The following is a 57,671-nucleotide window of genomic DNA, read 5'->3' on the forward strand; positions in this document are numbered from 1 at the left end:
CATTCTCTTCTTCCCATGTTGAGTTCTCTACTGCAAGATTTACGTTTGAGCTATAACTTCCACTTGAATTAGAAAATACACGGCAAGCGGCATCCCTAAGGCTTGTGCCTTGTTCCTTTGCTTGTTCAAGGGAGTGTTTGCGTACGAAGTTTTGATCCAGTGGTTCATCGGCCTCAGCTGCCATCTTGACGCCTTGATCGATTAATGCCATTTGGTTGATAAACAGATCTCGAAATACTCCTGAACAGTTCACAACCACATCAATCCTTGGTCGACCAAGCTCTTCAAGGGGAATGAGTTTTAGCTTGTTAACACGGCCTACAGAGTCTGGTACTGGATTTACACCAATAAACCAGAGAATTTGCGCAAGTGATTCGCCGTAGGTTTTGATGTTATCTGTACCCCAAAGAACACAGGCAATTGTTTCTGGCCAATCACCCTGTTCTTGGCGTTGACGTTCAATTAATTTATCGACGACTCCTTTTGCTGCAGCAACGGCAGCTCTGGTAGGAATGGCCTGTGGATCGAGAGCGTGAATGTTTTTGCCACTTGGCAGAACCCCTGGATTTCTAATTGGGTCTCCACCTGGACCAGGAAGCACATATTCTCCATCGAGGGCACGCAGAAGGCTCTGCATTTCCATGTCTGCGCATATCTTTTCAAGGCAACCGCGCAAATAAGCAAACAGTTTGTCAAGCTCAATGGAATCAATGTTGCCGAATCCAGCTTTTCTACAGGCTTGCAGCCATGCATTGGGGCGTGTTACACCAAAACGCTGAAGTAGATTAAAAAACCAATCCAAATACCAGTTGGAATTATCTTTCATATTCACGCGTCCGTCTCGTCCAGTGAGAGATTTCACCATCGCCCTAACGGCGACACGAGATGCCTCAGTGATAGTGCGATTGAGCTCTACATCAGCAAGAATGCCGTCATCATTTCCTTTGTAAATATCTTCTATTTTGCGATCTATTGCTTCTGCTAACAGCCCAGGAAGCGAGCGAAGACCGTCGTCTTCACGTTCAAGGGCGGCGATGCTTACCAGAGTCGCTATCGCTTCTTCTGCCGTGGGTGGTTTGCCGATCGTGTGAAGTCCACATGGCAGAAGGCGACTCTCGATTTCCATCAATTGGCTATACACCGCGCCAACAACGGCATCCCGTTGGTCGAGATCTAGCTCTGCCGCGTCTTGTTCTGGCAGGTCTACGTCGCGATCAAGATTGCATTGACGTGCGGTTTCAATGATGGTATTGACGATTTGCACACCACGACCGCCTTCACGCAGTTGTTGGTAGGACCCCACCAGTTCGCCTAGCTCTTTTAGACCTTTGTAAAGTCCAGCATTTTCTGCTGGAGGAGTGAGGTAGCTGATTGTGGAGGCATAACCACGCCTTTTTGCAATCGTTGCTTCGGAGGGATTGTTTGCTGCGTAGTAATAAAGATTTGGCAGCCCTCCGATCAATGAATCTGGATAGCAGGTTTCACTCATGCCCATCTGCTTGCCTGGCATGAATTCGAGAGATCCGTGGGTGCCAAAATGGAGCACAGCATCAGCTTTCCAGATCTTTTCGAGATAGGTGTAGTAAGCAGCAAAGCCGTGATGAGGACTGGCGCTTCTTGAGTAGAGCAAGCGCATTGGGTCTCCTTCGTAGCCGAAGGTGGGTTGAACGCCTACAAAGATGTTGCCGAAGTGACGTCCATAGATCAGTAGGTTTTGCCCATCACTATTGAGTTCTCCTGGCGGCTTGCCCCAGTTTTCTTCAAGGCGCTCTGAATAAGGTGTCAGGTGCTCGTACTCAGCCACACTCATTCGATGTGCAATGGCCAGTTCTGGTGCTCCTTCTAGTGCTTCAGGATCATTGATTACCGCCTCCATCAGTGCTTTGGAGTCTTTGGGGAGGTTTTGGATGTCGTAGCCCTGAGCCTTCATTTCCTCCAAAACACGATGGATGGAACCAAAAACATCGAGGTAGGCAGCACTGCCAACATTTCCTTTATCTGGAGGGAAACTAAAAATAGTAATTGCTAATTTTTTCTCAGCTCTTGACTTGATTCTTAGAGATGACCAACGGATTGCTCGTTCAGCAATCGCATCAACCCGGTCTTGAAGTGTGTGGGCTTTGCCGGTGGCATCATCCCTACCAGAGAGCACGATTGGCTCGATGGCTCCGTCTAATTCGGGGATGGCGATTTGTAGTGCAACCTGAACTGGATGCAGGCCTAAGTCGCTAACTTCCCATTCCTGAGTTGTTTGGAAGACAAGCGGGAGCGCAACCATATAAGGGCGGCTAAGGCGCTTGAGAGATTCGATAGCCTTGGGGTGATCCTGTCTGGCAGGGCCACCTACAAGGGCAAATCCAGTGAGGGAAACCACCCCATCGACTAGGGGTTGGTCAGGGTTGACTGGGTCGAAAAAGAAGGCATTGACAGGCTTAGAGAAATCAAGCCCACCGCAGAAAATGGGGAGGACACGTGCACCACGGAACTCAAGCTCTTGAATGACAGCGACATAGTGGGCATCGTCACCAGTGACGATGTGGCTTCGCTGCAGCACAAGACCGATCATTGGGCCTTGGCGAGCTTTCTCTGAGAGATCCGTGCGGCTGGTCGTCCAGTTGAGGTACTCCTTGAGGTCTTCAAACATCGACGGGGCCATCGGATGCCAGATGCCCAGGTCTGGGAAGATCTCTGGCTCCACGATGTCTAGTTTTGGACGATCTTCTCCTTCTGTCGCTGGAAAGACATACTTATCCGCCAGCATTAATAGGAAGTTGCGTAGGTTGTCTGGTGTACCTCCTAGCCAGTATTGAAAGCTGAGCACGAAGCTTCTTGCATCTTGTGCTTTATCAACCGGCAGATATTTAAGAACGTTGGGGAGTGTATTTAATAGTTTGAGCATTGCGTCTTGGAATCCAGCACCGTTTGATTCCTTTCGCTTTTTCATGAAGTTGGCGATAACACTATCGCTCTGTCCCAGCTGGGCCATGGTGAAGGTGCCAAGCTTGTTGAGCCGCATCACCTCTGGCATGGAAGGGAAAACAACAATGGCTTTGAGCCGCTCGCGATAGGGGGTGACAGCGTCCACCACTTTCTGAGCTAGGTCTTCAATGAAAATCAGCGAGGCGATAAAAACATCGGCTTCGGCTACATCGGCTTGGAAGTCTGCAAAGTTGCTTGGATCGCGCAGTTCTTCGATGAGGTAACCACTCAGTTCAACGCCAATGGCTCCATTTTGTGCATTGAGGCTGTTTGCGGCCTGGGAAAGCGCACTTTGGTACTGAGGTTCGAGTACCAAATACACCGCTTTCATGACAGCTTGATGGCTGTGGTTCTCCGCAGGAGCAACTCGGCGATCGGCTGAGCGAACCTGCGTGAACATTGGAGTACTGCAAAGTAATTCGATGAAGCCTAGGTTGTCTGGGGCTCAGAGTGAAGTTCGCTGCCTGGGTGTTACATGAGTCGACCCATAGGCTTTATTCAGCGATCGCCCTCCCATGACCTCAGTCCCTCCAGAGTTGATTCCTGTTGTGGTTGCTGGCGCACTGGGCCGCATGGGGGCTGAGGTCATCAAAGCTGTTCATCTCGCTTCGGATTGTGAGTTGGTTGGTGCAGTCGACACAACGCCAGGCAAGGAAGGTGTGGAGATAGGCGAGGAGCTTGGAATTGGTGTTCTTGATGTTGCTTTGACGTCCGACATTGAGGCTTGTCTTTGTTCTGTCAGCCAGTCTTTTCATAGGACTGGCCCTGGACAAGGCGCTGTGCTTGTTGATTTCACACATCCTTCAGTGGTTTATGAGCACACCAGGGCGGCGTTTGCCTATGGGGTTCATCCGGTTATAGGCACCACAGGACTCTCACATCAGCAGTTGGTTGATCTCAGTGAATTTGCAGCAAAAGCGTCGATGGGAGGCGCTGTGATTCCAAATTTCTCTGTTGGCATGGTCTTACTGCAACAGGCAGCAGCAGCGGCTGCACGCTTTTATGACAATGCAGAACTGACTGAGCTGCATCACAACCGTAAGGCTGATGCCCCGAGTGGCACATGTATCAAAACTGCAGAGATGATGGAGGAGCTCGGTAAAAGTTTTAATTCGCCTGAAGTTGATGAGCATGAATCGCTGACTGGTTCCCGTGGTGGCTTACGAGCTAGTGGCTTAAGACTCCATTCGCTTCGTCTGCCTGGATTGGTTGCCCATCAGGAAGTGATGTTCGGAGCTCCTGGAGAGAGCTATACACTCCGGCACGACACCATTGATCGTTCGGCCTACATGCCAGGTGTGTTGCTAACCGTTCGTAAGGTGCGACAGCTTCAAGGTCTGGTTTATGGCCTTGAACGCCTCATCTGAAATTCATTTGCGTGTCGATGTTGGTCCCTTTGCGTCCAGGAGAGCTTCAGAGGCTTATCCCTGCAGTGGCCACCAGTAATCAATTCGCAGCGGCCCTTGGCAACCCTCGCAAGATTCTGCAGAGGGTCATGATCGCCGCCATTGGAGGTGTGATCACATTATTGATTAGTCAGAGTCAGCTGGCGAGTCGATGGGGTGCTGTCTGGCTTGTTGTTGGAGTGGCTCTTCTGCTTTATGTGCTTTGGGGCCCAATCGTTGAAGCGGGTCAGCGCAATGCAGGCCTTCGTCGTTATCCGGCGGCGGCCATCTTCGAAGGTGAGGTGGCCAATGTGTTCACCCGTGAACGAGTGCTGGACCGTCATGAGCAAGCGAACAAGCTTGGAGAGTTGGAGCTTGTTGAGAACAGACGGACTTGGATTGTTCTTGAGTTAGAGGATGAAGATGGATATTTGGGTCAACTGAGCTTTCCGATGTCCAAGAAGCATCAGTTCATCCGAGCTGGATCTCTCATTCGTTGCCTTGTACTAAGCGATCGCAAGGATTTCAGCCGTATCGCTGCACTGACTGATGCATGGTTGCCAGGGCAGCGGTTGTGGGTCGGGGAGTATCCCTTTTTGCTAAGGCCTGCATTTGAGGAGCTGTGTCAGTTGCGTTTTGCTCGCCAGACCAGCTGAATCGCGCTAAGAGATTTTTCTTGCCACTAGCTTGAAAAGTCTTAGGAGTGCAAATGGCATCGTTCTTTTGACTTATACAATTAATCGATTCCTCTGTGAGGTTCTCAACAAGAGAATGGTTGATCAATCAATACTTTTAAGATTGAACACTTTTAGGATTTGCCACTGAAATACCGGGGGGGGGTGCCAGCCAGTTAACATCTCTGTGGAGGCTTCGCCATGCTCAGGGATATTGCATTGCCCTTCACTTTTTGCAGAGATGGTTGGGAAACTGCTTTGAGGAGCTTTAGAACATGATTGATCAATTCACAGCTATTGGCGAACTTGCAGCAAAATCACTAGTGATCTGTTTCTCATTTTCTGGTTGACCACTTGAACAGGTTCCACTCTGCAGCAAAAGGGTCTTTGCCAGTTGACATACGAGTGAAGATCCTTGGCGCTGGTCCCACTGGGACCCTTTTGGCGCTTGCTCTTGCTCGGCTAGGTAACAGCGTCACTCTCTGTGACCCCTTGACAGTGGAAGAGTTGCCTGCACGAAGTAGAGCCTATGCCCTTACGCATTCATCAAGGCGATTGCTTCAATCACTTGATCTATGGGCCTCACTGATTCCTCATCTCGCTCCATTTACAAGATTGCGGCTAGATGATCAGGAGCTGAATCGTCATACCTATTTTGAGGTTGATGATCTTTCAAGCCAAAATCAGCTTCACGGTGCCGTCGGCTGGATTCTTGACCATCGACCATTAATGGAATTGCTGATTGATCGTCTTCAGACATCTCCAAAGGTGCTTTTGAATTTGGGGAGGTTTGATGATCATCATCTTGATGGTCACGATTTGGTTGTTGCGGCTGATGGTCCGAGATCTCTTACCCGGCAGGCATGGGGTATCAACACTTGGAACCATCCTTATCAAAATGGGTGTTTAACCGCCAAGGTGCTGCTTCGGGGTGCTGATCCTTTGATGGCATATGAGCTTTTTCGTGCTGAAGGTCCTCTAGCTGTCTTGCCAATGGGAGGTGAGGTCTTCCAGATGGTTTGGAGTGGTCCTTTGAGACGATGCCAAGAACGTGCTGGTCTATCTCCTTCGTGCTTTCTTGATCATCTTGCTGCGGTGTTACCAGATGGCCTTCAGCCAGATGTGCTCTTGGATCGTCCTGCGGCATTCCCTCTCCAACTCGCCTTTGCCTTTCGTTTGCAGCGAGGTCGTGGCGTCCTTGTGGGTGAATCGGGGCATCGCTGTCACCCTGTCGGAGGACAAGGGTTGAATCTTTGTTGGCGTGACGTAAGCACGTTGATGAACCTTGTGAAGAATGTCGATGAGGGCAAGTTGCCTGTTGAGAAGTTGCCTCAGGTCTATGCCCGCAAGCGCATTTTTGATCTCGTGTTGGTTGGTTTATTTACTGATCTGATCGTGCGCTTTTTCTCCAGTCGAAACATCCTCTTGCTGATGGTTCGACTGCCGCTGATGTTTCTTCTGGCTCGCCTCTCGTTGTTGCGTCAGTTGCTTTTGAAGGCCATGACAGATGGACCGATCACAGTCATCAGATTGTTGCCAGAATGATCGTCTACTGCAGTTGGTTAAATGGTGATCAGTAGCCATCCGCAGCCCTCATTCTCACCCCAGTTACTGCAGTTTTTGCAACAGAAACTCGGCCTTAGCGAGAACGCTCTGAACTTGGGCTTGCGTCAGGCAGAACTTGAGCAAGCACCTCTGCCGGTCGTGCTTTGGAGTTTCGGTTTACTCAGCTTGGCTCAGTATCAGCAGGTTCTCGATTGGGAAAATGATCAGGAGTAGATAATCAGTGACTTCACTGGCATCTCAACCGGAAGTTGCTGCCGCCCGCCGAGAGCGGCTAATTCGATCACAAAACCACATCCCACCAGATCGCCACCAGCTTTCTCGATTAACTCGACTGTGGCTCTTGCAGTTCCTCCAGTCGCCAGAAGGTCGTCCACCAATAAGACACGGGGATGACCTTGCAGAGCATCCGCATGAATCTCGAGCCGATCGCTGCCGTACTCCAGGGAATAGTCGATGCCAAGAACATCACCAGGCAATTTGCCAGGCTTCCTAACCGGAACAAAGCCGATTTTCCGATTCGTTGCTAACGCTGTTCCCACAATGAATCCACGTGATTCGATTCCGACAATTAAATCGGGTTTGAGTTCTGTGCAGAGATCTCCTAGCTGTCGCATCACTTCATCCCAGCCATCGGGATCACGCAGCAGGGGACTGATGTCCCGAAAGAGAATTCCAGGTTTTGGAAAGTCTGGTACGTCTTGAATGAGGTGGCGAAGATCCAAAGAGTGGTGACGCAGGGGCCTTAGGCCTGGCATCATCGCAGCCATGATCAATGCAACAACCACTTCAGATCCTTCATCAACTGTTCAGCCACAGAAACCCTTTGAGCAAAAGCAGAGCGGCGTGCAGAACAACACCGTTCTTGGCAGGAGAGGACTTGAGCGTCTAGACCTTCTCTTGCTTGTGGTCGAATCACTTGATCTCAATGGTGGTGAGGCGATGCTCTGGGCAACCAATCAGTTGGGTTTGCAGAAACAGTTCCCCAACCGGGTTGAGCTTTGGAAGCGACGTTGTCACAATCCACTGAGACGCGCTACCCGTCGAGGTGACCTCACTTCTATTGATACTGAGGCTTTGCTTCGCCTGCTTTGTTTTATGGCAAGCCGTCTTTATCCCCTTCTTCATCAGCTGCTTTCTTCACGTGAACCAGAAGAACTCAATTTGCAGCGCTGGACTTTGCTGGATCAGCGACTGCGCGATCTGATCGAGGAGAGGATGAATCCTCGGCGCGGAGCTGTTCAGCGTCTGTTGAGGCCAGAGCAATCTCAGCCTATTCAGCGTGAGCTGGTGCTTACGCTTGCTCTTGCTGCTGGTAATGGAGGAGTCGATCGCCTGCGCGCCAGCCTGCTTGATCCGACACCCTGATGCTGAACCTCTCTTTCCGTTATGACCAAACGGCAGTCCGCCTTCAGGTGGAGGGCATGCCAGATTTCTCCGCAGGTCACGGGGATGGTTTTCTAGGCATCCTGTCGAGTTGGCGGCTGCAGTTGGTTGGTTCACCAGAGCTAGAAGGCAAGCGTGAACATTTGCAGGCCTTGATGGCTGCTGTGCTCCCCTATTCACGCCACCGCATTTCTGGTGTCAGTCGAGCTTTTGGTGACGAAACCAGTGTGGTTGTTATGTCTCCTGTTGGGGACAGACATCAACTGCTTTTGCGTAGTAGTCAGCCGAATGTCCCTCCTCTCACTCTTACCCTTGATGATGCAGAGCTTGCTGATCTCGTGCGTTGTCTGGATGAACTTCGTCTTGACTCACGAGTGCAGGTGCACTGGGAGTTGCCAATTGATTACCCATTGCCTCGACAGGAATTGGCCGAGCGAGTCCCTCTTGGCCAACGCTTAGGGGCTCCATTGATTGGTGGCGCAGCATTGGTTTTGATTGCAGGTCTTGGTCTGTTGCTGCCTGTTCCACGCAATCCAGATGGAACGCTGTCCCCGGCCACTTCTAATGCGCCAGAGTTGCAATCACGTTCTGATCGTTGACGAACAGATCTTGCAGGCCAGAATTACGGTCTATTGAAAACACTTTTATACCTCCCATTGGCAGGTATGCAGGCTTGAAGATCGAATTAATCGTGTCCTGTTGAAGCGGACCCCCCTACTGACTTATCCCATGAGCAGTCCTCTTCGAAAATTCAATAACTCAGATCGTCAACGACAGGTTTTCCGCAGATCTCGACCCAGAAAGGTGCTTCCTCTTTGGCGTCAATGTGTTGAATCGATGCTGATGTTGGTTGGCGGCATCGGTTTATTAGCTTTTTTGAACTGGATTCCTCAACGACTCGATGGGGTGGTGATTGTCAGCGAAGCAATCGCTGATCTGATTCGCGGTATCACTCATCTGCTTGAGGCCCTTTTGGGTCTTGGTTCGGTGATTTTGTTAGCTGGACTCGTGATGCTTGGACTAATCCTTCTCCTTGGTGGCAGCTGGCGGATGTTGAGGTTTTTTACACAACTATGGAGTAGGCCGAAGAAGGTTTCCAGAAGGCCAATCCGTCGCCAGATGCGTCGTTAGTGCTTGCGAGGATGAGGATGCGGCGCCAGCGATCTTTGCAGCATCCAAAGTTCCTCCATCGTTATATCTCTATCGTTGTTTAAATCCAGTTTGTTGAAGTTGTTGGCCAGCCAGCGGATTGACTGAGCTTCATCGCGATTGAGTTTCCCATTGCCGTCGATATCGGCTTGCTTGAAACGTTGTTGGAGACGTTTACCGTTTGGATGAGTGCCGGGAGGTCGCAAGTCCTCTAAAACTAAATAACCTCGTGAATTCTTTCTATTCAGCCTTCTTATCAGGTAAGTCTTTTCTCCAACCTCGCTTGCATCCAGCCGACCATCGCCGTTGAGGTCCAGTCGTAAGAACATGGCTTCCATGCGTTGGCCGTAATACTTAATGCCATCTGGTAGTGCTTCGGCAGCGGTTTGGTTCAGCAGAGCTCCAGCGCTGATCAGTCCTGCAGTGATCAACCTGAAAACCTTTGACTGCAATGATTTCGGCCAGCAAAGAGGGGGCCTTGGCTGATTTGTCATGCAATCAGCCTATGGATCGTGTCCATCAATGTCGATGACTGAACTATGACCAAAGCTCTTTGAGCTGTGACATGCTCCAACCCCTTTAAAAAAAGCGATAGAGATTGTCTATACCATCGAGGAACAGTGGCTTCTAGAGCACGCAATAGTGATGGAACGCTCCTCGATGATCTGGGTTGTGGACGATGACCCAGAACTGCGTCAGATGGTGGGTACCTATCTGATTGACCAGGGTTATGACGTTCGCTGTCTCAGCGATGTCAAGCAACTGGAAGCACGGTTGGAATTTCAACGACCTGATCTTGTTGTCCTTGACTTGATGCTGCCGGGTGATGATGGCCTTTCCGCTCTGCGTCGTTTGCGTGATGCAGGGGATGATTTGCCTGTTGTGATGCTTACCGCGAGGGGGGAGGCCGTTGATCGGATCATCGGTCTCGAGCAAGGTGCAGACGATTACCTCGGCAAGCCATTCCTTCCACGAGAGCTTTCTGCTCGTATTGAAGCCGTTTTGAGACGGCGCTGTGCGCTTCCTGCTGGCACCCCTTTAGCCGAGGGTGGCGATGTGGTTTTTGGTGGGAATGTGTTGAATCTTTCCGCTCGTACCCTGACCCAAAATGGTTCTCCAGTTGTGATTACGAGTGGAGAATTCAGCTTGTTGTCCGCCTTTGTACAACATCCTCATCGCCCTCTTTCTAGGGAAAGATTGATTGAACTCGCACGTGGGCCAGCTTGTGATACAGATAGTCGAAGCATGGATGTTCAGGTTTCGAGGGTGAGAAGGTTGGTTGAACCCGATTCCAGTCGACCTCGCTATATCCAGACGGTATGGGGCTATGGATATGTTTTTGTCCCTGATGGTGAGCCCAGGTCTCGCTGATGACGCGGATACAACGCAGGTCGGCGATCGTGTTCACTGCTTTGGGCTGGAGTGGCGTTGTTCTTGGCAGTTGGGCGCTTTGTCTATTGGTTTTGCAGGTGCTCTTTGGCCGACAGTTAGAGATGCTTCAGACCGTTCAACTTGGTCGTGATCTATCACTCAACGTTCGTCTTACTGAGTTAGCTCTTGAGCGGTATCCCCCTGCTTTGGTTTCTGAGCTAACAGGGCTGGATCTAGCAGTGATCGATCGACCACTAGATCCGCCCCGATTTGATCATTCTCTTCAGCGGCAAACAGATGCGCTTCAGAGGCAGCTATGCCAACGACTCTCCCATTGTCCAATTTTGGTTCCTTTCTCGGCTGAAGCTGCGCAACGTGGAGCTTGGATTGAACTTATTTCCCCTTTAGAGCCCGTTTGGCTCCGAGTTGGACTGCGTTCCGCGTTTGGTTGGCCACCGGAGCCAATCATGTTTGGGCTCGCTTTGGTTGGTGCCGTGGTGATTTGTGGTGGTCTTTTTCTTCTCTTTCAGGTTGATCGACCGTTGAGGGGGCTGGAAAGGGCTCTCGCTCGTGTTGGCGATGGTATTGATCCTGAGGCTGTAGCAGCAGTTGGAGCTCCTGAAGTTCAACGCCTCACACAACGTTTCAACGCCATGCTTTTACGCTTATCGGCCAACCGCCGTGAAAGGGCAACGATGCTTGCAGGCATCGCCCACGATCTGAGAGCCCCCATAACTCGACTCAGTTTTCGGCTGTCTTTGCCATCCCTCAGTGCTAAGGATAGTGAGCAATGTTCAAGGGATTTAGAGTCTCTTGAGCGAATTACTGGCCAGTTTCTTCTTTTTGCCGGTGGTGGTGATAGCGAAGCCTTGGTGGAGTTGCCTCTAGAGGCGTGGATGGCAGAAGTCTGCGCTGCTCATTCTGCCGACTTGCTGAGGCTTGATCTTCAACCTCTTATGGCCAAGGTGAGGCCTGTTGCCTTGGGACGAGCAGTTGTCAATCTCATCGACAATGCATTTACCTACGGTTTAGCCCCCGTGACTGTGTCGCTGCGTGGCTTTGAACACAGCTATCACATCGAAGTTTGGGACCAGGGGAAAGGCATGCCAATGGATCAGTGGGAGCGAGCCTTACAACCTTTTCAACGCTTGGATGAATCACGCCGGGAACAGGGGCATAGCGGCCTCGGGTTGGCGATCGTTGCTCATGTTGTTAGTCGACATGCAGGCCAACTTAGTTTTGTTGCTTCTGATCGAACCACTAAAGATCAACCTGGTCGATTTGCCGTAAGGCTTCAATTGCCTTTTAATCCTCCTGACTAGTCATTGGCGTAAAACGCCGTTGATATTCTCAATTGTTTTTGTCAGATTGCTCAAGGATTTATAAAATTTGATTGATGTTTTCTTTTTGTCACTTTAGCAGGCAATACAAGTTTGCTTTGCTAGAAAGATGAAATGGGCAAAGACAAGAACAAGAAACAGAAGAAGGCTTCTGTGTCATCAGAGAGAATCAGTGAGCTGGATATGGAAAGACTTGATGCTACTGATCAAGATATCCAACATCCATCAGCATTTTTAGATGGTCTTCATTCAAGTGCTCAACGTCTCAACAAGAAGCTATATGAGTCTGAATTGAAGAAGTTTCAGTCTGATTTGGTGAGGATGCAGTACTGGATAAAAGCCACTGGTTTTCGCATGATTGTGCTGTTTGAAGGCCGTGATGCAGCTGGTAAAGGGGGCACGATCAAACGATTGACAGAACCTTTGAATCCCCGAGGTTGCCGTGTTGTGGCCTTGGGAACTCCATCAGATCAACAAAAGACTCAGTGGTATTTCCAGCGATACGTTGATCATTTCCCTAGCGCTGGAGAAATTGTCGTGTTTGATCGCAGTTGGTATAACCGCGCTGGAGTGGAACGGGTCATGGGTTTTTGTACACAAGATGAGCTAGATCGCTTCTATCAAGCTTGTCCTCAATTTGAAAGGATGCTCGTACAAAGTGGCATTCTTTTACTCAAGTATTGGTTTTCAGTTAGTGACGTACAACAGGAGGCCAGATTCCAGTCAAGGATTAACGATTTTACGCGTCGTTGGAAGCTTAGCGAGATGGATCTTGAGGCTCGTAATCGTTGGGTTGAATTTTCCAAAGCAAAGGATGTGATGTTGACTCACACTAATATTCCTGAAGCTCCATGGTTCACCGTAGAGGCTGATGATAAACGTAGAGCTCGTCTAAATTGTATTCGGCATTTGCTCGGCAAGGTCCCCTGGGAAGACATGACACCGCCGGCCATCAAACTTCCAGCTAGGCCTGAACAGGGTGAATATGAGCGCCCACCAATTAATGAGCAGTTTTTTGTACCCAATGCCTATCCTTATGATTGATCTTATTGGACTCCTCCCCTTAATAATGTTTCTATCATAGTAGTCAGTACTCCTCAGTCTCAATACTATCTTGCAGAATTTGATGGCGTTGCCTATGTGTCGACAGTTTTATTTTTACAAGGCTAGCTTTCAAGTCTAACCAATAATTAAGACAGGTCTTTCGTAGAGATTCATTGATTAGAGCGCCTTCAATTGCATGTCAAGTATTACATGCAGAATTCGATGCTTCATCTTGATACTATCGCAATTTCTGTCGGTATAGGCACTAATAGTCTTTCAAAGGCTCATGCTAATAACAGATCATTATCATCCGCCTTTCTCCCCTATCTGTGTGAGGAACCAAATGAAACTCTTCCAGCAATTGCTGGTGGCACCTGCTGCCTTGGGCCTGATGGCTCCTATGGCTGCTAATGCCGCAGACCTAGACATCAAAGGTGTGTCCGATTATTCGGCCTCCAGCGAGCAGGTCACCAGCATCTCCCAATTCCAAGATGTTTACCCAACCGATTGGGCTTATCAGGCGCTGAGCAACCTGATTGAGCGCTACGGCTGTGTGGCTGGCTATCCAAGTGGTAGCTACCTGGGCAACAGAGCAATGACCCGCTTTGAAGCGGCTGCTCTATTGAATGCCTGCCTCGATCGCATCACTGAAGTCACCGACGAACTGCGTCGTCTGCTCAACGAATTCGAGCAGGAGCTCGCCATCCTCAAGGCCGTGTTGATGGCCAAGCCCGCGTTGGTGAACTGGAAGCCACTCAGTTCTCCACCACCACCAAGCTTGTTGGTCAGGCTTCCTTTGTTATCGGTGCAAATAGCTTTGCTGGCTCACTTGACGACGTAAGAGATATCTATAACAAAGAGTGGGGTGCAACCAGCTTCAACTATGACCTTGAGCTTGTGCTGAACACTAGCTTTACAGGTAAGGACTCACTGTCTACTACTTTGCGTGCAGGTAACTTCGGAAAGACTGTATTCGGAGGAGATGGACCCACAAACCTCTCGACCTTGGAAGTTGCGTCTGAGTCAGAAACTGGTGCCGATCTCGTGTATATCGACAAGATTTTTTACCAATTCCCGATTGGTGAGAACTTCTCCGCAACTCTTGGCGCAATCGTTGGCCAGGAAGACATGCTTGCAATTTGGCCAACGGCCTATGCAAGTGATGGATCTTCAACGGTTTTGGATGTTGTCACATTACCTGGTGCATCAGCTGGTGCTTTCAACAAAAACCTGGGTCAGGGCGCTGGCATTTGGTGGGAGAACAATGGTTGGGCAATCAGTGTCAATTATGTTGCTGCCAATGGACGTAACGGTGATCCCAATTCCAATGATGATCTTTGTGGTGGCATAGCTAATGATTGTTCAGCTGGAACAGGAACTGCTCAAATCGGATATATCGATGAGCAGTGGGGTGTCGCTGCGACCTATAGCTATCTTCAAAATAATGATCTTGTCCTTTACTCGAGTATGGATGTAGCTGATAGCTACGGATTCACTTCTGGAACCGATAGCTATACAAATGCCTTCGCATTGTCTGCATACTGGAATCCTCAAGAGAATGGTTGGATCCCTTCAGTTAGCCTTGGCTGGGGCATCAATTCATCCAGCTTTGAGGATGACCATGATGTTTACAAGGGAGAAGTTTCTCAGTCGCAGTCCTGGATGGTTGGTCTCGAATGGAATGATCTGTTTGTTGAAGGTAACGCTGGTGGTTTCGCGATCGGCCAGGCACCATTCGCAACCAGGCTTAAAGGTGGTGGCACACCTCATGATGGAAACTATGTTTCAGAGCTTTGGTATAAGTTCCAGGCGACTGACAACATTGTTGTTACCCCAGGCCTCTTCTATCTGAGCCGCCCTGTCTCAGGGCTTATGGATACTGAAGAAACACTCAACCAGTTTGGTGGTGTATTGAGAACGACATTCAGCTTCTAGATCGCAAGCTTTGACTTGCATCAACAGCTTGATATTTCAAAGTTGTGTTTGAAGATAATCCAGAGCATTTTTTATACTCTTCCATATGAAATTGTAGATTGCAAAAGGCGTTTGCAATTTTTACTTGATCAACTATTTGTTTAATCCATATAGGCATTACACATTTCACGGTAATAGAACCTAGCGAATTTAATGTTTAATAGAGTATCCTGCTTATCGCTTTCAGGCACTAGCAGGCCTGTTAAGCTCGCGAACAATCTAATAATCTCAGAGCAAAGCATGAATCAGAGATATTTAATTATCTTATCTTTACTGTGGTGATGAAATATGTTATTTCTTCATCGATTAATACCAGGCTATTAATCGATCGATGAGATGTGAAAAAAAGAGTGGATGAGTTGTTTGCAATTGTGATCTCTTGTTTAATAGAGATATCTTGTAAGTATCATTAATTTAACGCAGGTATCTCTTGCTTGAGCTGAATTGCCCATGACATCAGTCGATCATCCGTCATGTCTGATTCGCTGTCTTCATCGAGTGGTAGACCACAGAACTTGTCCCCTATTAAACTCTTTGAATCTTCAAATGTATAACCATCTTTTGATACATATCCCACCATTGTCGCTCCTGCATTTTTGAAGCATTGATGTAGCTCTTCAATAGCATCACAGAAGTTTTCGGTATAAGTCGATGAGTCTCCGAGCCCATAGATTGCGACTTGTTTACCACTAAGGCTTAGCTTGGAGATGCCTTCGAGCATTGAATCCCACGCTGTACCAGATCGTTCACTATCTGCACCTGTGTTCCATGTTGGAATACCGCAGATAATCGCATCTAAATCGTTTAGCGGGCTTAAGTCCTGTAGATCAGCTAAATCCTGAGGTGTATTTGTGCCATTGAGGAGAGGATGAAGCCGATCAGCAATATCCTCAGTTTTACCTGTTGTTGTTGCAAAGTAGATGCCGACAGCCATGGATTCAATAAAAGCAAACCAGTCTTAATGCAGCAAGGCTTATTAAGGTCGTCCATTATTAACTCAATGCCGTGCTTATTTATACAAATTATTGATTATTCTAGACGTCTCTAAGATTTTCCTTTGCAAGCAAGCTCTGTTGCAGGCATTTTATAAATAAAGGGAATGTGGTTTTTTATGAAATTTAGGGTTAGACCAGGCAATGATTTGTTCAATCTTCTCTCTTTAAGAAACTGAATCATTAGTGAGGCTTGTTAATTGAATGAGGCTCTTGCTAGATGAGCCCTTAAAGAGCTGCAGGATTTGAATCAAATGAGTGATTTATGTTCCTTCAAAACAATATTCTATATGCCTTCAGCATGATTTTACTGTCTTCGACAGAATGTGTTAGTAAGACTTTCTATTTATTCTTAAATTAATAATCATCTTGTTTATTATCAACCTATGCTGACAGTGTTTATTCACTATCGCTTGGTTTATTTAATTTCTAATGACTTAGATTCAACAAAGCCAGTATTGACATTATTCGATTCATGTCTCATGGTTAAAGAAATCAGCATTGTCATTGGTTGTGGGGATTATTGTTAAAGGATTCTTTTGAGCTTTGCTCTATAGGCAGCAATCTTTATACCTTTGTGCTTTAACTCAGCTGATGGCTTATCCGTTGAGGCGTTCCATCCAAAATCCGGCTAACTGCCAGCTGGTCCAAAGAAATATACCTAGGAATGCCCAGTTCATCCATACAGGGCGTTCTGGGTTGTCCATCCTCGGATTCATGATTAATTCAAATCATGGCAGCATTCCCTCATTATTCAATCGGGATGAAGGAATTGATGCACTCTCTGGATTTGGCAATGTCTCCTTAGAGTGATTTCAATACAGCCTTTTTGCTTTTCTTGCCATTGCAGGCCTGTTAACCCGTCATGATGGAGGATCCGATGATGCCTTATGGCAGATGCTCCCTATTTAATCGCCTTGGCCTTGCTTGAGCAAAATGGTAAGCGTGCACTACCACTTTCAGGTAAATCACAGTCTCTCCCACCGAGCAATGCGGACGTTGGTGGTCAACAGGCGCGTCATGACATGCCATCAGATGATGGCAAGGCCCTTGCGTTGGAATTATTGCTGCGCATATGGCAACGTACAGATGACGGCCCCTTGAACCGAGCTGTTGGAGCAAACAGCTTCCTACTTGTAGAACTGCCAATGGAGCGTTTACCGGAGGATCTACCCGCAATCAAGGCAGCCTGGATCCAAAACGGAGACTTCTCGAGCTTCCTTCTTGATTTAAAAAAAATAGCCGAAAGAGGCTGGACCCTAGAGTTTGCTAAATATCAGCCAGTTAGCTTCAAGGCTTGGTAATGGGTCGGCTAAGCAATTATATTCTGCGATTATTTATGATTACGGTTTTAGACTTTATCACTATCAACTCTATTGTTCATTGACTAGACATTGATTTCCACCTACTTGGTGAGGTTGATTTTTATACATAAACCAGCATCTCTATTGAAGCTTTTATTCGATTGCGACTTGTCGATCATAGATGCAAGATAAAAAAATGATTTCTGCTGTGAATCTTGTCGATTGATTAATTATAATCTTTCTATTTGATATTGCGTACTTATCTCATTTGGCCTTCATGATCTTCCAATAGATGTTACTTTCAGAGCCCCGATATTGAAGAAAAAACTCCTACTGACTCTATACCTTATTTTCCCTGTGAATTTCACTCGAAGCACTCGCTCATTTGCAATTGGCTGCTTGATTCTCTCACTTTGCAGATCTAAGATTAGTCATGCTCATCATGATGCTGATTAAATCCTCCAGACAGACGCTGAATTTTTACGTAATCAGCAGCTTATATCTTTTTATGGTTGAAATGCTTGCGCAATGCTTTCGTCCAATGACTTTATTGCTTTTCGTGATTCTATAATAAATCAAATCTGCCTGTTGTAAATGTCATTCATAACCACAAGGTATTATTTTATAGCCACTGTTTTTTCTTGCTTTAGTTGCATTTATTAGTTTATTGAGCTCGTTTCAACAGCCAACCCTTGTCAATCAGGCTGTTGGTACTGCTGTAGCAGTTAACCTCAACAATATTAGTGTGACAAATTCATTTTCTATTCAAATGACACGCCTCTTTGTTGTTCAACATTTAGACCGTGAAACTCCTGGTTTGTTTGAAGACCTTGCTCAACAACACGGCATGGCAGTTCATGTCATCCGTGTGGACCTAGGGGAACCTTTGCCTTCTTTGGTTAAAGGAGATGGTTTGCTGGTCCTAGGAGGGCCGATGGGCGTAGGCGATCTGCATAACCCAGCCTTCCCATGGTTAGAGGATGAGGTTCTTTTAATTCAACAAGCCTTGGAGCATCAGATCCCTTTTGCTGGTGTCTGTCTTGGTGCACAGTTACTTGCACATGCTTGTGGTGGTGGCGTTGAACCGCTGTTGGGCGGCGATCCACCGCGACCACTTGCGGAGGTCGGGTGGGCACCAATTAAATCAACGCTCGAGGCAGGAAATCAGTCAGTCATCAGGTCTTTAATCCAGCCACTGGATGTTTTGCATTGGCATGGCGACAGGATAATTCTGCCTAAAAATGCCAACGTTCTTGCCAGTAGTGTTCGCTGCCGTGAGCAATTGTTCAGAATTGGCCCATTGGCTTATGGGCTCCAGTTTCATCTAGAAGTCGAGGATGAAGATGTTTTTCGATGGATTGCTGAAGACAATGATTTCATCTGTGCAGCCCTTGGCGATAACGCAGCAGATATTTTGCGTGATCAGCAGCAATTGTATAGTAGTAGCAGTAGACCTAGGCGGCTAAAGCTACTTTCAGATTTGTTTGGCGAGCTTTGGCCATCACAATTTTAGATCATTGGATATTCTGCAATCTATTGCTGCGATATTTTTCGCTGACACTCTAAGTCGGATTCGTTATATGAATCACAATCGATTTATAGCCTGATCTTTTATAGGTTTAAGACATGATGCTTTGTCGTCAATATATTTATTTGAAGAGTATTTGGCTTGGATCTCTGCTTCTCCTGTATTGTTACTCAATGAAGTTCTCAATACCTTTTAAGTGCTGCTTGCCTAGCCATCATCTCCAGATCAGTTGCACTATATGTGTTTAACCCGCTTAGTGATTTCATCCACCTCTATGCAAAGGCACAGTTTGCTGATAAAAGTGGCATATTATAGGGACACTTCAAACGTTAGCCAGATCCCAACACAATCCTACGATCCACCAATCCCACCAGAGAACAGGCCTCTAAACAGGACTGATTTCGTCATTGAGCCCTACTTGCAACGCAGTGACCCTTGGGCTTGTTGGCAGTTGTTCTCCACTCTTGTTCCGATCGCTGGATTATGGCTGATGGTGTCATTGATTGGGCTTGCATCCTCTCCAGTTGGCATGAAGGCTGTTCAATTATTCATTGTTCTTCTCCTATTGGTTTTGCTTTCGTCTCGCTGCTTTGCTTTAATGCATGATTGCGGACACGGTTCTCTTTTTCACTCCCGATGGCTCAACCGCTTGGCCGGTTTTTTTCTTGGAGTGCTGAATGCGATACCTCAGCACCCTTGGTCACGAGGGCATGCATATCATCATAAGCACAATGGAAATTGGCAGCTTTATCGAGGCCCTTCAGCTTTATTAACTCTTGCTCAGTATCAATCTCTATCTAAAGTTAACAAGATTATTTATTTTATAAGTCGCCATCCATTGATGTTATTTCCTGGTGGCTTCTTTTACCTCATAATCAAGCCTCGATTGGCCTTGATTCTGGGATTAACAGAATATTGTTGGTCTAAGTGCCGTCAATTTGTTGTAGGTCTTCGAGATGAGGGCTGGAAAAGTATCAATAGTTTTAGCTCTCAATTACTGAAGCACCAGTCTAGTTATTGGTATACCTCTGGAGAGTTAGCTGATCTTCTGGCAAATAACCTCTTAGTACTAGTAAGTTGGATATTAATGAGTCGATGGCTCGGAGTCGGTCTGTTTTGGACTTGTTACTCGTTGGTGATGACAGCTTCGGCAGCAATCTTTATTTGCATCTTTTTTGTTCAACATAATTTCGAGGGTTCCTATGCTCATGGTAATGACGACTGGAGTTACTTTACTGCAGCAATTGAAGGCAGTAGCAATTTAGATATTCCACTATGGCTTAATTGGTTTTTTGCAGATATTTCTTTTCATAGCATTCATCATCTTTGCGAGCGGATACCTAATTATAGATTGAAGGCATGCCATACACATAATAAAGCACTTCTGCATGGAGCAAAGAAATTACGAATTACAGAGATACCAGATTGCTTTGCTTATATTCTTTGGGACTCAGACTCCAATAAGTTAGTCACGCTTGCTGAAGCAGATCTACAATCTGTTTGACTAGACCATTTTAATCGTAGATATTCTATTTGCTTTCACCACAATCTATATAGAAACTGTTTTGAAATCTAATCATCTGATATTACGGTAACCAAAACGGAGAGGGTGGGATTCGAACCCACGATGCCCTTGCGGACATGCTGGTTTTCAAGACCAGAGCCATCAACCACTCGACCACCTCTCCCTCAACTGACTCGATCAAGTCAGCTTTGATAGTTTAAACCATGACATTGAATGGATGATGACCATGCTCGTATTTGATCAGACTACAGTGTCTTCTGTCAGCCATGGCCAACGCTTTTCACTCGTCATAGCAAGCAAATCATCGTCTTTCTCTGCATTGCCGCCGTGGAATAAACCCATAAACTGAAGAGAAGAAATAAAAGTTTCCAACTTTTCAAAATTGCCATTTGCGGGAAGCTCATTGACGGATGAAGGAGATAATTCATTGCGCACATTGCTCCAATTTAGTGATGAAGATGAATCGAAATCATCTTTTTCATCCGTGCCCATTTTTAATCCTGTAAGAATCTCACGAATATCTCATTTATATTGTAGAGGTGTATTGACTATATTCCATCGATATGTCAACATATTAAATTGCTTGCAGATCCTTTGACTAATTATGTTTGCCAATGCATGACTTGAGAAGTTACTGATGCCTAGTAAGCCTCGAGATCGGCTCGGAGAAGTTTATGGTCGCCTAACTGTTGTTCGTGCGTCCGATCGCAGAACCGCAGCAGGCAACTGCTATTGGTGGTGCCGTTGTAGCTGCGGCAATGAACGTGAAGTTCCGAGTGACTCTTTATCTCATCGGTTGAGAAAGAAAAAGAATATTACCGAATGCATTGAATGTTCTCGTGAACTCACAACTGAGGCTGTTTGTGATAAGAATGATCGTGAGGAGAACTTAAGAAGAAAGCAGGCACTAATTAATCGAAAGAATCTTGTCGGTAAGGTTCCAGATCAATGGCTAAAACTTCCCTTAACTGATGCTCATGCCAGGGAAATTGGAGTAAAGAAATTTTTTAGAGGCACTTATTGTCTTAATGGTCACCTTTCTCCTTATCGAATCAATGGTGGCTGCTTGGCTTGTAATAGAGCTGAATAGGATGCCTGTTAACCAATATTCCATGTACTCTGATTGGTATTGCTTTCCAAGCAGCCATAACATTCATTCCCGTAGCCCATATCCCCATGCCTACCAGGCATGCGCTAATGGCTCCCATGCCTACGCAGCCAATGCTCACTAAGCCCATGGATACCACTCCAATACTTACAAAGCCCATCGGCACGATGCCGATTGCAATGATTCCACGCGGAGCAATCCCAATAGCAAAAATCTTTGCTAAAGCGGAAAACTCTTCTCCTCGTTTCGATTGATTTGGTCCATCAACAATTTTGGGCTTCATGCTTGTATGGCTGCACGTTAATAGTAATACCCTAAGGCTAGTTGCCCATCTCTAGCCATCGCAAAGATCAATCAATCAATTTGATAGGAGGATGGTTAATGTATTTATCCTGCGATTAAGGCTATATCTGTTTTTTAAACCTTTTTTTGGTTTTGTTCGAGGCATGTGATTGATAGGTTTTCCAACGTAGAGATCAGTGATGAAAAAAAATACAGAATGAATTCCATGCTTCTTGGAGTCTCTGCTTCATTCTTCTTGTCAAACTCCTATTGAAAAGTTGTTAACTATTGATGTGTTGGTCTGTCTATCATTCTTCAGGTTCATGAGCATCGTGTTTACGTGGATCTAAGGCAATATTTTAGGTTTTTACACTCACCATTCGAAGTTTATTTTCGCGGTCTTCCAGTAGTGTCCTTAGCCACTTGGCGGCGATCGCACGAGAGATGGTGCGATTATGTAGAAATTCGCAAATCACCAGATATAAGGGGCCTGTATTGGATTCAATATTGAATTGAGCATCGTATGCAAGTAACTGCTCATCTGTTTGACAAGCCCTGAGTTTGTCGACTATTGCTTCGCGTGTGCTTTTACTCATCGCATTGACCTTGATCTTGGCAGTGCTCATTGGCTTAAGGAGGTGTAGATCGAACTTGCCTCACCCCATAAATAGCCACCTATCGCTTTTGGTTGCAATGGTCTTTACCAACCAATTGATTTGGTTTTGTCAGAATTTTATGCCTCTTGCCTAGAGATCCGTCCTGGTGAACCATCCAGCACGGATCCCATCAGCGTTTTTGTCAGCTCCCAGGTTTGGCAAGTGGAAGTAGGCATTTGTCTGAGTCACAGCCTGCCGGCCCCGCCTCCATCAGTTCACCTTGGTCATAGGAGTGAAGAGCTTCGAAGAAGTTGCTCCTCACCCTCCGATTAACCACCTCTGCTTGCAGGCGCTCGAATGTGTTTGCATCGATCGGTTCAAACGGCAAGCGCGGGAAGGTGGCATTGTGGGCATCGAAGCGAGCAAGCAGCGCAGCAGAGATGTAGCCCTCACTGTTGTCAATGGCCTGATGCAATGCTTCGCCCAGACTCTCTATCTCATCCTCACGCAGTTCGATCGTCGCTGAAGTGTTGTGGGCCGTGTAATGGCTTTGCACTTGCATGTAGAAATCAAATTGAGCTAGTGCTGAGAAGTTATTGATATTGACAGCATCGGCTCCAGGCAGGTTGGCCCAGCTGACTTCCGTGGGGATTTCAACCAACCATTCGCTGCAGCGTGGATCAAATGGATCATCCAGCAAGCGACCCTGCTCATCTTTATCAGACTGAGACGGCACAACGGTGTATCCGTAGTCCATACATGCCATCGCCACTGGATCATTCTTGCGGAAGGTAATCCGACGAATGAAACGCTGGGCCTTAGGAGGATGCCATCCCGGCGCTGCTCCTGTAAGCAGACTTTTCGTTCCGGCTGGTTGAACTGTGGTGCAACGGCTAGGGCGACGCAACTCGTGGCGATCGCAATAGTCCCAGACAGTTTCGTTGACTATTTTTTTCCAACGAATCAAAAAGGATGCTTCCTTTTGCTTGAATTGGCGACCTTCATCTGTGTCTGGTCGACCGTTTTCCCACCATCTGAGCCAGGCAGTACCGAAGGCATGGACGAAGAAGTCAAATAAACCAGTAAAACTCACGCCCACAATTGGATCCCAGGCACGGCTTTGGCGATATCTGGGAACTTCAAAGCGATGGTTTAGTAGGCAGGCAACAGATAGAGCAGCAGCTTTGAAAGCATCGGCTTGACCGTCTTCATCGCAAGGGTCGATTTGGTTGAGATGGATTTCGGCCAAATTGCAGTGAAAGTCGGCTCCAAGAATTTCCCCGCATGGGTTTAGGCCATAGCGGCCTAGTCGATGCTCTAGTTCGCTGGCATCGATCGGACCGTGGTTGGTCTGCAACCAGCGGCCTGCTTCGTCTTTTCCCTGATCGCAGTAGATCCCAATGAATTCCTGGCGTAATTCTTGTGTGGTGAGCAGGTCTGCATTGGAGCGAGCAATGGCCTCTGGTGCGAATTGAATGGCACCCTCTCCAGAATGGAATTGTTTTCTTACGGCTTCAACCACAATCGATCGGCTCGGTCTGTTGTGGTAAACCCTGGTGTGATTGGCCATGCGTAGCGCATCTTTTTCGGGATCGATGCGCCAATTACCTTCGGCATCTTGTTGCCAGAGATTTTCTTTGGCTTCTGCAGCTGCAAGATCTTCCGCCGAGAACTGACGCATGCCAGCACTGCGGCGAATGTTGCCTGCCACGATTGTTACTGCGGCTTCGTCGATTAAGAGGCAACACTCCACTGAAGTGAGGCGACGGCCGACTGCTTTACCAAGCAGTCGAGCGACACGGGTATAAAGATCCTTCAGCTTCACTGGATTGGCCATGCCACCGAAGCCCTTGAGGGTCTCGCCTACTGGCCTTACGTCGGAAAGGTCAATACTCACATTGATGGTTCGTCCAGCGAAGCGCTCATCGCTGCATAGTTCGAGTAATAACTGATAGCTGTCAACCCAGCCACGACGCGTGTCTCCAACCTTGATCAAGACGTTGTCGTTTTCAATGCTGTGCGTTGTCTGCTCTTGTCTTTGATGTGCTGCTGTTAGGCCAATATCTGTGACGCCAACGATTTTGATGGGGTTGCGAACCACCGGAAGCTGATCAATCAAGTGAGGTTCAATGACAGCACCAGTTCCGCAGCCCATCATCGCAAGGTCCATCATTAGACCAAAGGCTTCCCAGTCCACCAGGTTGGTGGATGTGCAGTTATAGGCACCTGAGAAATTCTCTGCTCTTTCGATCCAATCAGTTCCACCGATCCATAGCCAACGACCAGAGGGGAGAGCCTTTTTCTCGGCTTGCATGCGCGACATCAGCGCTACTTCCTCAGCTCTGAGTTTGCCGAGTTGCTGCAGTCCTTGGAGGTTGCGTGTGCTGACTTCGTTCCAGCTTTCTCGTCCCGACGAGGTGCGGCGGCTGTAAGTGCGATAAAAAACCGGGTTAGCCGCTGGAGCCGTGGCAGGGAAATCACCACGCTGTCCGCTGGCTTCTAAGGCTGTCATTGCTATCTCAGGTCTGCTCGAAGTCAGGGTCATAGGTTGGCTTATGCCGATAAGTACGGGAACGCTACCGCCACTCATGGTGTCTGCAAGCTTTAGTAACACCATCGAAAGTGCCTGGTTGAGACTAGTGAGAAATCTGATTGAGATCTTGTGAAGCGTTTGCCTGAGCCGGAGTTAATGGATGATCCGCTTCAGGCCAGGGCCTATGCCGAAGCAGATTTCTCTTGTGGTGATGAGGCATTAATCCAACGCTTGCAGGAGTATCTGATCAGCTTGTGCAAGATTCCTTCTCCAGGCAGCATGATCGTTGATCTTGGTTGTGGACCTGGAAATATTTGCGAGCGTCTCCAGCTGCTCTGGCCTGAAGTGATGGTGCTTGGCATCGATGGTGCGCAAGCGATGCTTGATCACGCTTTGCAACGGCAAAAAGCGATGGCCGCTGAACTTAAGCGACTGACCTATCGCTGTTCCAATCTTTCATCACTCGTGAACCAATGCGTCGATTTGAAATGTTCGGCTGCTCTCGTTGTTAGTAATAGCTTGCTTCACCACCTTCATGACCCCAATCTTTTATGGCAGGTCACTAAGTATTTAGCAGCCCCAGGTGCGTTTGTTTTTCATCGCGATTTGCGTCGACCCTTATCGACGAAACATGCTATTGCGCTTCAACAAAAACACATGCAGGAAGCACCTTCTATTTTGATTCGTGATTATTTGGCGTCTCTGCACGCAGCCTTCACCTTGGAAGAGGTGCAGTCACAGCTTGTTCATGCAGGTCTAGATCATTTGCATGTGATCGAAGTTGAGGACAGGTATCTCGACGTATTCGGCACGATCTAACTGCATAGGGTCAGTTTCATTTATGAGGCCTTCTCGCCTGTTTTCACAAGTGAGAGCGCAAGTCTTTTCCCAACAATTGAGTTGTCGCTGAAGAAAGTATTGAGATCAACGTTGGTGTTGCGGCCATGGCCCTCAGGGAGGGCTCAGTACTAGAAATCGATGATCTTGGTTGCTTCGATGGATCAGAATGATTGAGTACGCTTAAGCACTTTGCCAAAGCAGTATTTCTCACTGAGATGAGTTGAGATTGAAAAACTGATCACAATCAATCATTGACAGAGGCTGAAATATCACCTTTACACCTGCCGCGAAGTGAATTCCTTGTCTTATGAATCTTAGACCCAGTCAAAGGCTTGATCATTTATCGCACCTTTAATATGCACTTGCACCCGCCAGATCTTCGTCACAGCTTGACCTCTCTTCCCGATTCCACGAGCCCGCCGATTGATTCGGCCTCTTCAATCGATATAGATCAAGTCCTTGAGGCCTCGTTGGCTGAGGCCATTAGCCGTCGCCGCAATTTCGCGATCATTTCCCATCCAGATGCGGGGAAGACCACCCTTACAGAAAAATTGTTGCTTTACGGAGGTGCGATCCAGCAAGCAGGGGCTGTTAAAGCCCGTGGTGAGCAGCGCAAGGTGACCTCCGATTGGATGGAGTTGGAGAAGCAGCGGGGTATATCGATCACCTCCACCGTGCTGCAGTTTGATTATGCAGATAACACAATTAACCTTCTTGATACCCCCGGACACCAGGATTTTTCCGAAGACACTTATCGCACCCTGGCGGCTGCAGATAATGCAGTGATGTTGGAGGATGCAGCTAAGGGTTTAGAACCTCAGACCAGAAAATTGTTTGAGGTATGTCGCATGAGAAACATTCCAATCTTTACTTTCATAAACAAGATGGATCGTGCAGGGCGGGATCCTCTGTTGCTGTTGGATGAGATTGAAGCAGAGTTGGAGCTAATACCTTGGGCCGTGAATTGGCCTATTGGTAGTGGGGAGTTGTTTCGTGGTGTTATTGATCGTCGAACTAGAAATGTTGTTCTTTTTACAAGAGCGGAAAGGGGCCGGCAAGCCAGTGAACGCCACCTTCATCTTGACGATCCGGAATTGCCAAGCCTTGTCGAGCAGGAGCTTTTGGACCAAGCTTTGGAAGAGTTAGAGCTCTTGGAAGCAGCAGGTGCAGAGCTTGATCTGGAATTAGTCCATGCAGGCGAGTTGACACCTGTGTTTTTTGGTTCAGCAATGACCAATTTTGGGGTAAGGCCTTTCCTTGATGCCTTTCTTGAGATGGCGCAGCGTCCGGTAGCTCGTTCTACTAGTGAGGGCCCTGTTGATCCTCTGCGACCATCCTTTAGTGGCTTTGTTTTCAAATTACAGGCCAATATGGATCCTCGTCATCGTGATCGTGTCGCCTTTGTAAGGGTCTGCAGCGGACGTTTTGAAAAGGATATGACGGTGCGCCTAGCACGAACCGGTAAATCCATACGTCTATCTCGCCCACAGAAGTTATTTGGCCAAGAACGTTCGGTCGTTGATGATGCCTATCCAGGTGATGTTATTGGTCTAAATAATCCTGGTATGTTTGCGATTGGTGATACTCTGTATACAGGATCTAGAGTTGAATACGAGGGTATACCATGCTTTAGTCCTGAGATATTTAGCTGGTTACGTAACCCGAATCCTTCAGCATTTAAAAATTTTCGTAAAGGAGTTAATGAGTTAAGAGAGGAAGGGGCTGTACAAATTCTCTACGATACTGATCAGAGCAAGCGGGATCCGATTCTTGCTGCAGTAGGTCAGTTGCAGCTTGATGTTGTTCAGCATCGTTTAGAAAACGAATATGGCGTTCAGACCCGTCTTGAACCTATGGGGTTCCAGGTGGCACGGTGGGTCAGTGATGGTTGGCCTGCTCTAGATGAGATGGGACGAATCTTTAATTGCAAGACCGTTCAGGATGCCTGGCAGCGTCCTGTTCTCTTGTTCAAGAACGAGTGGAACCTTAACCAGCTTCTTGATGATCACCCTGCGTTGGAACTTAGTGCTGTTGCGCCTGTGGTTAGTGGTGTAGAGCCGATCAGCCTCTGAGCGTTGGCCTTAAATCTGCTTTCCTGACGAAAGGAACTCGCGATTCACTGCTCTAGTTAGCCAGAATCGTTAAAGAATGTTTTCAGTGGTAGTGGACAACCAATGGCTGATACGTCCCTGTGTTGATGGTGGCACTGAGTACGTTTGCTTTCGTGCTGCAAGCTGCAATGATCAACCTGAAAGGGTTGAAATGCTTGTTGGCTTCCACCTTCCACCACAGATGCCGTTGCTCAAGAGTAGGCAGTGGATGGGACAGCAAGAGGCTTTGGTTTGTTGCAAACAGCTCCAGAACAGCCATGGCTATCGCTACGGTTCACCCCTCTTTTGAGCTGGTCTCGATACGCTCAGAGTAGTTCTCGTAGATCCATGGCCTCGGGCATCGGCTCCAGTTCGAATCCAGGGTCGCAGGATCCCTACTCCATCCTTGGTCTTGAACCAGGAGCCAGCTTCGAATCTGTGCAACAAGCAAAGGAAAAGCGGCTTTTAGAGGTAGGCGATGACCTTCAAGCCAGGGCAAGGGTTGAAGCGTCTTATGACGCTGTGCTCATGTCCAGTCTCAAGGAACGTCAGCTTGGCAAAGTGAGCAACGCTGCAGTTAATGCCTCTCAGCGAGAGGAGCTGCAGGTCGAGACAGCTGCTCGTAGTGGTGGAAGCAATGCTCTGCTTACACGTTTACGCAATATCAATTCATCAACTGCTAACACCAAATCAGGAGAATTCTGGCCGAATCTCTCTCTACCTGAAGGACAGGGCCTCACGGTTCGATTGGTCTTGGGAGGACTTGCCTTATTGCTTGTGATTGTTGCTCCTGTTGGAAGTACGGAGCTTATCCTTGCTGTATCAACAATTGCTCTGTTTCTGAGTCAGATCAGACGAGGTCGTCGCCCACTTGCATCATTGGGCTGGAGTGTTCTCTTGCTTGCTAGCGGCTTGATTCTTGGGGGACTCCTCCTGCAAGCCATGACAGCTTTACCAAGCGTTACCCTGCCGATTACAGGAGACCAGCTTGAAGCGGTGCCAACAGTGTTGTTGCTTTGGGCTGGTGCACTCCTTTTGGATTGAGTAGATAAGACCCATGCGAACAATGGCTTGCTTTCTCGATATAATTAACTGATAAAAAGCTCTTGTCGTTTCACTTTTAGCCATCAATTAAATATTTCTTTTGAATTGTTGTTTAATTCTATATTGCGAGCTTCCTGAAGAATGCTTTTGAGTTCTTCAGTAAAAAGACTTAGTGCTGCAATACTTGTCGGCCCTCAAGCCGTCTTGGAAGTATTTTTTTTAACTTCAACAACTACCTATTGATTAAAAGATCAAGACATATTTATAGATCGCTGACCCAATTCGCTTTTGAAGCGTTACTTATCAATGGTTGGCCATTGTGAATTGCTTTTCTGTGACTTTCGATTGCGAAGGCAGCTAGTTATCTAAGTTGATTGAGAGTTATTGAGGCAGCTTATGAAGCCGACCTGAATCGAGCCGATACGCTGCACTTGACAAGCCCACAAAGAGTTCTGGCTCATGAGTGGCCACGATTAACAACTGTTCTCGTGCAAGCTTGGAAAGCAGTTCCAATACCTCATCACGTACTGACCAATCAAGCCCGGCGGTGGGTTCATCAAGCAGCAAAATGGTTGGCTTGCGCAGCAACTGAACAGCAAGGGCAAGCCGTCTTTGTTGACCTCCACTGAGACGTTCCGGTGCTTGCTTCATGTCGATTTGAGCCAGTCCCACCTTTTGGAGCGCTTGTGTTTGTTCCACACTGGTGAGTCGCCGATGCCCTAAGCGCAGCTCCTGGGCAACAGTTAAACCAAGAAAGTGCCGCTCTGGGAATTGAAAGACGACCCCACACAACCAGCGTCGTTGACGCTGATTTAAGGGTTTGTGTTCCCAGTAAATGGAACCTTGTTGAGCACTTGCAAGTCCACTGATCACCTCGAGCAGACTGGTTTTGCCACTTCCACTAGCGCCAGCTATTACAACGGGTTGGCTCGCATGAGCAAGGAGATCAACTCCCTGCAGCACAGGTTCTTCAGATGTTGAGGGACGGTATTGAATGTCTTTCAGCTCCAGCATGAGCACCTCACTTCTCTGCTCACAGCAGCTAATGATCCTCCAATTTGATTGATGAATGCTTGCTTATGCAGACGGATCTGTCGAATGCCGCGATGATGCAGCCATCGTCGAGCTTTCATGGACGTTCGTTTCCGCGAGGTTGATCCATTCAACTGTTGGCTATGGCTTCACTTTGCCGATGTACCAAGCCAGGGTGAGCAAAATTACGTCGATGGCATCTTTGATAGTTGGTACGTGATTGGCCGTTTGGGTGGATTTAATGCTGAGAACCTACAAGTCCATGAGGAAGGTGCGGATCTCAGCTGGATCACTTACGACAATGAAGACGCCAGATCCGTGATCCCTGCGCTGATGCACAACATGGGCCAGTTGGAATATCAAGGCTGCTGGGCACGTTGTTGGGTTGATCTTGGTACAAGTGATGCTGTTGCACTTGATGTCTTGATCAACGCTCTCCAACAAATTGACTCCGATGTGGTGCAGTTGGATGAAGTGTTGATTGGTGGTGTCAATGATGACTGGCCTGTTGAGCCCCATCCCGACAGCATCTTTCCTGTGGAGGCCTAGGCAGTCTCTTGGCTGAGCTCAGGCGCCTTTTGGTTGAATCGCAGCGGTTTGATGCAATCACTGCTTCTGACCATTTGTTATCTCTCAATCAAGACGAAGTCCATTACCTGCGCAGAGTGCTTCGCCTTCGCAATGGGCAAGCGGTTGCGGTTGTTGATGGTGTTGGCCATTTCTGGGAGGCCCATCTACAAGCAGGTGATTTTTTAAAACTTGACACGTCACCTTCGTCTCCTTCTCTACAACAACCTCGCCATCGTCAACAACTCGGTTTGGCTGTTGTTCTCCCAAAGCGTGGCTTTGAGGAGGTTTTGAGGATGAGTTGTGAACTAGGCGTCAACCTGATTCAGCCTCTACGTTCTGATAGGTGTACTCCTCAGGCGGAGGAGCGACCATTGCGATGGAAGGTGATCCTTAGGGAAGCAGTTGAGCAATCTGAGCAGCTTTGGCAGCCAGAACTTTTGCCCATAGCAGAAGCTTCAGCCTTGTGGAAAAGTCCACCAGTTCATGCAGTTTTTGCTTTGGCCACCACTCGTCGGCAGGGACTGATTGATCTACAACTTTTGATGGAAGGATTGACCCCAGAAATCAACCAAGTCACAGTTGCGATTGGTCCTGAGGGTGGTTGGAGCCCACTTGAAGAGTGTGCCGCTGAGGCCGCCGGTTGGGTGCCTGTGGCGTTGGGAGATTCAATCCTGCGCACTTGCACAGCTGCTGTGGCAGCAGCTCAAACAATGGTTTCAAGTCGACGGATCAGCTTGTCAAGAGATCAGTCAAGATCTGATTGAATTCCTGCAGGCTTGTTTTTGATCTACGCGGCTGCATTTTTACTCACGAATGTCAGCGCTTATCGGCGTCTTTTTCAAGCAAACCTTCATCTCATAGCGGCTTCCTTTGGCTCGAGGGCTTGGACTTCTTCAGTGATTTTCTGCACAGTCTTTTGAGGTGATAATTTTCTCAATGCTGAGATTGAGAAGATCAAAACCGTAGGCTGTTTTTTCTGCTTCATGCTCTGGTCTGCCAGACAGCGTCAAGCAATAGCCCACGCTTGCTGTCTCTTGTCCAATCTGGCCAAAGGCAGTGCTATCAAAGTTGATGCTTTTTTCTAATCCGACTCTGGTTCAATGGCTCTTGGCTTTTGCTCTCAATGCTCTATTGATTGCGCTGGCCCAGAGGCTGCCATTACTCACTTCCTCCGGATGGATTCATGCCGGGGCACTAGGCACCATCCTCTGGGGGTGTCTGGGCTGGCGTGGGTGGCTTGCGGTTGTGATTTATCTCGTACTGGGATCGATGGTCACCCGTCTTGGCATGGCCCAGAAGAAACTCGCTGGCCTTGCTGAGGGACGTGGTGGCAGGCGTGGGCCTGAAAATGTCTGGGGATCTGCAGCCACTGGTGCTGTAGTGGCAATCCTGATCAAACTGGGCCTTGGTTCCCAGTCTTTGCTGATGATCGGTTTCGCAGCAAGTTTTGCAGCGAAACTTGCTGACACCTTCGGCAGTGAGATAGGCAAACGTTGGGGCCGAACCACTGTGCTCATCACCACGCTGCGTTCTGTACCTGCTGGTACGGATGGAGCCATCAGTCTCGAGGGCACTCTCGCAAGTGCCCTTGGCAGTCTTTTGATGACCTTCGTGATGGTCTCCCTCTCTCTGTTGCCTTTTGGTTTCCAGGCGATCTTGGTTGCTTTGATTGGCTTATTGGCCACTCTTATGGAGAGCCTTTTAGGCGCAATTGCTCAGAACAAAATTAGTTGGCTGAGTAATGAACTTGTTAATGGTTTACAGACAAGCTTTGCTGCTGTTTTTGCCATCGCAATCGCCGCTTGGCTTGGTTTGGCTGCTTAACCAGCTAATCAGATTTGTTTGTGGACCAAAGTTGAAGTTGTTTAATTAAACCTTGCAAAACTCTTCGCAGCTTGTTCTCCTTCATCTTTTCGCGCTTTGCCAACTGTCTCAAGCTGATGTCATCGATGTAATGGGCGTAAAGCAAGTGTTGCTGGTGGGATGTTAGACGCTGAATAGCCTTTTTAGCCATTGGTATTGCAGATCCGGTTCTTTCTGCTTTGGTGACTTGAGCCGTTCCAATAATGGGACTCTCTTCTCAACATGATTGCCACCTGTTGAACTCTCTTTGGCATCCAGAGATACAAGGTGTGTCTGCCATATGGCTTCCGCAGCTTGATGCCAGCGGTCTGAACTTACATTTAATTGTGCAGCCAGTTGCTCTTCGGTGAAAGGTTTTAAGCCATCATTCTGCTACTTCTGCTGGAGTCTCATGCCGCGGGTATATAGGTCTCTCAGTCGCCAGGGCACTCTCACAATCTGGCTTCTGTCTCTGCGGAAATGGAGGATCTGGCCGTTGGCACGGGCCATTGCATAGCTACTTACTTTAAATCCAAGATTGGCATCGAATTTCTCCATCGCCATGATTAATCCCAGCCTTGCTTCTTGAATGAGATCATCCAGTTCTTCACCGCCACGGGTGGCTTGGCGAGTTGCTGCAAGGTGCGCCAATCCAAGGTGTTTAACTACAGCCTGATTGCGTTTTTGTATCGATTTGGGCAATGAAAATGAACGCTGATTCCCAGAGCACTCTGCTCTCTTTCTTCTCAAGGTTTTGCAAGAAGTTTGCGCCATGACTTGACTTTCTATTGACATCCTTAAATTTCTTCTTTTCTGCAGCACTGGTAAACCAACTAAAGGATGAACATCGGATTCCTTAGGGGTGATTTCAGCCAACCGTAGGAGTGAAGTTTGTTAGTGGTTCGAGCTCTGCCCACTCCAGCATCGATGTCCATGCCATCACCCGTTGGTGGATCCAGTCATGTCCCTCTGAGTTGAGATGGATACCATCGGGTTCGATCCAGCTGAGCCAGGCAGGTTCATTGAGCATGGCGTTGTGCAACGGCAGAAATGGCACATCAACCTCAAGACAGGCTTCCTCAAGCTGGGCTTCATAAACCGACCCCGATTGGTTTGAATACCAGAGGCATTGCGCAAATGGCATTACAGCTTCATCGACAGGAGTGAGGCCCATCACCATCACCTTGGTGAGGTGTTTCATCTCTGTCAGCATTTGCTGCAGGCCAAAGCGAAAGGCCTCTGCCGTGAGTTGGGGCCGGCCATCGGGGCGTCCAATACGTGCTGTGTCATTGAGGCCCACCGCCACAAGAACTGCATCAGGAACCTGACGACGGAGTTCGCCTCGACTTTGCCATTCCTTTTGCCAGCGTTTGGCAACACTTTCCAGTCCATCACCACGAATTCCAAGCTGGTAGACCACTGGGGCATCAGGGAGGCTCATCCATTGGCATCGCAGACGTTCACACCATCCGCCACCCTCTCGATCTCCCCATCCATAAACACCACTGTCACCTATGACAACGAGTCTCTTGTATGTATTGGCCATCACATCGAGAAGTGGAACCTGATCAGCTTTGTAGGTCTACAACCATAGGTAGCTTTTTAGTTGAGCCAGTCCAGTGATATCGCAAGCGATCAGTGATCGATTCTCCGATCAAGGTCAGAGCTGTGAACACCGCGATTAGGACACTGACCTGTGCCCAGTTGAACGAACCAAGAGATTCGATTAACTGCCAACCCAGTCCAGTGCCTCCAACCATGCCAACTACCACGGTTTCACGCAAAATCACGTCCGTTCTGTAAGCGGCATAGGCTAAATAGCTACGGCTTTGGCCGCTAAAGCATCCATAGAGCCAAGCCGATCGTGCTCCAGCGCCAGTCGCGCTTAAGGCTTTCAAGTTGTTGTCGCTTTGTTGGTCAAGCCCTTCTTTTAAGAGGCGACCCATCACTCCAATGTTGTGGGCTCCAAGTGCAAGAGCAGCAACAGCCACACTCGGTTTGCTGAAGAGCAGCAAAAATAGAGCAGTAAGAGGGGTTGGCATCAGTCTTAGCAGGCCCCAGATGATTCTTTGTATTGCTATTCCCAGTCGGCTTGGCCAAAGCATCATTGCTAGTGGCGGTGTTCCGATAGCGATTCCTGCTGCTAACACTGTTAGCAACATCGTGCTGCTGATTAATTGGATCCATGGGAGAGTGTGAATAGCAATTATTAGCTCATCAACAGTTGGTAATGGAAGGGGGCTCCAGTGAAGAGGTTCTCCTAGATCAATATCAACTGCATTTAGCCAGGGAATACTTAGTGCGCATAGAATCAATAAGACAATCAATATACTGGCAACTTGCCAAATCCCATTCTTCGATAATTTGAAATATCTACGTATCAAACTTAATATCTGCTCAAGACTAAACATTACTGCTGCTAGTAACCATAAAGCTGTCCATACGTCATGGAATTGAAGAGATTGAAGTGCCAGTTGAAGGTCAGTGCCAATACCACCCAATCCAAAAACCCCCAACACGGTTGCACCTCTTAATGCACATTCAAGTCGATATCCGACATAACTCAATAAGACAGGCCCCATCGCAGGGCCAAGAGCTGTAATTAAGGCGGAAGAGGAGCCCGCCCCAGCCTGTTTTAAGCCCCATAGGGCTCGACGATCCTGGGTGTCAAGTTGATCACTTACGACTCGAGCAACAAGTGAGGAGTAAGGAATGACGATTGCAACAATTGCTACCCAAGGGCTCAGTCCAACCATTTGAAGTAACAACAAACCCCAGAGGAGTTCATGAATTGCGCGCGGGATTGCCAAAAGTCTGCGAATCACAATCGATGGCCAGTTTGTCCCTAAAAAGGTCTCCCATACCACCCTGGCGCTGGCTATGCCAAGACAAATTCCAACTATTGAACTTATTGACCAGCTAAGAAGAGCTGTGGCCAAAGTGATCTGTATTCCTCTAAATGCACTTTGAACGACCTCTGCTTGAATAGATGGATGAACGGCAGCGCAAATAAACTCCCATAGGAGAGTGACTCCACCATTGTGGAAACTTATGAGTATAGAAATAAGTACAGGCAATAAAGCCAGTGCTGGCAAAAGGCTCAGGATTGGAGGAGTTGGACTTAGGCGACTCATGCAGATCCGTAGATCAAGGCTAAGGCTTCTTCATCAAGACATTCAGCAGGTTGATCAAAGACAACTCTCCCAGACTTAAGTGCGATTACCCTGTCAAAGTGCCGAAAAAAGGATGGTTGATGCAGGCTCATCAAAAGGGTTCTTTCTTCGCCCATATCACTAGTCATCGTGTTGTCCAAGAAAAGATGGAGGATTTCCTCTGCAAGGATTGGATCGAGACTGAATAAAGGTTCATCAGCGAGAATGAGCTCTGGTTTTTGACGTAAGAGGCGTGCTATTGCCACTCGCTGCCGCTGTCCCCCCGAGAGTTCGCTTACCATTGCAGAAAGGATGCTCGATGAAAGACCTACTTTTTTAAGACATTCACTGCAGGCATTTAATTCGATTGGCTTGAGTAAATTAGCTAGAGCCCATAGTAAATTTCTGTTAGCTAACGCACCACAGTTGATGTTTTGTGCAACGTTGAGCTCTTCTACAAGGCGAAGATCTTGCCACAGGGTTCCTATTTTTTTTCGTTGACGTTGCCCTAAGTTTGAGGTTGAATAATCTTGCCAAATCACCTTCCCCGAATCAGGAATAAGAGTTCCGTTGGCAACCGCTAATAAGCTACTTTTTCCTGATCCGTTGCTGCCTACAAGTGCAACACGCTCTCCTGAAGAAATGCTAAGGTTGATATCATTAAGCCGATTCCCTCTACTATTGTGTACAAATACGCCCCTTATTTCGAGTAATCCTCTCACTGAATCTTTCCTAGTTGTCTGCCTATTTTCTCGATTGTTATGTATTGATTTTGGTTTGCATCTACAAAGCTACTTGCCCCAAAAAGTTCAAGTATTTTTTCTTGTGATTTTGAACTTTTCTTTAACCCAGTTAGAGTAGACTTTAGTTTTTCAGTGAAACCATCGCCAAACTTTTTATCGAGATTGGGTTGTGCTAGCCAGTGATAATCTGCATATGGGGGCGTTCTCCAAATCACTTTCACTTTGGCTGGATCGATGCGGCCATTTTTCTGAGCCGACTCCCATACACTTTCGTTCAGGGCGCCAGCATCAAAAGAACCACTTTGCACCAAAGCAATTGTTGCATCATGACTGCCACTGAAACCTGGTTTGCCTCCAGAAAAATCATTCATTTGCACACCTGCTTGCTGAAGGAAGTGCTGAGGCATTAATCTTCCAGAGGTTGAACTTTCGGAGCCAAAAGTGAACCGCTTCCCATTAAGTTGCTGAAGCCCAGATTGGCTTTTTAATGGCTTAATTTCGCTCTTTGTATTGGCTATGAATACACTTGTGAATTTGGCATCAATATCTCTTTGCGCGATAATTTCTGCTCCTGGCTTTTGCAACCTAGCTTGTACACCTGTTAGGCCTCCAAACCAAACAAGATCAAGGCTGTCGGTGCGGAATGCACTGACTGCGGCTGGATAGTTCGTGACTGCTTTGTAGCGAACGGGCACATTTAATTCTTTGCTCAGTTCAGACGAGAGTAGGCCGTATAAACGGTTCAAACGCTCAGGATTCTGATCGGGAATTGCCCCAATACGAAGTGTTTTCTCAGTTTGATTAGTGCAGCTCAGCAACCCAATCAAGCAGATCAATGAAGTGCGGACCAACGCCCCGCCAGGTCTTGAAGGCATGTTGTCTTTGTTGCGTTTGTTGTTCAGCTCTGTTTGAGAGCTTTGCGGAGACGTTCTAGTCCATCGCAAATCGTTTCTGGTGAAACCGCACAGGTGAGGCGTACGCAACTGTCGTCGCCAAATGCTGCACCTGGAACCATCGCAAGCCCATGGTTTTCAAGAGCTTGCTCACAGAAACTTACTGAGTCGAGGCTTTCAGGTGGCAGTTTTGGGAAGGCGTAAAAGGCACCTTTTGGAGGAACCAGGCTCATTCCCTCAAGGCTAAGCAAGCCAGAGGTGAGGAGTTCGCGGCGGGTGTTGTAGCTCTTCACCATCTTTTTCACACACTCCCTTGAGCCTTGCAGCGCGGCCAAGGCTCCACGCTGAGCGAAACTGCAGACATTGCTAGTGCTCTGGCTTTGAAGGGCAGTAGCAGCTTTTACAGCATCAGCGGGGCCGGCTAGATAACCCAAACGCCAACCGGTCATTGCCCAGCCCTTGGCAAAGCCGTTAACGATGAAGGTTCTGTTTGAAAGATCTGGTGCTATGGCCGAGAAGCTGTAATGCTGTTGCCCTTCTTCAAGAATGAACTCGTAGATCTCATCACTCATGACCAGGATCTGGGGATGATCTCTCAGCAGATCAGCCAATGTTTCCAGCTCCTTGCGTGCCATCACACGGCCGGTTGGGTTGCCAGGGGAATTAAGTAATAAAAGACGGGTTTTAGGGCCGATGGAGGCTTCTAGGTTGTTGAGATCTAGGCAGAAACCGTTTTCTGGAGTGGAGGGAAGTGTTGTCACCTTTGCACCAGCTAAGCGGGCCATTTCTGGATAACTCAGCCAATAAGGAGCAGGGATTAAAACCTCATCGCCCGGATTGAGGATCACCTGAAACAAGTTAAAGATTGCTTGCTTGCCTCCATTTGTCACCAACACTTGCTCTGTATTGGTTGGCACAGTGTTTTCTTTGCTGAGCTTGGTTGCTATTGCCTCACGGAGTTCGGGATCTCCGGCGGCAGGGCCATAACGGGTAATGCCATCACGGAGTGCCTTCACCGTGGCATCAATGATGAATTCAGGGGTATTGAAATCTGGCTCACCAGCACTCAGGCTGCAGATGTCGCGGCCTTCTTGCTGAAGGGCCTTTGCTCGAGCACTGATTGCCAGTGTGAGTGAGGGCTGAAGGGCAACGACTCGGTCGGAAAGATGAGGCGGAAGTGGCATTGGTGCCGCATCCCCTTGCGGGATGCCCGTAAGGACCACATCTTGCCTGATGCTCTGACATGGACAACCAACATCTTTCGATTGGCTTTTTAATGCTCATGGTTGACTTGGGTCGCACAACCACTGTCCTTTGAAGGTCAATCGATCTTGCCAAGAGCTAGTTTTTGGAGACTCTTCGCGGTTTTTTAGTCTGAATTCGCCTAGATCTCCTCAACGCAAGTCGATGCTTTCCATCAGAGAGACGTTGCAGCTGTTCGCAATTAATTAAAATAAAACTCATAAGGATTGACCCATGTCTATGGGGCTCATATGGAGCGCACTAATGGCTGTGGTTCCTGTGACTTGCCTGTTAACCAGCCTCAGGTTGTTGTGAGTCGTGGAAACCCACATGCCTCTTTGATGCTGATCGGGGAAGCGCCAGGCGCTCGCGAGGATGAGCTAGGGAAGCCCTTTGTAGGACGTTCTGGTCAACTTATAGATCGTTTGATGGAGAGTGTTGGCCTTGACCCTCAAACTGATGCCTACATCTGCAATGTTGTGAAATGCCGGCCCCCTAAGAATCGGCGACCGACACTTGTTGAGATTGCTTCTTGCCGTCCCTGGTTGCAACAACAGATTGAGTTGGTTGATCCCTGCGTGATTGCCTTGGCTGGCTCGACAGCAGTCGAAGCCATCCTTGGTATCAAGGGAGGAATTACCCGTCTTCGTGGTCAATGGCAGCATTGGCAAGGCCGTTTACTGATGCCGCTTTTGCATCCTGCCTACCTCCTTCGCAATCCATCTCCAGTAGATGGTGCTCCTGTTGCCCTCACCAGAGGCGATCTGCTCGAGGTCCGCCAAAGGCTCATACAAGTCAATAGGTGCGCTGTTGTGCCAATGTTGGATTCATCTAGGCGCCGTCTGCCATGAGTGCAACCATGGCTGAGTATCAATCCAGCACATCCAGGAGATACGACACCCAGATCCACCGACGTGTAACGCGCACTGTCAACGTAGGAGGTGTCTTGATCGGTAGTGATCATCCTGTCAGGGTGCAGTCGATGATCAACGAGGACACCCTTGACGTGGAGGGGGCAACAGCAGCCATACGACGCTTGCATGAAGCTGGTTGTGAAATTGTTCGTCTAACTGTTCCATCTCTCGGTCATGCCAAGGCCGTCGGCGAGATTTGTCAACGGCTTAGGGAGACCTATCAACCGGTACCCCTTGTGGCTGATGTCCATCACAACGGCATGAAAATTGCCCTTGAGGTGGCAAACCATGTCGACAAGGTGAGGATCAATCCTGGCCTTTTTGTGTTTGATAAAGCTGATCCAGATCGAACCGAGTTCAGCGGCGAAGAGATTGCTTCTATCAGAGAACGCATTGCCGAGAATTTTGAACCGCTTGTCACTCGTCTCAAGCAGCAAGACAAAGCCCTTCGTATTGGCGTGAATCATGGTTCGCTTGCTGAACGCATGCTCTTTGCCTATGGAGATACTCCTCTTGGCATGGTTGAGTCAGCAATGGAATTCGTGCGAATTTGCGATTCGCTCGATTTTCATAACATCGTGATTTCGATGAAGGCCTCTAGAGCACCTGTGATGTTGGCGGCTTATCGATTGATGGCTGACACAATGGATCAAGAGGGTTTCAATTATCCCCTTCATTTGGGCGTAACCGAGGCTGGTGATGGGGATTATGGAAGGATTAAAAGTACAGCGGGCATCGCAACGCTTTTAGCAGAAGGTCTAGGCGATACCATCCGAGTTTCATTGACCGAGGCGCCTGAGAAAGAAATTCCAGTTTGTTACTCGATTCTTCAATCCATCGGGCTGCGCAAAACGATGGTCGAGTACATCAGCTGCCCAAGTTGTGGCCGAACATTGTTCAACCTTGAAGAGGTTGTTCAGAAAGTGCGCGATTCCACATCCCATCTTGTTGGTTTGGATATTGCGGTGATGGGTTGCATTGTGAATGGCCCAGGTGAGATGGCAGATGCTGACTATGGTTATGTTGGTAAAGGCCCAGGAGTCATATCCCTCTATCGGGGCAGAGATGAGATTCGCAAGGTTTCTGAGTCTGAGGGTGTAGATGCGTTGATCCAGTTGATTAAGGATGACGGTCGATGGGTGGATCCGCCATGAAGTCGTTATTGTGTGAGATCAGTCCAATTTGGACGCTATGCCCATCTCTAGAAGTCTTCGCTCATTAGGCTGCCAGCGCAGTTCATGGCTGGTCCTTCTGGGCGCGGGAGGAGCTGCTGCTGCAATTGCACTTGCCTCTCCAAGTTTGGGTTTACCAAGCAGTTCTTCTTCCGCTATTAGTGATAGCCCCAAAGAGGTGATTGATCAGGTCTGGCAGATTGTATATCGTGACTATCTTGATTCCACAGGTAAATATAACCCTGAAGTCTGGAAGGGACTACGCAAGGACTTATTAGCCAAGAACTATTCAGCCACTTCAGAATCCTATGAAGCGATCCGTGGCATGTTAGCAAGCTTGGATGATCCCTATACACGATTCTTAGATCCAAAGGAATTTAAGGAAATGCAGATCGACACCTCAGGAGAATTAACAGGTGTTGGCATCCAGCTTTCTCTAGACAAGGATACAAAAGAATTAGTTGTGGTTTCCCCAATCGAAGGAACTCCTGCATCTAAGGCTGGTGTCCAACCTAAGGATGTGATCGTATTCATTAATGGACAATCCACTAAGGGCATGTCTACAGCGGATGCTGTTAAGTTGATTCGTGGTAAAGAAGGTAGTGAGGTCACCCTTGGTCTGCGTCGCAGGGGTGAAGTTATCCAGGTCCCGTTGATACGTGCACGCATTGAGATACAGGCAGTTGATATCCAGTTAAATACGACAGTAAATGGTACAAAGATTGGTTATATCCGCCTGAAACAGTTTAATGCCCATGCAGCGAAAGGAATGCGAAGTGCTATCAAGAATTTAGAAAAAGAGGGTGCGCAAGGCTATGTACTCGACTTGCGTAGTAATCCTGGAGGTTTGCTTGAAGCCAGTATTGATATCGCACGCCAATGGCTTGATGAAGGTACAATTGTTCGAACAAAAACTCGTGATGGCATTCAAGATGTACGCCGAGCGAATGGAAGTGCCTTAACCCAACGCCCTGTTGTTGTTTTGGTGAATGAAGGCTCAGCAAGCGCAAGTGAGATCCTCTCAGGAGCACTACAAGACAATCATCGTGGTGTACTTGTAGGACAGAAGACCTTTGGCAAGGGCTTGGTTCAATCAGTTCGAGGCCTTTCTGATGGCTCTGGTCTTACTGTTACGATCGCTAAGTATCTCACTCCAAGCGGATCGGACATTCATAAAAATGGCATCAAGCCAGATATTAAGGCCGTGATGTCTGAAAAAGAAATCAATAATCTTAAGCTTGAGGATCTTGGTTCTGGGAAGGATAGTCAATACAAGGTGGCCGAAACAACACTAATTAAAGCTCTAAACAAAATACTTGATGGACCAATATATAAGCCTGTAGGAGTTAAACTTCCTCAGGCTATTCCATCAACACTATAATATCTAAAAGTTAGGCTTTCTGTTAAATAATGATTAATGTATGACCTTGCAGGATTTGTACGAGCGCATAATAATTACGCCCCGTTTGATCTCTAAGTAACAGGTTGCATTAAGCCACCATCTCCACCTGAATTCGAGTCGTCGTCATCGTTTTCTGCGTCGCTTTGAAGAACAGCAAAAATGGCAATGGCGGCGAGACTCAACAATCCGCTCATTAATCCCATCATTCCCTGATTGTTCCCGATCTCAGTGAATTCCCCCAAGGCATTTTTCGCTATTTGCTCAAATGTAACGAAGAATTGCGCTTTTGTAAAGACTTCTTAATATAGTTGCGCTGGAAGGGCTTAGGGGGTAATGACGGCCTTGTCTCGCTCAATGGCTTGCTGCTTTTGCTGAATTGCAGTTAATCCATCCTCGCAAGGAATCTGTGTGGCCATGAGACGCAACCACTCCATCAGTTGTTCAAGCTGTTTTTCCATAGGCAAGACGCTTAGACCTCGTGCCAGCACCTTGGCTTTATTTCCACTTCCAGTCTGGTAAATCAGTCGGCCGTGCAGGTGTTGCGGTAAACCTTGCCTAAGTAGCCGGAAGGCGGGCTCCTCCATCGGTGTTTCCATCGCAATATTTGGCTTTTCTGGCTTAATTCTCGAGATCCCGCAGCGACGAGCTAAGAGTTTGAGCTCCATCAGTTGAAGAAGTGATTGCACAGGACCAGGAATGGCTCCGTATCGGTCTGTCCAGCTAGCTGCCAACTCAATCAGTGATTCATGAGAAGCACAATTTGCGGCAGCTCGGTAGGCAGCGATCTTTTCGTCACCATCAACAATCCATTCCGCTGGCACGAAAGCTGTTACCGGCAGATCGATTTGAGTGTCATCTACAGATGGAATGCCCTGTCCTTGGATTTCAGCAAGTGATTCCTGCAACATTTCCATGTAAAGATCGAAACCAATGGTTTCCATTTGGCCGCTTTGTTCAACCCCGAGAAGGTTTCCTACACCACGGATTTCCATGTCTCGCATCGCTAGTTGATAGCCACTTCCTAGCTGTGCAAATTCCTGGATTGCCCTTAGGCGTTGTCTAGCGGTATCACTGAGGGATGCGTCACCCGGATAGAACAACCATGCATGAGCCTGAACACCGCTTCTACCCACACGGCCACGTAGTTGGTAGAGCTGTGCTAGTCCAAATTTATGAGCATCCTCAATGAGAATAGTGTTCACACGTGGGATATCGAGGCCACTTTCAACGATCGTGGTGCATAGCATCAAGTCGGCTTCCCCTGCATTAAAGGCGACCATCGAGCTCTCAAGTTCGCCTTCTGCCATCTGACCATGGGCTACCAACAACTTCAAATCGGGCAGCATCTGTTGAAGTTGACGAGCTACATCTTCAATACCCTCAACACGTGGAACGACATAGAACACCTGTCCGCCTCGATCAAGTTCCTGGCGAATAGAACTACGAACTGCTTCTTCATCAAAAGCGGCTAGGTGGGTTTTGATAGGACGGCGCAATGGTGGAGGGGTTGTGATCAGACTCATTTCCCTTACCCCTGAAAGGCTCATGTATAAGGTTCGCGGAATTGGTGTGGCTGAAAGGGTCAAAACATCTACATCCTTACGAAGAGCTTTGATCTTTTCCTTTTGATTGACTCCAAAACGCTGTTCCTCATCAACAACCAACAACCCTAGTTTTTGGAATGTTGTGTTTTTACTGAGTAGCTGGTGGGTACCGACAACTGCATCGATTGTCCCTTCTTTGAGGCCATTAAGTATTGATTTTCGTTCTGAGCTTGTTCTGAATCGGTTCAGTAAGGCGACCTTGATTGGGTAGGGAGCGAAGCGGTCTGAAAGTGTTCTCCAGTGTTGTTGGGCTAGCACTGTTGTGGGGGCAAGCATGGCTATCTGCCGTCCAGACGTAATTGCTTTGAAGATCGCTCGTATTGCTACTTCCGTTTTTCCGAAACCAACATCTCCGCACACAAGCCGATCCATAGGTTGTGCTGCTTCCATATCGCGTTTTACATCAACGACTGCCTTGACTTGATCAGGTGTTGGTTCATAGGGAAAAGATTCTTCTAGTTCAATCTGCCATGGTCCATCTGGTGGGAAGGCATATCCAGGGGCCTGGAGTCGCTCTGCATAGAGCTTGACCAGATCCATCGCAACTTTGCGAACTAACTTTCGGGTGCGCTCTTTAACTTTTTGCCACGCTGTTCCTCCCATGCGATTAAGTTTTGGTGGCGATTCACTTGTTGATCGATACCGACCAAGGCTGCCGAGCTGATCGGCGGCCACGCTGAGTGTTCCATCCAAATACTCGATAACCAAATAGTCACGGACCTCACCACTGATGGCCAGTTTTTCTAATTTCAGAAAACGACCGATGCCGTGATTGCGATGCACGACGAAGTCCCCAGAGCACATTTTATTGGGGTCAACCGTACGACTCGCCGCCCGTCGTCGTCGTCGAACATAACCGGTAGAGCCAAGGGTTTTTTGACCAAAAAATTCACGGTCAGTCATCAAAACAACACGCCAGGCTGGCAAGATCAGCCCCTCTAAATCCACAGAACCGGTTGTCTTTAAAGCTACTGGGGTGTTTTGCTCGAGCAAACGTTCAATGGCTGGGTGATCTTTAGCGTTTGGGACGAAGCGTGTGATGCAGTCATGCTCCTCAAGAAGAGCCACAGCACGGCTTGGTTGTGCTGATAAAAGCCAAACGGGATGATGTTCTTTTTGATAATTTTTGATTTGCTCTCCTAATCTGCCGAACTGGTTTGGGTTGGCTGGAATTGGCCGACTGGCAAGATCAAAACTATTTGCATAACCATCGTCTTCATGGAGTTCGGCAAGATCAATGCCAGTAAAGCGTTCTGTGGTTGCATAGCTTTCTTTGATGCTGCGATGAAGCAATGGAGGCCAATACTTTTTTTGTTCATCAGTCGACAAGCCCATTGATTGACCCACATCAATGTGATGTTCTTCTGCATGTTCAAGCCATAGTTTTCCATGTGCAGAGCCATGACGCTTCTCATCTATTGCGATAAAGGAGTTGGCAGGAATGTAGTCAAGTAGCGAGGCAGGTTTGTTCCATGCAATACCCATTAACCTTCTTATACCATCTGGTGTAGAACCTTCTAATAGTTGATCTAAAGTCTCCTCACTAACAAGACGGTCAAGCCCATCGGGCATGGACTCTCGTAGTTGATGAGCAATTAATGGACTAAACCCTGAAGGGGTTAGGCAAAGCTCATTAACTTCATCCAGGGAACGTTGACTGACTGGGTCGAACTCTTTTAATTTGTCAAGTTCATCGCCGAATAACTCGAGGCGAACTGGTAATTCACTGCTTACTGGAAAAATATCAACGATGTCACCACGACGACTCCAGGTAGCTTCCTGATCAACGGTTATAACTCGATCATATCCAAGTTTGCTAAGAGTATTGGCTAAGCTTTCCAGGTCTATATGCTCTCCACGACAGAGTATTTCACACTGTGATGCGAGTGCATCAACAGGAGGTAGATGTGGCTGCAAAGCTCTTTCTGTGGCCACAATGGCTCGATCCCAACTTCGGGATGATTCTCCAAGAAGTTCACTTAGAACCTGCAATTGCCCCCATACGATTTCTGTTGTGGGGTCAAATGGTTCATAAGGTGATCCTTCACTTGTTGGGTAGAGATGATTATGCGACCAACCCATCATTGCAAGCAGCGAAGACCAGCGATTGGCCTCTTCTAGTGTCGGTACGATCACAACCAGTGGACGGTTCTGCTTACGAGCTATTGCACTTGCAATCAATGCGCGCCCGACTCGCCCGGCTCCCCGCATCAGTAAGCGCTCGCTTCGATTACTTCTATCCACCAACTCACCAGTGAGAGTCGACTTCTGAAGCTGACGAACTAATGAGCTCAGAGGCATGGGTGCTAAATAATCATCAAAATTGACACGTTATAAATATAGCTTGTGAGGCCCTAGTGAAGTGTTTTGTTCAATTGTTAGGTAAGGCCTAATTCTTGAACAGAACTCATATCAATAAAAAACAAAATCTCTAGGAAATTAGATCTTTATTCTTGAGTTCCAACCATGGGCATTGAAACATTGCCAGACTTTATTTGTTGAACTAAGTTTGGCGCAAAAATTAACGCGAGTATGATCAGTATTATAGAGAATAGTCGAACGGTTACTTTGCGATCGATTATACGTTTAATATCATGAGATAACTGTGGGTTTGCAGGAGGGTATAGCATCAACATATCTTGATGAATTGTATTTGTATGTGCGGTTGTGGGGTGTATATCCCATGGGTGTTCTTTCTCAAGTGAATGTTGATGCCAATCCCAAAAAAGATTAATCATCTTATCTTCTGCTAAAAGTTTGGCTTGGCCTTGGTTCAAGTAGCCCATTTGCTCATTAAACGTTTGAGTTTGTAAGACGAGATAATCTTCCGAGAAAATTTTATAAAAAACTTTTTGCTGCCTTTGTTTAAAGAGAAGTAATTTGCACAGAAGCTTATTCCTAAGAAACTTTCTATAATGACGAACAATGATTCGTGCTCTATTATGTGACAAGGGGATATGATCTAAAACTTGTACATATCTTGCCTGCTCAGTTGCTCCCTTGAAAATAATCACACGGCCAGGAGGGATGAAGATTTGAGAAATGAATTCATCCTTGTTATTTTCTTTCTCATGGTAGATACTTCGAAGATGATATTGATCCTTATTAATTGACTGGTTGAAGCTTTTAATTGTTTTTCTGTTAACATCATTTCCTGGCAATGTATTGCCATGTAGCCAAAAGATATGTAAGATGTCCAAATGATTTTCTATGATGCGAGACCAATCGCATTTAAAGTCTATAAATACTTCTTCATATTCGTAATCTTTCAAGTCAAAGCCATATGCCTCTGGAAGACTATTCTCTAGGTGAGATTTTATCTGAAAATCTTTTGGGCTAGGCTGTGCTTCTCCTGTATAATAAATATATATATAGTCACCTTGTTCTACACAGGGATATTGCCTGAGGTGTAAATGTTTCGCGAAGTTATCATAATGAGAGTCAATAATATGGTTGCATGTTATTCTATCTGATCCATCCTGATTGCAGGATGTCGTATAGCGAGCTCCATGATATGGACAAACAATTTCACCGTTTTGATTTTCTCCTCCACGAAAAGACGCCGATCGATGCGGGCATGAATCTTTGATACATCTCGGCTTGTTATTCTTGTCTCTGTATATCACTAATGGCTCATTAAACATGGAAAGATGATATAATTCATTTTCTTTTAATAACTTACTGGCACAGACGGAATACCAACCCAGTAGGCCTACTGAAGGACGTATGGCTTTCTCGATTGGAGACTCAACTGTCAACTTGGTCTTTTTTTATTAATTCGATTTTATCGTGCAGGCAACTGGTTTGTAAATTCTGCAGTTATGGCGTAATAATATTGATATTTTGGTGAGCTTCTCATTGGCGTCTGGGATGCGACGTTAAGACTCATAAACTCTTGCGCTGCAGGTGATCACACCGGTGACCCCTGGGCCTCACCCCCCCCCCTGACAGGACCTTCGTAGCACTTAGCACACCGCTTTCTGGTAGATCTTTCCTGCCTTGAAGGCACGGGTTGCTGCATCTTCGTATTTTGACAACTCAGTTGATTATTCAGGCTAAAATTATTTATCGCTAACAATTTATGCAATTACCAACGCAAACTAATCAGCGAAAAGACTAGCAGTATCTCTTCCTGGATTTCAATTGGCAGTTTAACTCTTATTTCGTCCTCCTAATTAAGCTGCCACTTATGACAACAACTTATTGTGGATCTTTTGACAGCTTAAGAGTTTTAGATTCATAATATCGTGCAAGATGCTATTCCCTGAGGCCTGATTCCGTGCCATTGATTCTTTCCGATGCAACAGGATAGTTCGGTCTAATTGTTGCCGCATGCTCAACAGCCTTAATTTATAGGCATCCAATACTCCTTTCAGGCTTCCAATTCTGATTATCTATCAAGCTCATGTTGACCTAGAGTATTGATACCTCTTAAATTTATCTTATGGGCCTTTAGCGTTTGTGTATATTAATTCCGAACAAACTTAAAAGCCATTCTTAATTGGTCTACTTTGATGTCACTCTATCGCTTTTATAGAGCCTTTGGCGATATATTTATCATCGACTGTCTCGATGATCGCTAACTTTAAGTTTTTTCTTTATCAAATAGTCAACGTATACGAATCATGCAGACACTATATTTATGTTGATTATTGCCTATTTGATATCAGCTCTGCTTCTAGAAGCATGTTGAAACTCAGTAATTGTTGATCATTTAATTGTTGTCGACTTCTCGCTTTTAGTTGCTCTTGTAGGTATCTTCTGCCTTGCTCTGGTGTCCATCTAAGTTTCTCGAGCAATTGATCACATTGGCTCAGAAGATCTGTTCGGCGTAATGGTTGGCTAGCCTCATTAGGGTCTTCTCCAGGCTTTAATCCTTTTAGTTGATTCAGAAAGGAAGTTAAATCACTGTAGCGAGTGATGCGATGACGACTTGAGTGACCAAAGCACTTCTGCAGGTAAAGCATCTCCTGTTCTCTATCCCATCCGATTCTTTGTAGCTCATGATCTATTGCTGCCAATTCATCACTCCAGTCTTCGGGATCTGTTAGAGCCTCTACTTGTTGCTCTGATGTTGATAATTGTTCTATATTATTTGGTTGATGATTCTGCTCATCTTTTTTGAATGGCACGCTGATTAATCTTTTATTAGTGCTTGAATCTAAATCAGTTTCTTGAGTCTCAGCTAAATCACTATCATTGAGATGGCTTGTCTTGTTGGCTAGTCGTTGGATCAGTCTTTCTATCGCTCGGTCTTCTGCAGACTCAGCTGTCGGTCCCTCTCCTAAGGCACTTCCTAGAGGCTCACCACCTTCCCAACCTGAAACGTGCACAATGCAACGATTTGGGTCTGTGTGGCACAACTTTACCTGGATCTGCATCACCAACGGCTAAAGCGAGTCTTTCTGGGCATTATTGACCACACCAACTCACAACTGCGCTGTTTGTGATTTCTCTATTCCTTTCGCCTTTTGACATTGGTCTTCTAAGCATGCTCCTGTCAGGATTGGTCAAGTCTGGTTTGAACCTATGACAATTTTTGAAACACGCTAAAGGAGGACATCTGGCAAAGATAACCCTTGTGTTAGATGTTGAACCCCACCCCAAGACCCTGGCCAACAGTCGCTTGCAATTGTTGTATTAACACCTCTCCAAGTGCCTTGCTTTTGCCTTCCAATTGGCCTTGTCGAATGAGTAAAGGGCATGTTTTTGTACTTACGACTAGGCCCAGATCGGATTCGCAAGCCAGGATCTTTCCTGGTTCATGTTCTCCATCTTGCCAACGTCCAAGCAGTGGCCTTACTTCTTCCGAAAGCTTGGATTTCAATTCCTCATCAAGTGGCTCAGTGGCTTGTACTTTCAGCCTTTTGTTATTCCAGCTGCTGAATGCGTTTGGATAAAGGCCCATAACCCTGCGATGCAAATCCATTGCAGATTGATTCCAATCAAGAATGTGGTCTTTTTTCGAGAGCATTCGGGCATATGTCGGGTCACCTTCAATCTCTTCCTGTTTGATGACTTCCAATTGTTTCCAACGTTGCGATTCGATTCCAGGGCCTGCTGCTGCAATCCTTGGCATTGATTCTAAAAACAATTTTGCTGTTATAGAGCTCAAACGATTAGACAGCTGATTCGCATTTTCGAGTAAGCCGATAGCAACCCTTTCCTGGACTAAAACAGGGCCTGTATCAAGCCCCTCTTCCATTGCCATGATTCCAACGCCTGTCACGCTGTCACCACTTAGCAAACTCCATTGAATCGGTCCTGCTCCTCGCCAGCGGGGTAGCAGTGAAGCGTGACCGTTCCAGCAACCGAGAGGAGGTTGATTGAGAACTGTTGAAGGAAGAAGCTGCCCAAAGGCGACTACAACAGAAATATCAGCCTTTAGTGATTTTAATTCTGCTTGAATGTCGCCCTCATCCCTAATTCGTTCAGGGGTGAATACACGCAACCCCTGATCCATTGCTCGTTGTTTGACGGGTGAAGCCATTTGCTGATTACCACGCCCCCGACGACGATCAGGCTGGCTCACCACGCCAACAATTTCATAGCCTGAGTCATTTAAGGCATCCAGAGTTGGCACTGCATAGCTGGGGGTACCCCAGAACAGCACCCTCATGCTTCACCAGTAATTGATAAGCCTTCGACCCACACGTGAGGAGATACCCCACCAGGTGTGATCACCTGTTCAGCTTCCATATTCACAATGCTATTCAACAGCGTACGGATGTCTCCAGCAACTGTCGCTGCTTCGATCGACACCCTTTCCCCTTTGATGACCAACCAACCATTAAATGGCAGAGAGAATGAACCCTGACTTGCTTTAACCCCAGCATGTAGAGCATTTAACCCTTCGATTAACACGAAGGTTTCTTTGCTCCTGCTGTGTTGTAGATGAGTATATGCACTGTTTTGACCTTCAGTGTTGCTCACTTCAAACCAATCGGGTCCCACTGATACCTTTGCTCCCAGTCCGGCATGGCCAGTTGGTGGTACACCAAATGCCCTTGCGGTAGCTTCCGAGTGCAGGAAACTCTCAAGTCTTCCACCGTTGATTAAGCAAAGTTTTTGAGTAGGTGTGCCTTCACCATCGAAACTAGAGGCCCCTACATGTGCAGGATGTAGGCCATTATCATGAAGGGAGAAGAATGGAACGGCGATATTTTTTCCGATTGTTTCTCGTTGGCTGAGGCTGACGCCATCGAGCACTGCTCTGGCATTGAACATGCTGCTGAAGGCACCGATCAAGTCTAGGAAAGCCTCTGGTGTAAAGCAGACGAGATAACACCCAGTGTCGATCGGCTGATAGTCAAGATGACTGATTGTTCGTTCTGCTGCTTCATCAATACATCCATCAATATCCAGATCGTGACTACCTAGAGCAAGGCGAATTGCACCACCACTGCGTGGTTTACGTCCACTTTCTTCTGCGCGGGCAAAAAGGTAAAGGCTGGCTTGACTACGCTTCATTTGACGAAGCGCACCATCGCTATTGAGATAAACTCGTTCGTAGGTTGCTTCTCCTAGACCGTTGTAAGGAATGCTCTGTATAGCAGGATGTCGACTAAGAAGATCAGCTTCGGCCTCTTTAAGAACCTCAAGCATTCGTTGAATTCCCTGTGCTGGTCTTAGAGGTCGCTCTAGCTTTGGTAACGGAGATTTAGCGAGTGTTGAGAAGGCAGGAACGTCATCGGCGTTGCCAAAGTCACTTGCCTTACGAGCACCAATAAGCGCTTTCTCTATTCCTTTTTCTGAAAGATCTGACGTGCTTGTGATTCCTACAAGCCCTTTGTTGTTCCATACACGTACTGTGATTGAGCTGCGTTGCGCACCCTTCATTTGCTTGGCTTCGCCACGATCAATTTGAACAGAACTATCTGTGCTGCATGCTGCTCCTAAATCCCATTGGTGGATACTCTCGCGGCTAGCAAGTTGACTGAGTTTATCCCGTAGAGAATGAGTGTCGAGTTCGATTGCATTTGCTGCTTGTATTTCGGACATCATTAACGCCCTCCCACGGTGATTGAATCGACTTTGATATGAGGCTGCCCTACGGTGACAAAAATGTTACCGCTTATTGACCCGCAGAAACCGGCTGCCAGCTCAAGATCCTTGGCACACATCGAAATCCGTGGCATCACATCTTTTGCTTCGCCAATCAGAGTGGCTCCTTTAACAGGTTTGCCGAGCTTGCCTTTCTCGATCAGATAGCCCTCTTCTACAGCAAAATTAAATTGACCTGTGGGTCCAACGCTGCCTCCACCCATTGATTTGCAGTAAAGGCCTCGGTCGATCGAGGCGATGAGTTGTTCCGGTGAGTGCTGGCCGGCGGCGATATAAGTGTTGCGCATGCGGCTAGCTGCAGCGAATGTGTGGGACTGACGTCGGCCGCTGCCTGTGCGCTGGTGACCGGTACGGAGTTCACCGGCTCTATCGCTGATGAATTGCTTGAGCACACCGTTTTCAATTAATACCGTTCGCTGACTTTCCATGCCTTCGTCATCCATGCTCAGGGAACCGAAGGCCCCATCAGTAATCCCCTCATCGATTGCCGTTACAGCTTCATGGGCGATCGATTGGTTCAACTTCTCGCTGAAAGGTGTTGTACCGCGCTCGATCTGAGTGGTCTCGAGCAAATGCCCACATGCTTCGTGAAAAATCACACCACCAAAGCGGTTGGCGAGTACTGCTGGCATTTGACCGGCGTCCACGTAATCGGCATAAAGCATCGTGCCTGCGCTTTCGCAAACTTCCTTGGCGCTCGTTTCGGCATCCCACTTGCGAAGGTCGTCTGGACGTCCCGATGTGCCATAACGGCGACCAATGCTTGAGCGGTGCTCGCCATCTGTAGCAAGGACATTAAGCCCTATGGACTGATGCAAACGGATGTCGCGTCCAAAGGTGCCATCACTTGCAGCCACGAGAACCTCCTGCCAGTCGCGGGCATAACTGCCTCTCCGCACCTGCAGATGGGTTCCATATTGATCAAGCAATTGAGTTCCATTTAGAAGGCGATCACTTGCTTCATATAGCTCTGGGCTTTGGTTGAGCCAGTCGGCCTTATCGATGGCGAAATCACGAAGGTTTGGCAGACCATTAAATGATGAGCGACCAGCCTCATTAACCTCAAGCCCAAGCATGCTGAGAGCTTGCTCTAATGCATGCTTCAGGCCTGCATCTGAAAGATCATTGGTACTGACAAAGCCATCTTGTTTGCCCAGGAACACCCTGATCCCAGCACCCCTGCCGAAGGATGGAGTGACACTGGTAATGGTGTCTTGTTCAGCAAGGACGCTGAGATGATCAATTTGCTCCAGGTAGACCTCCACCAGATCAGCACCGGCAGTTCGACCACGCGCTAGTAGTAATTCCAGTTGTGGTTGCCAGTGGCTATTCAAGGCTTCTGCCTTATGCACCAGGCTTTGATCTGGGGTGTAGGTCGAGACCAACCATTTCTCCTGCAGCTTGCGTTGATTATGGAGAGAATTTGCGTAGATATGTAGATGGACAGCGCCGATCCAGGCGAACCGCAAAAAAAATGCTTATTTCGTTCTCTGCATCGTGGCTTCGGAAACGGCGAAAATACGTTTAAAAGCCTGAACAGGCTAATAAGTCTCTCAGTTTGCAGTCAACCATTTCTGACCATTGAGCCGCTGCAACAGACGTGAGCGCAATAAAGTCAATGTCATCTTTTTTTCATCAATTAGGAATGGCTCTATGAGACTTGGTTCTGTTCCAGTCTCAGCTAGAGAAATAGTCTTTTTAGAAGCGATTGAATCACTTGCAAAGCAAAGCCAAAAGCGACGACCGAGGGGGATCTCACCACAGACCATCCAGCAAGGATCACCGACAACTGGTCGATCTCCCTGAATCAGCTCAAGAGTTGATGGTGGCATACCTCTTTCAGTAAGTGCCTGTTTTATGTTTGGAAGAAAGTCATCACGAATAAAGGTCTCAAAAGGTTTGTCTTCTACCTTTGCAGCTGGAGGTTTGGCGGTTTGAGGCTTTGCTCCCTCCTGTTGATCTTCAGTGGGGTTGGTTTTCACTGGATTCTCTAGAGTTGGTTTTTGTTCAGCTGGCTTTTGAGCATCAGCATTAGGATTTACTCGGTTGTCGTTGTCGTTCACTGGATCAGTACAGACGAATGAACTTTAAACAGCTTGGCGACGAACTCAACGATCCGTTGAGTTCGATGCGCTATTGGTTTACCAGTCCTCACTGAGTGAATCTCCCCAAGAATCATTTTCTGTTGATGAATATCTATGTGGAACGTTGCTCTCGGCAGGTGGACGCTGGGGCGATTTCTCAGTATGCGTTTGCCGCCTTACTGATGATCTTCGTACGACACGGAATGGCACAGCCACCGTTGGAGATGGATCTCTTAAATCCCGTTCTGGGTTCTCATCATGCTTTGGTCTTGATTGGGATGGTTCATCGTTGGCTACCTGCCAGTTTCGTTGCCACGTGGTGCTGGTATTGGGCGAAGCCTCTCTTACCCCTTGATGGAAATGATCATGAAAGGGGTCTCTGCTTAGTGGTAAGGAGAGACTTGTGGTTAGGGCGAAAATTGCCCCTGCGCTGCTGCCAAGGACCATCCACCCACCTAGTGTCCAGGTTGGAGATCGCCAATTCAATATCCGTAGGTTGACAGGTTGGTTGAGATTGAAACCTGCTACTACAACCACAGCCAGCAGAGGACTCAGGCAAGGCAAAAGTAAGTACTTTTGCAGTCTTGTCATTGTGAAGGACCATTCCAGCGGTTAATGGGGGCGAGCCTTTCATCAAAGAGGTCGAACAATCTCACAACAAGAAAATCAACCATCTCTTCAATTGTGTTTGGTTTTGTGTACCAGGCGGGAATTGGTGGCGCAATTTTGGCTCCTGCTTCTGCAAGTGATGTGAGGTTGCGAAGGTGAATGATGCTCCAGGGCATGTCCCTTGGCGCAATCACCAGAGGCCGCCCCTCTTTGAGGTGAACGTCTGCACAACGCTCGATTAGATCGATTGATACACCAGCATTAATTCGACCAATTGTGCCCATACTGCAGGGCACAATTGCCATCCCGCGCGTGCGGAAACTACCGCTTGCGATGCAGGCAGATTGATCATTCCAGGGATGGCATGTCAGATTGCCATTGTTTACTTGTAGATGATCGCGCCAGAATTTCTCCTGATCAGAAGGATCCACTGGAACTTCAATTCCTCTTTCGGCTTTCCACACCTGAAGAGCCCCGTGGCTGAAAATCAAATGGACGTCACGGTTGTTTTCAAGCAAGAGCTGCAGCGATCTTTCAGCTAGAGGTTGAGCTGAAGCTCCAGAAACGGCAAGGACATAGGGATCCACAAACTATGCCTCACTTGAGCTGACTAGTTGTTCATTATTCTTGGTGATTTTGCCTTTAACCTCACTTTTTGTTGTTGTTGTTGCTTGATTGGTTAGATCAGAATCAACATTCATATTGGCTTCAACAGTTATTGCTGATCCATTAACTTCGAGGTCAATTTGGTTCCTTAAGGCGTCAACTTTGACAACCTTCACGTTTACTTGATCACCAAGTTGATAGATCTTGCGATTCTTCCGACCCACTAATCGGTTTTGACGTGAACGATATTCGTACCAATCGTCATTTAAAGAGCTGACGTGGACAAGGCCCTCTGCCATAGAAGGTGGAATTTCCACAAAGAACCCATAACTCTGCACTCCGCTTATCACCCCCTGATGCTCTTCCCCAACAAGGGGTTCCACGATACGTGCCTGAACCATAGCGATCAGGTCTTGTCGAAGCTCTTCAGCTTGACGGCGCAGTGTGTTGAGACGATGCACGAGGCTTTTACTGCAGATTTCTTCTAGGTTCTTTGCTTGGCTTGTGCTGAATAGTGGCCATTTGATTTGTTGCCAGCATTCACGGGACCCCAGAATCACTTTTTCCTTTTGTCGGACATTTGGACGATCTTTACCGTTACTTAAAAGTGACACTATGATCCCTTGATTAACAAGATCGGTGTAATGGATAGTTGGACAGCACCAAGGTGATTGTAGGTTCGACTCCTTTGCCTTTGTGACTTCATAGTCGGATTCAATGTTTCCATTCTCTTTCTGACTATCATGAATTCCCAGTCTTAACACAGTTTCTGGCAGTGCATGGCGTAGTTGCTGATCTAGCACTCTTCGACAGGCTGTTGTCGAAAATGCTTTTGCAAGCTCTGTGGCAGCAGGACTACCTTCTTCATCTAGTTCCAAGGCAATATCAAGAGCTAATGCTGATTTAGCAACGTCGTTCAAGGTGTTGTTGTCTGCTTCGGAAGCCTCAATCACCAGGCCAGGGAGTTGCAAGTTCTGGGCATGTTGCGCCCAGGCACGATGAGCAGCTCTAATCATTGGGCTCAAAACTGATTGGGGGTCAGTTTGATCAAGAGGAAGAGCCCATTGATGATGATATGAAACAGGGTCTGCCCAGCGGAGGTCGCCAAGACATTGAAGTTCTGGAACAGCCAGATCCAGCTCTATAGAGCCACTGGCCTGTTCTCCCATTTGCAATGTACGAGCACAAAAAATCAATGTCTCGAGTTGGGCTAAGTGATCCTTAACGGACTTCAAAGCAGCAGGGACTGTTCTTGCCTTTGGTTTCCTGTTGCTAAGAGCTGTGAGGGTCTTAGGTCCGATTTCGGCTACTGGCTTGATTGAACTAAGGCTGAAATGCCAATTAGTTACCTCACCATCTGCCGAGATGTCGAGAGCAACGCTTACTGCATCGTTGATTTCCCCAACTTTAAATGAACAGGCTTTTGAAAGAATTTGGCCGAGTAGGGGATGCCAAACTTCTCCAAGGCAGAGAGCTTCCGCTCGATCTCTTAGCCAGAGATCCAGGTTGTTCCCACTACTCAGCCGTTCTGCTACAGCAGGCGCATGAATCCACAGACGTGTGCCACCTGCATGGGGCTCCACATACACCGCTGGTAGGGGTGGCGCATCAGATACCTGCCAGCTACGCAGTAGCAACGCTGGTTGCGAGCTCAGATCTTGCCGATGTTTAGCCGTTGGGGTCTTTAGGCTGCTGCGAGGTGGAGCAGGTCGATCTTGAAGGTTGGCTTTGGTAAGAAGAAGATCACGATCACTTGAGGGGCCTCCATTCAAGGGAAGTGAACGTGCTACATGCCCTTCAGCGGGGAACTGGGCAATGGGATAGCGATCAAGCTTCACCTCCACCACGCTTGTCTGCTCCCCATCATTTAGATGGGCTTGATCACCATCTGGCAGTTGGATCGTTGCAAGGATGCGGTCATCAAGAGGTATTGCAAGGATATTTTGATCTTTGCGTTCAACATGACCAAGCAAGCTGGTGGTGTTCCTTTCGAGGATGCATTGCACCCCACCTTCTGGCGATCTTCGACGTCCCCCATCTCTTGTGATGCGGACTAGTACTCGATCTCCGTTCCAGGCATGGTTGAGCTGATGATCGCGAATATAGATATCGTCTCCCCCATCATCTCTTAGGGCAAAGCAAAATCCTTTACTGCTGCAGCGCAAACGAGCTTCAATCAGTGACTCGTCATCACTACGCTTTATTGCACCGGCTTCTTCGTTGTTGACAATGCCGAGCTTCAAGAGAGCCTGAAGGGCTGTTTCAAGACCGTCGCGATCGGCCTTTGTGGTGAGCTTGAGAATTTTTTCGAGTTTTTTGATCTCCAGTCCCCCAGTGGGGGGTAACTGGTCAAGCAGGTCAGCGACCGTGAACTTCATTGAGATAGGAAGGTAGAAGACCAGTCTTCATGACCGGCGGTGCCATCACCAAAGAGGAATCCGAAGACAGCGCAGAGTCAACATTGGCTGTGAGTTAATTCTAGACATTTAATCGCATTTATTTCTCAGGGGCTTCCTCCTCTGCAGAAGAAAGACTCAGGTTTGAGAACATAAGGCGTAGGCCAATGATCAGAAAGCCTAACGAAGCCAGCAATTGCAAAAGGTTTTCAGGGATTAAAGCAGCCATCGATCCTCCGGCCATGGCCCCCAACAGGCTTGCAAAGACCAAAGCACTTGCAGAACCAAGAAAAACAGCAAAAGGTCTGTTTGTTGTTCCACTGATGGCTACGGTTGCCAGCTGTGTCTTGTCACCGAGTTCGGCAAGGAACACTGTGATGAATGTCGATAACAGCAGGGTGAAATCCATAGACTTAATTATTGGCTTGCGATTAGCAGAGACTGTGTTGCTTGTAGTCCAAGCCATAACCCCAAGCCCACCATCAGCACCCCGGCCATTTTTTGCAGGCGTTCTGGTGGCAGGATTCCAGCCAGCCAGCGACCCACCAAGACGCCCACCAAACTGGAGGAGATGAGAGCTAGGGCAGCCCCGAGAAACACAACCCATGGTTGGCCTGACTGAGCTGATAGCAATAGGGT

The 57,671-nt window shown here is 47.5% G+C and carries 52 protein-coding genes, 1 tRNA gene and 1 pseudogene (2 of these 54 only partly in view); 25 read left to right on the forward strand and 29 right to left on the reverse strand.

Annotated features, from left to right (window positions below; genetic code table 11):
- A protein-coding gene (locus SIB41_RS04675) for a magnesium chelatase subunit H (protein WP_413360843.1) crosses the window boundary here: on the reverse strand, positions 1–3,379 show its 5' portion. Its footprint begins 665 nt before the window's first position; only the first 3,379 of its 4,044 coding nucleotides appear in the window; the start codon lies at positions 3,377–3,379; its stop codon lies off the left edge, out of view.
- Between the two features lie 115 nt (positions 3,380–3,494).
- Between SIB41_RS04675 and dapB the strand changes: the two genes are divergently transcribed.
- From dapB to SIB41_RS04695, 4 genes are all read left to right on the forward strand, one after another.
- Positions 3,495–4,346 (forward strand): 4-hydroxy-tetrahydrodipicolinate reductase, encoded by an 852-nt coding sequence (gene dapB / locus SIB41_RS04680; RefSeq protein ID WP_063414873.1) that lies wholly within the window; start codon positions 3,495–3,497, stop codon positions 4,344–4,346.
- 17 nt (positions 4,347–4,363) lie between these two features.
- Complete coding sequence (locus SIB41_RS04685) at positions 4,364–5,020, forward strand: hypothetical protein (RefSeq protein ID WP_011130191.1); 657 nt, start codon at positions 4,364–4,366, stop codon at positions 5,018–5,020.
- A 372-nt stretch (positions 5,021–5,392) separates the two neighbouring features.
- Entirely contained in the window at positions 5,393–6,583 is a 1,191-nt protein-coding gene (locus tag SIB41_RS04690; RefSeq protein WP_157859808.1) for an FAD-dependent monooxygenase, read from the forward strand.
- 21 nt (positions 6,584–6,604) lie between these two features.
- Positions 6,605–6,817, forward strand: coding sequence for a DUF2949 domain-containing protein (locus tag SIB41_RS04695; RefSeq protein WP_011130189.1), 213 nt, complete (start codon positions 6,605–6,607; stop codon positions 6,815–6,817).
- On the opposite strand, the gene SIB41_RS04700 is transcribed toward SIB41_RS04695, so the two are convergent.
- On the reverse strand, positions 6,808–7,371 hold the full coding sequence (locus tag SIB41_RS04700) for an adenine phosphoribosyltransferase (protein WP_413360845.1): 564 nt from the start codon (positions 7,369–7,371) through the stop codon (positions 6,808–6,810). The genes SIB41_RS04695 and SIB41_RS04700 overlap by 10 nt on opposite strands.
- Here SIB41_RS04700 and SIB41_RS04705 point away from each other — a divergent pair.
- From SIB41_RS04705 to SIB41_RS04715, 3 genes are all read left to right on the forward strand, one after another.
- Positions 7,370–7,969: a DUF3038 domain-containing protein gene (locus SIB41_RS04705; RefSeq protein ID WP_413360847.1), complete on the forward strand. Its 600-nt coding sequence runs from the start codon at positions 7,370–7,372 to the stop codon at positions 7,967–7,969. The genes SIB41_RS04700 and SIB41_RS04705 overlap by 2 nt on opposite strands.
- Positions 7,969–8,586, forward strand: a complete 618-nt coding sequence (locus SIB41_RS04710; RefSeq protein ID WP_413360849.1) for a DUF4335 domain-containing protein — start codon at positions 7,969–7,971, stop codon at positions 8,584–8,586. The genes SIB41_RS04705 and SIB41_RS04710 overlap by 1 nt, the downstream gene beginning before the upstream one ends.
- A gap of 100 nt (positions 8,587–8,686) precedes the next feature.
- Positions 8,687–9,118, forward strand: coding sequence for a hypothetical protein (locus tag SIB41_RS04715; protein WP_236066105.1), 432 nt, complete (start codon positions 8,687–8,689; stop codon positions 9,116–9,118).
- Here SIB41_RS04715 and SIB41_RS04720 read toward each other — a convergent pair.
- A complete protein-coding gene (locus SIB41_RS04720; RefSeq protein ID WP_413360851.1) occupies positions 9,115–9,630 on the reverse strand; it encodes a hypothetical protein in 516 nt (171 codons plus the stop codon). The two genes, SIB41_RS04715 and SIB41_RS04720, sit on opposite strands and share 4 nt — an antisense overlap.
- 151 nt (positions 9,631–9,781) lie before the next feature.
- On the opposite strand from SIB41_RS04720, the gene SIB41_RS04725 reads away from it, so the two are divergent.
- The 4 genes and pseudogenes from SIB41_RS04725 (at position 9,782) to SIB41_RS04740 (ending at position 14,826) form a co-directional block, all read left to right on the forward strand.
- A complete protein-coding gene (locus SIB41_RS04725; RefSeq protein WP_011130183.1) occupies positions 9,782–10,507 on the forward strand; it encodes a response regulator in 726 nt (241 codons plus the stop codon).
- Positions 10,507–11,829, forward strand: a complete 1,323-nt coding sequence (locus SIB41_RS04730) for an ATP-binding protein (protein WP_413360853.1) — start codon at positions 10,507–10,509, stop codon at positions 11,827–11,829. The genes SIB41_RS04725 and SIB41_RS04730 overlap by 1 nt, the downstream gene beginning before the upstream one ends.
- Positions 11,830–11,961: 132 nt before the next feature.
- On the forward strand, positions 11,962–12,891 hold the full coding sequence (gene ppk2 / locus SIB41_RS04735) for a polyphosphate kinase 2 (protein WP_413360855.1): 930 nt from the start codon (positions 11,962–11,964) through the stop codon (positions 12,889–12,891).
- Between the two features lie 343 nt (positions 12,892–13,234).
- Positions 13,235–14,826: pseudogene (locus SIB41_RS04740) on the forward strand (iron uptake porin).
- Positions 14,827–15,274: 448 nt separating this feature from the next.
- Here the strand turns inward: SIB41_RS04740 and fldA are convergent.
- Positions 15,275–15,799, reverse strand: coding sequence for a flavodoxin FldA (gene fldA / locus SIB41_RS04745; protein WP_011130179.1), 525 nt, complete (start codon positions 15,797–15,799; stop codon positions 15,275–15,277).
- A gap of 948 nt (positions 15,800–16,747) precedes the next feature.
- On the opposite strand from fldA, the gene SIB41_RS04750 reads away from it, so the two are divergent.
- The 3 genes from SIB41_RS04750 (at position 16,748) to SIB41_RS04760 (ending at position 20,193) form a co-directional block, all read left to right on the forward strand.
- On the forward strand, positions 16,748–17,161 hold the full coding sequence (locus SIB41_RS04750) for a hypothetical protein (protein WP_063398065.1): 414 nt from the start codon (positions 16,748–16,750) through the stop codon (positions 17,159–17,161).
- Between the two features lie 667 nt (positions 17,162–17,828).
- Positions 17,829–18,674 (forward strand): type 1 glutamine amidotransferase, encoded by an 846-nt coding sequence (locus SIB41_RS04755; protein ID WP_413360858.1) that lies wholly within the window; start codon positions 17,829–17,831, stop codon positions 18,672–18,674.
- A gap of 433 nt (positions 18,675–19,107) precedes the next feature.
- Positions 19,108–20,193 carry a fatty acid desaturase gene (locus SIB41_RS04760; RefSeq protein ID WP_413360861.1) on the forward strand — a complete coding sequence of 362 codons (1,086 nt, stop codon included), beginning with the start codon at positions 19,108–19,110 and terminating at the stop codon, positions 20,191–20,193.
- A gap of 97 nt (positions 20,194–20,290) precedes the next feature.
- Here the strand turns inward: SIB41_RS04760 and SIB41_RS04765 are convergent.
- Together SIB41_RS04765 and SIB41_RS04770 are read right to left on the reverse strand one after the other, a co-directional pair.
- A tRNA-Ser gene (locus SIB41_RS04765) sits at positions 20,291–20,377 on the reverse strand.
- A 77-nt stretch (positions 20,378–20,454) separates the two neighbouring features.
- On the reverse strand, positions 20,455–20,706 hold the full coding sequence (locus SIB41_RS04770) for a hypothetical protein (RefSeq protein WP_413360863.1): 252 nt from the start codon (positions 20,704–20,706) through the stop codon (positions 20,455–20,457).
- Between the two features lie 145 nt (positions 20,707–20,851).
- Here SIB41_RS04770 and SIB41_RS04775 point away from each other — a divergent pair, with 145 nt between their 5' ends.
- Entirely contained in the window at positions 20,852–21,304 is a 453-nt protein-coding gene (locus SIB41_RS04775; RefSeq protein WP_413360866.1) for an early protein (E6), read from the forward strand.
- On the opposite strand, the gene SIB41_RS04780 is transcribed toward SIB41_RS04775, so the two are convergent.
- The 3 genes from SIB41_RS04780 to nrdJ all read right to left on the reverse strand — a co-directional run bounded on the left by SIB41_RS04780 (position 21,267) and on the right by nrdJ (position 24,745).
- The gene (locus SIB41_RS04780; protein WP_413360868.1) at positions 21,267–21,605 is read right to left on the reverse strand and encodes a hypothetical protein; all 339 of its coding nucleotides are present in this window, start codon (positions 21,603–21,605) and stop codon (positions 21,267–21,269) included. The two genes, SIB41_RS04775 and SIB41_RS04780, sit on opposite strands and share 38 nt — an antisense overlap.
- 358 nt (positions 21,606–21,963) lie before the next feature.
- Entirely contained in the window at positions 21,964–22,230 is a 267-nt protein-coding gene (locus SIB41_RS04785) for a spectrin repeat-containing protein (RefSeq protein WP_011130172.1), read from the reverse strand.
- A gap of 172 nt (positions 22,231–22,402) precedes the next feature.
- Positions 22,403–24,745 (reverse strand): ribonucleoside-triphosphate reductase, adenosylcobalamin-dependent, encoded by a 2,343-nt coding sequence (nrdJ, locus tag SIB41_RS04790; protein WP_197524598.1) that lies wholly within the window; start codon positions 24,743–24,745, stop codon positions 22,403–22,405.
- A 126-nt stretch (positions 24,746–24,871) separates the two neighbouring features.
- Here nrdJ and SIB41_RS04795 point away from each other — a divergent pair, with 126 nt between their 5' ends.
- The 4 genes from SIB41_RS04795 to SIB41_RS04810 all read left to right on the forward strand — a co-directional run bounded on the left by SIB41_RS04795 (position 24,872) and on the right by SIB41_RS04810 (position 28,707).
- A complete protein-coding gene (locus SIB41_RS04795; protein WP_413361390.1) occupies positions 24,872–25,552 on the forward strand; it encodes a class I SAM-dependent methyltransferase in 681 nt (226 codons plus the stop codon).
- 410 nt (positions 25,553–25,962) lie between these two features.
- Entirely contained in the window at positions 25,963–27,645 is a 1,683-nt protein-coding gene (locus SIB41_RS04800) for a peptide chain release factor 3 (RefSeq protein WP_370520991.1), read from the forward strand.
- Positions 27,646–27,721: 76 nt separating this feature from the next.
- Entirely contained in the window at positions 27,722–27,973 is a 252-nt protein-coding gene (locus SIB41_RS04805) for a hypothetical protein (protein ID WP_041374804.1), read from the forward strand.
- Between the two features lie 38 nt (positions 27,974–28,011).
- Positions 28,012–28,707, forward strand: a complete 696-nt coding sequence (locus tag SIB41_RS04810) for a CPP1-like family protein (RefSeq protein WP_413360871.1) — start codon at positions 28,012–28,014, stop codon at positions 28,705–28,707.
- Positions 28,708–29,088: 381 nt separating this feature from the next.
- On the opposite strand, the gene SIB41_RS04815 is transcribed toward SIB41_RS04810, so the two are convergent.
- A complete protein-coding gene (locus SIB41_RS04815) occupies positions 29,089–29,721 on the reverse strand; it encodes an ABC transporter ATP-binding protein (protein ID WP_413360873.1) in 633 nt (210 codons plus the stop codon).
- Between the two features lie 117 nt (positions 29,722–29,838).
- Between SIB41_RS04815 and SIB41_RS04820 the strand changes: the two genes are divergently transcribed.
- The 3 genes from SIB41_RS04820 (at position 29,839) to SIB41_RS04830 (ending at position 32,133) form a co-directional block, all read left to right on the forward strand.
- Complete coding sequence (locus tag SIB41_RS04820) at positions 29,839–30,288, forward strand: DUF3531 family protein (protein ID WP_011130165.1); 450 nt, start codon at positions 29,839–29,841, stop codon at positions 30,286–30,288.
- 8 nt (positions 30,289–30,296) lie between these two features.
- On the forward strand, positions 30,297–31,073 hold the full coding sequence (locus tag SIB41_RS04825) for a 16S rRNA (uracil(1498)-N(3))-methyltransferase (protein WP_413360876.1): 777 nt from the start codon (positions 30,297–30,299) through the stop codon (positions 31,071–31,073).
- A gap of 307 nt (positions 31,074–31,380) precedes the next feature.
- Complete coding sequence (locus tag SIB41_RS04830; protein WP_413360879.1) at positions 31,381–32,133, forward strand: DUF92 domain-containing protein; 753 nt, start codon at positions 31,381–31,383, stop codon at positions 32,131–32,133.
- 411 nt (positions 32,134–32,544) lie between these two features.
- Here the strand turns inward: SIB41_RS04830 and SIB41_RS04835 are convergent, their stop codons facing one another.
- From SIB41_RS04835 to SIB41_RS04860, 6 genes are all read right to left on the reverse strand, one after another.
- Entirely contained in the window at positions 32,545–32,802 is a 258-nt protein-coding gene (locus SIB41_RS04835; protein ID WP_413360883.1) for a sigma factor, read from the reverse strand.
- Between the two features lie 217 nt (positions 32,803–33,019).
- Positions 33,020–33,697 carry a GDSL-type esterase/lipase family protein gene (locus SIB41_RS04840; RefSeq protein WP_011130161.1) on the reverse strand — a complete coding sequence of 226 codons (678 nt, stop codon included), beginning with the start codon at positions 33,695–33,697 and terminating at the stop codon, positions 33,020–33,022.
- Positions 33,698–33,719: 22 nt separating this feature from the next.
- A complete protein-coding gene (locus SIB41_RS04845) occupies positions 33,720–35,285 on the reverse strand; it encodes a phosphonate ABC transporter (RefSeq protein WP_413360886.1) in 1,566 nt (521 codons plus the stop codon).
- Positions 35,282–36,025 (reverse strand): ATP-binding cassette domain-containing protein, encoded by a 744-nt coding sequence (locus tag SIB41_RS04850; protein WP_413360889.1) that lies wholly within the window; start codon positions 36,023–36,025, stop codon positions 35,282–35,284. Before SIB41_RS04850 ends, SIB41_RS04845 begins: the two co-directional genes overlap by 4 nt.
- A complete protein-coding gene (locus SIB41_RS04855) occupies positions 36,022–36,921 on the reverse strand; it encodes a putative selenate ABC transporter substrate-binding protein (protein WP_413360892.1) in 900 nt (299 codons plus the stop codon). The genes SIB41_RS04850 and SIB41_RS04855 overlap by 4 nt, the downstream gene beginning before the upstream one ends.
- Positions 36,922–36,944: 23 nt before the next feature.
- Entirely contained in the window at positions 36,945–38,123 is a 1,179-nt protein-coding gene (locus tag SIB41_RS04860) for a pyridoxal phosphate-dependent aminotransferase (protein ID WP_413360895.1), read from the reverse strand.
- A 309-nt stretch (positions 38,124–38,432) separates the two neighbouring features.
- Between SIB41_RS04860 and SIB41_RS04865 the strand changes: the two genes are divergently transcribed.
- The 3 genes from SIB41_RS04865 to SIB41_RS04875 are packed head-to-tail and all read left to right on the forward strand — an operon-like array spanning position 38,433 to position 41,648.
- Positions 38,433–39,032, forward strand: coding sequence for a uracil-DNA glycosylase (locus SIB41_RS04865; protein WP_063406944.1), 600 nt, complete (start codon positions 38,433–38,435; stop codon positions 39,030–39,032).
- Positions 39,029–40,249: a (E)-4-hydroxy-3-methylbut-2-enyl-diphosphate synthase gene (gene ispG, locus SIB41_RS04870; protein ID WP_413360897.1), complete on the forward strand. Its 1,221-nt coding sequence runs from the start codon at positions 39,029–39,031 to the stop codon at positions 40,247–40,249. The genes SIB41_RS04865 and ispG overlap by 4 nt, the downstream gene beginning before the upstream one ends.
- 37 nt (positions 40,250–40,286) lie before the next feature.
- A complete protein-coding gene (locus SIB41_RS04875; protein ID WP_413361392.1) occupies positions 40,287–41,648 on the forward strand; it encodes a S41 family peptidase in 1,362 nt (453 codons plus the stop codon).
- Positions 41,649–41,740: 92 nt separating this feature from the next.
- Here the strand turns inward: SIB41_RS04875 and SIB41_RS04880 are convergent, their stop codons facing one another.
- From SIB41_RS04880 to SIB41_RS04940, 13 genes are all read right to left on the reverse strand, one after another.
- Positions 41,741–41,911, reverse strand: coding sequence for a hypothetical protein (locus tag SIB41_RS04880; protein ID WP_413360900.1), 171 nt, complete (start codon positions 41,909–41,911; stop codon positions 41,741–41,743).
- Between the two features lie 81 nt (positions 41,912–41,992).
- Positions 41,993–45,574: a transcription-repair coupling factor gene (mfd, locus tag SIB41_RS04885; RefSeq protein WP_413360902.1), complete on the reverse strand. Its 3,582-nt coding sequence runs from the start codon at positions 45,572–45,574 to the stop codon at positions 41,993–41,995.
- A 146-nt stretch (positions 45,575–45,720) separates the two neighbouring features.
- Complete coding sequence (locus tag SIB41_RS04890) at positions 45,721–47,031, reverse strand: Rieske 2Fe-2S domain-containing protein (RefSeq protein ID WP_413360905.1); 1,311 nt, start codon at positions 47,029–47,031, stop codon at positions 45,721–45,723.
- A gap of 891 nt (positions 47,032–47,922) precedes the next feature.
- On the reverse strand, positions 47,923–48,654 hold the full coding sequence (locus SIB41_RS04895) for a hypothetical protein (protein ID WP_413360907.1): 732 nt from the start codon (positions 48,652–48,654) through the stop codon (positions 47,923–47,925).
- Positions 48,655–48,857: 203 nt separating this feature from the next.
- The gene (gene fmt / locus SIB41_RS04900; RefSeq protein WP_413360909.1) at positions 48,858–49,892 is read right to left on the reverse strand and encodes a methionyl-tRNA formyltransferase; all 1,035 of its coding nucleotides are present in this window, start codon (positions 49,890–49,892) and stop codon (positions 48,858–48,860) included.
- Positions 49,889–51,277 carry a TldD/PmbA family protein gene (locus SIB41_RS04905; protein WP_413360911.1) on the reverse strand — a complete coding sequence of 463 codons (1,389 nt, stop codon included), beginning with the start codon at positions 51,275–51,277 and terminating at the stop codon, positions 49,889–49,891. The genes fmt and SIB41_RS04905 overlap by 4 nt, the downstream gene beginning before the upstream one ends.
- Entirely contained in the window at positions 51,277–52,722 is a 1,446-nt protein-coding gene (locus tag SIB41_RS04910; RefSeq protein ID WP_413361394.1) for a TldD/PmbA family protein, read from the reverse strand. Before SIB41_RS04910 ends, SIB41_RS04905 begins: the two co-directional genes overlap by 1 nt.
- Before the next feature lie 168 nt (positions 52,723–52,890).
- The gene (locus SIB41_RS04915; RefSeq protein WP_413360913.1) at positions 52,891–53,400 is read right to left on the reverse strand and encodes a DUF2996 domain-containing protein; all 510 of its coding nucleotides are present in this window, start codon (positions 53,398–53,400) and stop codon (positions 52,891–52,893) included.
- 78 nt (positions 53,401–53,478) lie between these two features.
- A complete protein-coding gene (locus SIB41_RS04920) occupies positions 53,479–54,012 on the reverse strand; it encodes a hypothetical protein (RefSeq protein WP_413360916.1) in 534 nt (177 codons plus the stop codon).
- Complete coding sequence (locus SIB41_RS04925; protein WP_413360918.1) at positions 54,009–54,617, reverse strand: flavin prenyltransferase UbiX; 609 nt, start codon at positions 54,615–54,617, stop codon at positions 54,009–54,011. Before SIB41_RS04925 ends, SIB41_RS04920 begins: the two co-directional genes overlap by 4 nt.
- Positions 54,618–54,620: 3 nt before the next feature.
- A complete protein-coding gene (locus tag SIB41_RS04930; protein WP_413360921.1) occupies positions 54,621–57,014 on the reverse strand; it encodes an RNB domain-containing ribonuclease in 2,394 nt (797 codons plus the stop codon).
- A gap of 118 nt (positions 57,015–57,132) precedes the next feature.
- On the reverse strand, positions 57,133–57,441 hold the full coding sequence (locus SIB41_RS04935; RefSeq protein ID WP_063395925.1) for a TMEM165/GDT1 family protein: 309 nt from the start codon (positions 57,439–57,441) through the stop codon (positions 57,133–57,135).
- A gap of 8 nt (positions 57,442–57,449) precedes the next feature.
- A protein-coding gene (locus SIB41_RS04940) for a TMEM165/GDT1 family protein (protein ID WP_011130142.1) crosses the window boundary here: on the reverse strand, positions 57,450–57,671 show its 3' portion. The gene runs 78 nt beyond the window's last position; only the last 222 of its 300 coding nucleotides appear in the window; its start codon lies beyond the right edge, outside the window; its stop codon occupies positions 57,450–57,452.

This window comes from Prochlorococcus sp. MIT 1201, from assembly GCF_047303415.1.
Taxonomy (GTDB): Bacteria; Cyanobacteriota; Cyanobacteriia; order PCC-6307; family Cyanobiaceae; genus Prochlorococcus; species Prochlorococcus marinus_D.

Coding starts and splice junctions, on each gene's coding strand:
- dapB (WP_063414873.1), top strand. CDS start 3,495: ATGACCTCAGTCCCTCCAGAGTTGATTCCTGTTGTGGTTGCTGGCGCA.
- SIB41_RS04685 (WP_011130191.1), top strand. CDS start 4,364: ATGTTGGTCCCTTTGCGTCCAGGAGAGCTTCAGAGGCTTATCCCTGCA.
- SIB41_RS04695 (WP_011130189.1), top strand. CDS start 6,605: ATGGTGATCAGTAGCCATCCGCAGCCCTCATTCTCACCCCAGTTACTG.
- SIB41_RS04705 (WP_413360847.1), top strand. CDS start 7,370: ATGATCAATGCAACAACCACTTCAGATCCTTCATCAACTGTTCAGCCA.
- SIB41_RS04700 (WP_413360845.1), bottom strand. CDS start 7,371: ATGGCTGCGATGATGCCAGGCCTAAGGCCCCTGCGTCACCACTCTTTG.
- SIB41_RS04710 (WP_413360849.1), top strand. CDS start 7,969: ATGCTGAACCTCTCTTTCCGTTATGACCAAACGGCAGTCCGCCTTCAG.
- SIB41_RS04720 (WP_413360851.1), bottom strand. CDS start 9,630: ATGACAAATCAGCCAAGGCCCCCTCTTTGCTGGCCGAAATCATTGCAG.
- SIB41_RS04725 (WP_011130183.1), top strand. CDS start 9,782: ATGGAACGCTCCTCGATGATCTGGGTTGTGGACGATGACCCAGAACTG.
- SIB41_RS04730 (WP_413360853.1), top strand. CDS start 10,507: ATGACGCGGATACAACGCAGGTCGGCGATCGTGTTCACTGCTTTGGGC.
- ppk2 (WP_413360855.1), top strand. CDS start 11,962: ATGGGCAAAGACAAGAACAAGAAACAGAAGAAGGCTTCTGTGTCATCA.
- fldA (WP_011130179.1), bottom strand. CDS start 15,799: ATGGCTGTCGGCATCTACTTTGCAACAACAACAGGTAAAACTGAGGAT.
- SIB41_RS04750 (WP_063398065.1), top strand. CDS start 16,748: ATGGCAGATGCTCCCTATTTAATCGCCTTGGCCTTGCTTGAGCAAAAT.
- SIB41_RS04770 (WP_413360863.1), bottom strand. CDS start 20,706: ATGGGCACGGATGAAAAAGATGATTTCGATTCATCTTCATCACTAAAT.
- SIB41_RS04775 (WP_413360866.1), top strand. CDS start 20,852: ATGCCTAGTAAGCCTCGAGATCGGCTCGGAGAAGTTTATGGTCGCCTA.
- SIB41_RS04780 (WP_413360868.1), bottom strand. CDS start 21,605: ATGAAGCCCAAAATTGTTGATGGACCAAATCAATCGAAACGAGGAGAA.
- SIB41_RS04785 (WP_011130172.1), bottom strand. CDS start 22,230: ATGAGCACTGCCAAGATCAAGGTCAATGCGATGAGTAAAAGCACACGC.
- nrdJ (WP_197524598.1), bottom strand. CDS start 24,745: ATGACCCTGACTTCGAGCAGACCTGAGATAGCAATGACAGCCTTAGAA.
- SIB41_RS04805 (WP_041374804.1), top strand. CDS start 27,722: ATGTTTTCAGTGGTAGTGGACAACCAATGGCTGATACGTCCCTGTGTT.
- SIB41_RS04810 (WP_413360871.1), top strand. CDS start 28,012: ATGGCCTCGGGCATCGGCTCCAGTTCGAATCCAGGGTCGCAGGATCCC.
- SIB41_RS04815 (WP_413360873.1), bottom strand. CDS start 29,721: ATGCTGGAGCTGAAAGACATTCAATACCGTCCCTCAACATCTGAAGAA.
- SIB41_RS04820 (WP_011130165.1), top strand. CDS start 29,839: ATGGACGTTCGTTTCCGCGAGGTTGATCCATTCAACTGTTGGCTATGG.
- SIB41_RS04830 (WP_413360879.1), top strand. CDS start 31,381: ATGCTTTTTTCTAATCCGACTCTGGTTCAATGGCTCTTGGCTTTTGCT.
- SIB41_RS04840 (WP_011130161.1), bottom strand. CDS start 33,697: ATGGCCAATACATACAAGAGACTCGTTGTCATAGGTGACAGTGGTGTT.
- SIB41_RS04845 (WP_413360886.1), bottom strand. CDS start 35,285: ATGAGTCGCCTAAGTCCAACTCCTCCAATCCTGAGCCTTTTGCCAGCA.
- SIB41_RS04855 (WP_413360892.1), bottom strand. CDS start 36,921: ATGCCTTCAAGACCTGGCGGGGCGTTGGTCCGCACTTCATTGATCTGC.
- SIB41_RS04860 (WP_413360895.1), bottom strand. CDS start 38,123: ATGCCACTTCCGCCTCATCTTTCCGACCGAGTCGTTGCCCTTCAGCCC.
- SIB41_RS04865 (WP_063406944.1), top strand. CDS start 38,433: ATGGAGCGCACTAATGGCTGTGGTTCCTGTGACTTGCCTGTTAACCAG.
- ispG (WP_413360897.1), top strand. CDS start 39,029: ATGAGTGCAACCATGGCTGAGTATCAATCCAGCACATCCAGGAGATAC.
- SIB41_RS04875 (WP_413361392.1), top strand. CDS start 40,287: ATGCCCATCTCTAGAAGTCTTCGCTCATTAGGCTGCCAGCGCAGTTCA.
- mfd (WP_413360902.1), bottom strand. CDS start 45,574: ATGCCTCTGAGCTCATTAGTTCGTCAGCTTCAGAAGTCGACTCTCACT.
- SIB41_RS04895 (WP_413360907.1), bottom strand. CDS start 48,654: ATGCAGATCCAGGTAAAGTTGTGCCACACAGACCCAAATCGTTGCATT.
- fmt (WP_413360909.1), bottom strand. CDS start 49,892: ATGAGGGTGCTGTTCTGGGGTACCCCCAGCTATGCAGTGCCAACTCTG.
- SIB41_RS04905 (WP_413360911.1), bottom strand. CDS start 51,277: ATGATGTCCGAAATACAAGCAGCAAATGCAATCGAACTCGACACTCAT.
- SIB41_RS04920 (WP_413360916.1), bottom strand. CDS start 54,012: ATGACAAGACTGCAAAAGTACTTACTTTTGCCTTGCCTGAGTCCTCTG.
- SIB41_RS04930 (WP_413360921.1), bottom strand. CDS start 57,014: ATGAAGTTCACGGTCGCTGACCTGCTTGACCAGTTACCCCCCACTGGG.
- SIB41_RS04935 (WP_063395925.1), bottom strand. CDS start 57,441: ATGGATTTCACCCTGCTGTTATCGACATTCATCACAGTGTTCCTTGCC.